Here is a 55,844-nt window from a genome sequence, read left to right on the forward strand (position 1 = left end):
GCGGCCGCGGCCGCGGGGGAGCAAGCGGTGGTGTGGGAGCCCCCGGGAGCCGGGAGGGCGTTCCTGGTGCGTCCCCATGGGTACCGCGGGTACACCATCTGGGCCACCTCGCCGGCGATGGACGTGTGCATCGGTGAAGGGCGCTCGCTCCCGGCCCTGTACCTCTGGCTGCAGGCGTCGCACCTCCACCGGGTTGGCGTCGAGATTGCGGTCGAGGAGCTGGAGGAGACGCGTGCCGCCCTGCTGCGCGAGCCCGAGCGCATGCGCGATCGCGAGAGGGACTGGCCGGGGCCCGACGAGTGGGACCCGGACCCGATCCCTCCGGCCACCCCTCCCCGCCTCGGGGCCTCGCTGACGGCGTCGCGGGTCGACCTTTACGTGGACAGCCAGGGATGGCAGCCGCAACGCGAGGACTTCCCCCGGTTCGTCACTCGGGCCCAGCGCAAGACCGAGTTCGAGACCGCCCGTCAGATGCACACCCGGGGCCGCCGGCTATCGGGGTTCGTCTTTGGCCGGGGCGCGATCGTGGCGCGCATCTACGACAAGACGCTGGAGCTGAAGGTCCGGGGCGAGGACTGGCCCCAGGCCATCTGGGAGGTCGCCGACCCCGACGAGCCGGTGTGGCGAGTGGAGCTCCAGTTCCGCCGACCGGCGCTCAAGACGCTGGGGCTGCGAACCGTCGCCGACGTGCTCGACGCCCGCCAGGCGCTGTGGGAGTACGGCATGACATGGATCTCGCTCCGCGAGCCGACCGCGGACACCAACCGATCTCGGTGGCCGGAGGCGCCGGTATGGACGGTGCTGCGTGAGACCGCGCTCGGCTCGCCGTGCTCGGAGCTGGTCCGCGAGCGCAAGGAGGCTGCGAGCCGGCTGCGGCTGCTGCGCGGTTTTGTCGGCTACGCGACGTCGCTGGCCGCGTGCGACGACGAGGACGACCTGGAGGAGGTGCTGGACGACGTGGTGCCCGAGGTGCAGGCCTACCTGGCCGGGAAGGGGAAGACGTTCGAGGACGTCGTGACCGTCAAGCGGGAGCAGCGGCTGCATGCCTGAACAGGTGGAGGACACCGCCGTTCCAGTCGCCGGCTCGGCACCCGCACCCACGATGACGCTGCGCGAGGCCGCGGTCATCATCGGTATTTCGTACTCGCATGTCCGCACGCTGGCTCGCTGCGGCTCGCTGCCGGTTGTTCGGTTGGGGCGGGTCGTGCGCGTGCGGCCGGAGAGTCTTGACCGATGGCTGGCTGCCCGGGAGCTGCCGGCCGCCTAACGCAGCAGGGCGTCCAGCTCTGCGGCCGCGCCGGCCTGCATGGTCGGGGTGACGTGCGAGTAGAGGTCCAGGGTGATCGCGATGGTCGCGTGACCCAGCATCTCCGACACGATCTTCGGGTGCACGCCGCGACCCAGCATGAGCGTCGCCGCCGTGTGCCGCAGGTCGTGGAAGCGGATGCGCGGCAGTGCGGCGCGGCCGAGCAGAGGAGCGAAGGAACGACGTATCAGGTTCGACGCCAGGATCGGGGTGCCAGCCGTCGACGGGAAGACAAGGTCGCCCGGGTTGCCGATGATTCCCGCCTCGACAGCGGCCGCCTCGCGTCGATGACGCAGTGCCGCGACCGCGAGGTTGGTTAGAGCGACCTGACGCCGGCTCCCCGCGGTCTTGGTCCCCCGGACAGAAACCACGCCGGCGGACAGGTCGACATCCGCCCAGCGAAGCGCGAGCAGCTCGCCCTCGCGCATCCCGGTCGTGACGGCGAGGACGTACAGGGCTTCGAGGCGGTCGCCCCTCGCGGCCTCGAGGAACGCGCGCGCCTGGTCGGGGTCGAGAACGTTGCGTCCGGGCTCGGCACGTCGTGGCGGCGTCACGAGCGCGGCGACGTTGCGAGCGACCAGGCCGTCACGTGCGGCCTGACCCAGCGCGCGCCGAAGGACGCCGTGAACGTGCCGCACGGTGGTGGGCGAGAGGCCGCCATCCACGAGCCGCCGGTACAGGGCGCGGAGGTCGGTGGGCTCCAGTCTCACCAGGCGCTTGCGGCCGAGGGTGGGGAGGGCGTGGTTTCTGAGATGCCGCTCGTAGGCCCCCCACGCTGACGGCCGCAGCGATGGCTTGACGTCCATGAGCCAGCCGGTGAGGTAGTCGGCGAGCGTCAGCTCAGCCGGGGCCGCCGCCACGACGCCCCGACCGACCTCGGTGAGCGCGGCGACCAGCTTGTCGTGCGCGGCGGCACGGGTGCGGCCGTACCAGCGACGTCGGCGCCCGTCGGGCATGGTGACCTGCGCCAGCCAGCGCCCGTCGGCGATCTGGCAGATGCTCCCCTCCCGGTTTCCCCGCCGCCCTCGTGCCATCCTCGAATGATACTAAACTGATACACAGCCGTCGGCTTGAGGGTGATTTCTGAGATGGGCGGGGCAGGATTCGAACCTGCGACCCAAGGGTTATGAGCCCCTCGCTCTAACCGGCTGAGCTACCCGCCCGCGCGGGGCTGCACTCTAGCCGACCCTCGCTCACGGTGGCTCCACCCCCAGCTCTCCGTCCGGTCCGCGGCGCACCCGCCACCCTCCCTCGTGGACGAGGCGATGGTGCACCCGGCAGAGCAGGACGAGGTTGGGCAGCGTCGACGGGCCGTGCTCCTCACGCGGCACGATGTGATGGGCCTCGGTCCACTCCGGGGGACGGTCGCAGTCGGGGAACCGGCAGCCCCGGTCCCGCTCCTGCAGCCACTGCCGCAGCCACGGCGACACGGTGGGGGACGGCGGGCTCACCGCCAGCACCTCGCCCTGGGCTCCGACGGTCACGTCGGTGCGCACCGCGTCGCAGGCGAGCCGGCGCGCGGTGTCCGCGACCACCGGGCCGGCCCAGCGCAGGTCCCCGCCGGGCCAGCCGGGCTCGCCGCGGAGGGTGGCGAGCGGCACCGTCACCGAGAGGTGCGGGCGCTGGCCCGCCACCTGGGGACGTTCGTTGTGGGTGAGGTCACGGTGGCAGAGCTCGACGAGGGCGGCGGCACGGCGCTGGCCTGCGGAGCGCCCGTCGCCGGGCAGCGGTCGCATGTACCGGCCGATCGCGGTCGTCAGGGTGGCGCCGGCCTCGGCGTCGAGGTCGCCGTCGAGGCGGTACCTGCCGTCCAGGGTCTGGCTGAGGTGCACGCGGTTGCGCTCGTGGTCGCGGTTGGCGTCGCGGAGCGCACCGCCGGCGTCGACGCACTCGCGGAACCGGCGGGTCAGATAGGCGAACTCCCGGACGTCGAACCGGCGGGCGTGGATCAGGAGGTCGGCCTCCGCCTCGCGCACCGCATCGTCCCCGACATCAGCCGCGGTGCGAGCCATCAGCGAGGCGTGCTGGTAGCCGAGCTCGCCATCCCGCAGCGCCGCGGAGGTCAGCGGGAGCTCCTCCAGCCGGCGAGCGGTGCCCACCATCTCCGCCGCAGCACCGGGCGACATCCGGCAGCGCGCGGTCGCCCAGGCGACCATCGAGGCTGCTCCCTGGTCGCGGTGTCCGCGCAGCCGCTCGAAGCCCGCCACGCAGCGGGCGCGGTCGCCCCTCAGCGCGTCCACAGCCACGGTCAGGGCGACGATCCGATCGCTGAGCGCGGTCGCTGGGAGACCCTCGACGCACTCTCCCCGCAGCGCCGCCACCGCCTGCGCGAGCAGCTCGAGGGGAGTGGGTGCGGCCAGCTCGGGAGCGGTTCTGAGCACCACAGGATTGTAGCAGAACATGAGTTCGTACACGCGCGATGAGAGGCCCTGGGCACGCCACGCCCCCGGGGCGTAGGATTCGGTCTCATGCACGGGTGCGACGGTCGCGGGCGGGACGGCGCCCCCCACGCCCAGCCGCCGGCGCGGCGGGTGCGCCGGCTGTGGCTGCTCTGCGGCTGCGCCACCGTCCTCGCGGTCACGGCCGCCGCGCCGGCGCAGGCGGCGGGAACCGCCACCCCCAACGATCCCTACTTCGTCCAGCACGACCAATGGCCGCTCACCGGGCAGCCGGCGAGCATCGACGCGCCCGGCGCCTGGACGGCGAGCACCGGCACCGGCGTGCTGATCGCCGACATCGACACCGGCGCCGACTTCGCCCATCCCGACCTGGCCGGCCGTCTCGTCCCCGGCGGCCGCTTCACGAAGTGCGACGGGAGCCTGCAGGCCTCCGACCAGGCCTCGGTGCAGGACGACGTCGGCCACGGCACCATGACCACCGGGCTGATGGTCGCCAACACCAACAACGGCACCGGCATCGCCTCGGTCGCACCCGACGCCAGGGCGCTGATCATCAAGGTGATCGACAAGGCGGGCAAGGGCTGCGATGCCGACGTCGCCGCCGCCATCAGGTACGCGGTGACCCGGGGCGCGAAGGTCATCAACATCAGCCTCGGCTCGGACATCCCGCTGGCGCCGCTGCTCGCCGGCAGCGGCATCCCCGACGCGGTGCGGGCCGCCGCCCAGAGCGGGGTCGCGGTCGCGCTCGCGGCCGGCAACAGCTCGCTGCCGTTCAGCGACTACGACTCGATCACCGACGTCGCGCTCATCACCGGTGCTCTCGGCCCCAACGCCTCGGTCGCCCCCTACTCGACCAGCGGCGGCGGGGTGAACATCTACGCCCCGGGCGGCGACAGCGGGCAGTCGACCAGCGGCCCGCACGCCAAGGGCCAGGTGCTCTCCACCGCGCTCACCAACGGCGGCTACAAGGCCGAGCAGGGAACGTCCTTCGCCGCACCGCACGTCGCCGGCGTGCTCGCGCTGCTGATCGCCTGCGGGCTGAACTCCTCCCAGGCGCGGCAGCGCATCCTCTCCACCGCGCGCGGAGGCGGGGGAGGGGTGCCGCGCCTCGATGCGGCGGCGGCGGTGCACGGCGCCGGTCACTGCTGAGCGAGGACACCGGGGCCGGCCTCGATCCGGATCCCGGCGACCCGGGCCGTTGGGAGGACGCGGCGCTGCTCGACGGCCTCTCGGAGTCCGAGCGCCGGATCCGCATCGAGCTGCTCGACGAGCTCACCCGCCAGGGCGCCACCCCGGAGGAGCTGACCGCCGCCGCCGCCGAGAACCGCCTCGCCCTGCTCCCCGCCGAGCTCGCCCTGGGCGGCCGCGGTGGGTACAGGCTCGACGAGGTCGCCGAGCGCGCCGGCGTCGACGAGCACCTGCTGCGCGCCTACGCGACCGCGCTCGGCCTCACCCTCCCCTCGGCGGAGCTGCCGGTGGCCGGCGAGGAGGACGTGGCGGCGGCGCGCGTCCTCGCACGGGTGGTGGAGGCGGGGCTCCCCCCCGACGGGCTGCTCGAGATCGCCCGGATCGCCGGGCAGTGGCTCCCCGCGCTCGCCCAGACGGTGGTGCGGATGGTGGGGGAGACGTTCCTGCACGCCGGCGACACCGAGCTCGACGTCGCCCGCCGCTACCGCGCCGTCGCCGAGGAGCTGCGCCCCCTCCTCGGCCAGACCCTCGAGCACCACCTCACCCAGCATCTCCGCCAGGCGATCCGCTCGGAGGTGCTCAGCCGGTCCCGGATCGCCACCGGGGGCGGGCCGGGGGTCGAACAGGTGGCGGTCGCCTTCGCCGACCTGTCCGGCTTCACCCGGCTGGGGGCGCGGGTCCCAGCCGACGAGGTGGGACGGGTGGCGGGCCGGCTGGCGGCGCTCACCGCCGCCACGGTGGCCCCGCCGGTGCGACCGGTCAAGTACCTCGGCGACGCCGCGATGCTGGTGTCACCCGACCCCGCCGCGCTCCTCGACTCCCTGCTCCGGCTCTGCGCGGCGGTCGAGGCCGAGGGCGAGGCGCTGCCCCGCCTGCATGCCGGCGCCGCCTTCGGGCCGGCGGTGCCGCGTGCGGGCGACTGGTTCGGGCACACCGTCAACCTCGCCAGCCGCATCGCCGACGTCGCCCGGGCCGGCACCATCGTCGGCGACTCGGCGCTCTGCGACGCCACCGCCGCCGGGTACCGGTGGACCCGGCTGCCCCGCCACCACCTGCGCGACGTCCCCGGCCGGGTGGACCTCCACCGCCTCCGCGGTCCGCGGGCGGAGGAGGGTGGCTGAGGGCCTCGACTATCATGTCGAGGCCGTCCGGTGACCCGGAGGCTCCAGGAGATGACGGGGGCGGAGACCAGGGAATGAGGGCTCGGGACGACGTCGTACCCGCGCTGGCGCGCTCGCCGCTCTTCGCGGGGATCTCCAAGCAGGAGCTCCAGGAGATCGCCGGGACCTTCGACGAGACCACCTTCCTCCCCGAGCACGGCGTGCTCCACGAGCACCGCACCGGGCTGGAGTTCTTCTTCATCCTCGACGGCAGGGCCACGGTGGAGGCCGATGGCATCCTGGTCGCCGAGCTGGGGCCCGGCGACTTCTTCGGCGAGGTGAGCGCCCTCGACGGCGGGCCGCGCACCGCGACCGTCCGCGCCGGGACCATGCTCCGCTGCCTGGTCCTGCCCAACGCCACCTTCCGAGACTTCCTCATCGCCCACCCGCGGGTGGCGGTCAACCTCATTCCCGAGATCGTGCGGCGCTTCCGCTCCTACGCCAAGAGCGAGTAGGCAGCTCCTCCTCGGGAACCCGCGAAACCCCCAAAAGCCACGAACACGTCCCTGTGTCTTGACTGCTTCTGATATCACTGATATAACGTCATCAGTCAGCCCGAGAGGGCGTTGATCAGAGAGCAGGGGGCTTACGGCGGCCGCGACGGCCGCTCGAGAGGAGATCCACATGGCTATGACCGAACCGCCGATCGTCGCCGAGGAGCGCGACGAGGCCCACATCTCCGGCAGACCGGTGATGGCGCGCCGCCGCACCGTGGTGTCGGGCGACCCGTCCTTCCGGGTGGTGCAGACCGTCTGGTTCGTGCTCGGACTCGTCGAGGCGATCGTCGGCCTGCGCGTCGTCTTCCGCGCGGCAGCGGCCAACGACACCGGCTTCGTCTCCTTCATCTACGGGCTCAGCGCCCCGCTGGTGGCGCCGTTCCGTGGCATCACCGCCGACTACGTGAGCCGGGCGAACGTGGTCGAGATCGGCTCGCTGATCGGGATGCTCGTCTACCTCATCGCCGCCTACCTGGTGGTGAAGCTGGTGCGCATCACCACGGCGCCGCGGAGCGACGCCTACGCGGACACGACCGAGCGTCACGTCCGCACCACCACCTACGAGTGACCTTTTCTTCCCAAGGCTGACCCCTGTTCCCGGGCCCGGGGCGCGGATGCGTCCCGGGCCCTTCCGCGTCCGTCAGGGCTCGCGATGCGGCTGGGGCAGCGGGCTCGGGGCGCTCTGGACCAGGCACACCGGCACCGGCTTGGGCAGAAGGCATCCGCCCGGAGCCGGCGGCGGCGGCGGTGGGGCGGTGACCCGGCAGGCGTAGTCGTGGTCGACGCTGTCGCTCCACTGCACCAGCCAGACCGCGCCACCGGTGAAGGCGTAGGCGGGGTCGCAGTAGTGCGGAGCGCTCGGATATCCGGCGGCGGGATCGGTCTCCGCGTACCAGACCGGCACCCCGGGCCGGTAGTCCCGTCCGGGGATCCGTGCCCACATCTCGTTGATCGAGTAGATGCCCGCGCTCATGCCGCGCGACCGGAGCATGTCGAGCGCCGCCTCGATGACCCGGGCGTTGAGGGCGAGGCGGGGCGAATCGGCCCAGTAGTTGACGGTCTCGACGTCGAGCCACCACATCGCCGGCTCGGCGCCGGCGTCGGCGGCGCGGGCGACCGCGTCGGCAGCCGCGTTCCACCCGTAGTTGTAGGCGGTGCACGGGTTCTGGGCGGGCTCGCAGGCGCCCGCAGGACCCTGCAGCGCGTGGGCACCGAAGCTCTGGTACTCCGGGCGCGCGTAGTTGACGTTGAGGTACACCGAGGCGTGGGATCCCGCCCGGCGCGCCCAGGCGAACTCCGACGCGAAGCATGGGTTGCCGGTGAACGCGCGTCCCCCGGTGATGCCGACGATGCCGAACGCCGGGTCGTCGGGGTAGCTGTGGCCGCACTGCGGGAAGGAGATGTCGTTGCCGACCGCCTGCGCCGGGTAGTGGGCGGCGGCGGCGGCGCGCACCGGGGTGTGGACGGCGAACCAGACGCCCAGGGCCGTGCTCAGCGCGAGCAGCACGCCGAGCAGGCGGAGGACGCGGACGGGAGCGGGAGGCGTCGTCGCCGGGAGGTGCATGGACGTGGAGGGGAAGGGTCGGCGGGCGTCGTCGGGCCCGGCTGCGAACCCTACCCCATCCCCGGCGGGTGCGCCAGCCCCCCGACCGGTCAGTCGGGCTCCGCCGGGGTCTCCGACGCCGCGACGCCCGGCCGCGCCGCGCGGCGCTCGGCGGTGGCGGTGCGCAGCCTCTCCACCTCCTTGGGCACCCGGTGGGCGGGGCGGCCGGGGGCCACGGCGACGCCGCGATGCCGGCGCGGTCCCGACCAGAGCGCCGGCGGGGCGTCGAGATGGGCGGCGAGCGCGCAGGCGGCCTCCTCGTAGTTCACCCGCCAGCCGCGGAAATGGATCCACGCCTCGTCGGCGCTGCGCTCGGGCACCCACCCCGCCCGCTCGAGGTGGGCGAGGGCGTCGTCGAAGTCCTCGCGGGTGAGCTGGATGGGGTCCTCGGGACGCGGATCCGGGTCGAAGCCGAGGTGCTGGTCGCGGGCCAGCTCGCGCACCGTCACGTAGCCCATCCGGAGCAGCGGGCGGGCGTCCGCGGGGGCGCTGAGCGGGTTGAGGGAGAGGTGCAGCGCGGCGGCGTCGAGCACCGCGAGCAGGCCGATGATCCAGGAGCGCATCGGCTGCGGCGAGCGGAAATAGACCAGCGTGCGGTAGGTGGTGTGGCTCTCCGACACGTCGGCGGCCCAGTCGGTCCACTGCTCGTACAGCCAGCCGAGCTTGCTGATGTTGTCGATCAGCTCGTGGCGGGCCAGCACCTCCGGACCCCATGCGGGCGCGCCGCCGAGGAACTCCAGCATGGTCACCAGCCGCTCGCGGCGGTTGAATGCGCCGTACAGGGTGGGCAGATAGGCGATCTCGAGCGCGACCACCACCAGCCCTCCGGCGGCCGCGCAGAACACCAGCGCGGTCGAGGCTCCGCCCTGCGGGGCCACGAATCCCAGGGTGAACATCGACGAGCCGGCGAGGCGCAGCCCGTCGGGGAGCGAGCCCTGCCCCGGCCACATCATCAGGCCGAAGCCGAGCACCAGCAGCAGGATCCACACCGCCAGCAGCGCCATCAGGAGGGCGGGGGCGCGCAGCGCCCAGAGGCGGTCGCGGGCGGTGTAGTCGTCGAGGCGGCCGCCCGCCAGCAGGAATGCGCGGTGGACGGCTCTGTCCACCACCCCGGTGATGAACGAACTCGTCGACCGCGGGATGACCATCGTGATCAGGACGCTGTTGAGGGTCGCCACGATGATGACGACGCCCGCGGCGACGCCGATCCAGGACAGTGCGTTGCTCATGCCCTCACCAGGCCGGTTGCCAGTGGCTGCCACTCCTTGCCAGTCCGCTCGGAGCTTGTGACAATACCGGCTGCAATCCAGCCTACGTCGCAGCACCGGAGGGGCTCCCTCATGTCCACGTCCACGTCCACACGCCCCCGCGAGCTCCAACGCCGCGCTCTGGCGCGCCGCCGTCCCCACCTCGTGACCCTCGCGGTCGGGCTCTGCACCGCCGCGGTCTCGGCGATCTGGGTGACCGCCGTGGCCGCGCCGGCGCTCACCCCCACACAGTCGGCGGTGCGCTCCTCGCTCGATCCCTCGGTGGAGGGCCAGGCGGTCACCCTGGTGGCGACCGTCGGCGCCGGCGGCGGCGCCCCGACCGGGACGGTCGACTTCAAGGACGGCGCCACCCTGCTCGCCACCCGCCCCGTGTCCGGCGGCCGCTCCAGCCTGACGATCAGCACCCTCACCGTCGGCGACCATCCCATCACCGCCGAGTACGGCGGCGACTCGACCTACGCGGCGTCGACCGCGCCGGCGGTGACCCAGACGGTGGCGACCGCCGGCACCGCCGCGTCGACCACCGCCCTCGCCTCCTCGGTGAACCCGTCCACGGTGGGACAGGCGGTGACCCTGGTGGCCACCGTGACCGGCGCCGGCAAGGCGCCCACCGGCAGCGTCAGCTTCCGCGACGGCGACAGCACCCTGTCGATCCGTCCCCTGTCGGGTGGCCGGGCCAGCCTGGTCACCTCGTCGCTCACCGCCGGCCCGCACACCCTGACCGCCGTCTACGGTGGCGATCCCACCTTCGCCACGTCGAGCTCGGCGGCGGTCAGCCAGACGGTGAGCCCGCCCGGCACCACCGCCACCAGGACCGCGGTCGCCTCCTCGGCGAATCCCTCCCGCAGCGGAGTGCCGGTCACCCTCACCGCCACCGTGAGCGCCTCCGGCGGCACCCCCACCGGCAGCGTGACCTTCAAGGACGGGGCCACCGTGCTGGCGGTGCGGCCACTGGCGGGCGGCCGGGCCACCCTGACCCTGCGCACCCTCGCCGCCGGGCCCCACACCATCACCGCGGTCTACAGCGGCAGTCCCAGCTTCGCCACCTCCACCTCCGCGCCGGTCAGCCAGTCGGTCACCGCCGGGGCGGCCCCGGCGCCGTCCGGCAGCGCCCACGCCTCCCCGATGGCGCGCGGCACAATGACGCGCTGACCGGTTCACCCGAGGAGGCGGATTGATGAGCAAGGAGATCCTGCGGGTGCGGGGGGCGCTGCCCGAGGCGGTGAGCCGCTGATCCGCGGCCCGCGGCCGGGCGGGTGAGCATGCTGGCGGGGGCCGGCTCCAACCTGCTCGCCGCCCGGTACCAGATGGCCCTCTCGCTCGGCTGGCACATCGTCGTCGCCTGCCTCGGCGTCGGTTTCCCGATCGTCATCCTGATCGCCGAGGGTCTGGGGCTGCGCCGCGGCGACACCGTGCACCGTGAGCTCGCCCGGCGCTGGTCACAGGCCGCCGCGGTGCTCTTCGCGGTCGGCGCGGTCTCGGGGACGATCCTCTCCTTCGAGATGGGCATCCTCTGGCCGCAGCTGATGGGCGGCTACGGCGCGGTGTTCGGGCTGCCCTTCGCACTCGAGGGATTCGCCTTCTTCATCGAGGCGATCTTCATCGGGATCTACCTCTACGGCTGGAACCGCCTGAGCCCGGTGCGCCACCTGCTCACCGGTGTGCCCGTGATCGTGGCCGGGGTCCTGTCGGCGTTCTTCGTGGTCTGCGCCAACGCCTGGATGAACGACCCCCAGGGCTTCCGGCTGGTGGGCGGGAGGGTGCTCGACCCCGACCCGATCGCGGCCATGTTCAACCCGGCGACGCCGGTGCAGTCGGCGCACATGATCCTTGCCGCGATCATGGTCACGGGGTACCTCGTCGCCGGGGTGCACGCGCTCGGCCTGCTCCGAGGCCGGCGCGGGCCGGTGCAGCGGGCCGCCTTCCTGATCCCGTTCACCCTCGCGGCGCTGTTCACCCCGGCGCAGATCGTCGTCGGCGACGTCGCGGCGCGCTACGTCGCCGAGCGTCAGCCGGTGAAGCTGGCGGCGATGGAGGCGCAGCCGACGACCGAGATCGGGCCCGACGAGCACGTCGGCGGGGTGGTCGTCGGCGGGAAGCTGCGGTACGCGATCCCCATCCCCCACGGTCTCTCGCTGCTGCTCACCGGGCGCACCGACACCCGCGTGCCCGGGCTCGACGCCGTGCCCGCCGACCAGCGGCCGCCGGTGAACGTGGTCCACCTCGCCTTCGACCTGATGGTCGGGATCGGCACCGGGCTGCTCGTCCTCGGTGGCTGGCTCGGGCTGAGCTGGGGGCGGCGCCGCGACCTGCCTCGCTCGCGCTGGTTCCTCCGCGCCGCGGTGCTGGCGGGGCCGGCGGCGGTGGCGGCGCTGGAGGCGGGCTGGGTGACGACCGAGGTGGGACGCCAGCCCTGGATCGTCTACCGGGTGATGCGCACCGCGGATGCGGTGAACACCGCGCCGGGCCTGGCCGTCGGCCTGTTCGTCCTCATCGCCGTGTACACGGTGCTCACCGTGTCCACCGTCTACGTGCTGCGCCGGCAGGGCCCGGTGGCGAGGTCCTGATCGCGTGGCGCAGATCGTGCTCGTGTTCCTCTGGGTCGGGATCACCGCCTACGTGCTCTTCGGCGGCGCCGACTTCGGCGCCGGGCTCTGGGACCTGCTCGCCGGCGGAGCCGAGCAGGGGAAGCGGGAGCGGGCGCGCATCGAGCACTCCATCGGGCCGGTGTGGGAGGCAAACCACGTCTGGCTGATCTTCGCCCTCGTGGTGGTCTGGACCGCCTTCCCCACCGCCTTCGCGGCGGTCATGGCGACGCTGTCGATCCCGCTCACCGCGGTCGCCTTCGGCGTCATCCTCCGCGGCTCCGCCTTCGCGTTCCGCAAGTCGGTGACCGAGCTGCCGCTGCAGCGGCTGTTCGGCGCCAGCTTCGCGCTCTCCTCGGTGGTCACCCCGTTCTTCCTCGGCACCGCCGCCGGAGCGATCGCCTCCGGCCGGGTGCCGACGACCATCGGCGAGGGCGACGTCCTGCACAGCTGGTTCACCCCCAGCGGCGTCCTCGGCGGGGCGCTGGCGGTGGGCGTCTGCAGCTACCTCGCCGCCGTCTACCTCTGCGCCGACGCCCGCCGCTCCGGCGAGGGCGACCTCGCCGCGCGCTTCCGCCAGCGCGCCCTGCTGATGGGGGTGCTGGTGGGCCTGATCGCGCTGGGTGGGATCGAGGTGCTCCACCAGGACGCCCCCCGCATGTTCGACCGCCTCACCGGCCCGGCGCTGCCGCTGATCTTCGCCAGCGGCGCCCTCGGCCTCGCCTCCCTGGTGCTGCTGCAGATGCGGCGGTACCTGGCGGTGCGGGTGAGCGCCGCCCTGGCGGTGGTGGGGGTGCTCTGGGGATGGGCGGTGGCGCAGTACCCCATGCTGCTGGGCACCCACCTCAGCATCGACGAGGGGGCGGCGCCGGCGTCGACGCTGCGGCCGCTGGTGGTGTGCCTGGCCGCCGGGACGGCGCTGCTGGTGCCGTCGCTGCTGCTGCTCTACGGCATGTTCCAGAGCGAGCCCGGCGAGGACGCTCGGATCCAGCCCTAGGGCTGCCGGCGCACGTCGCTGTGCACCAGCGAGAGGAACTCCTCGCGGGTGCGCGGGTCGCCGAGGAAGACGCCCCGCATGCTCGAGGTCACGGTGCGGCTGTTCTGCTGCTGCACCCCCCGCATCATCATGCAGAGGTGGGCGGCCTCGATGATGACGCCGACCCCGGCGGGCGCGAGCACCTCGTCGACCGCCTCGGCGATCTCGGTGGTGAGCCGCTCCTGCACCTGCAGCCGTCGCGCGAACACCTCGACGAGGCGGGGCAGCTTGCTCAGCCCGATGATCCGGCCGTCGGGGATGTAGGCGACGTGCGCCCTGCCGAAGAAGGGCAGCAGGTGGTGCTCGCAGAGGCTGTACACCTCGATGTCCTTCACCAGCACCATCTCCGAGTAGGGCTCGGCGAAGACGGCGCCGTTGACCACGCCGTGGACGTCCTGGCGATAGCCGCTGGTGAGGAAGTCGAGGCTGCGCGCCACCCGCTCCGGGGTGTTGCGCAGGCCCTCGCGGGTGAGGTCCTCGCCCACCCGGCAGAGCAGCGCCGCAACCAGCGCGTCGGTGCCGGCGTCGACGAGCGCCACATCGGGAAGCTCGCAGGAGCGGTTGCCCCGGAGGGTGCGTGGCGGCCGCGCCGAGGGCCGTGGATGCGCGGTCACGCGCGGCATGGTATCGCCAACGCACCGCAGCGCCGCGTGGTCGCGCGCGGACCCGAGAGAAGGGGCCGCCCACCGAGGAGGAGGGGTGGGCGGCCCCCGGACGTGGTGTCAGCCCAGTGCGGGAACCGTCTCGTACAACGCTCGTTGGCCCTGAAACTTGTGGTGTCTTTGGAGGGTGCGTGGTTCCCGGGCTCAGCGGGGCGATCGCAGCAGGAGCAGCTCGCGCAGCTCACCCTTGCGCACCTTCCCCGAGGCGGTGCGGGGAAGGCTGTCGAGCACGTGCCAGAGCCGCGGCCGCTTGTACTCGGCGAGCTGCTCGCGGCAGAGCCGCTCGAGGTCGGCGACCGGGTCGCCCGCGCTCCGTGGACGCAGCACCAGCGCCGCCGCCACCTCCTCGCCGAGGTCGGGGTCGGGTATCCCCAGCACCGCCGCCTCGGCCACCGCGGGATGCGACTCGAGCAGCCGCTCGACCTCGCGCGCGGCGACGTTGTTGCCCCCGCGCACGATCACCTCCTTGAGCCGGCCGGTGACCGTCACCCGGCCGCCGGCGCCGACCCGTCCGAGGTCGCCGGTGCGGAGGAGGCCGCCGCGGAGAACCTCGGCGGTGGCGCGGCGGTCGCGGTCGTAGCCGAGGAACATCGAGGGCGCCGCCGCCTCGAGCTCGCCCTCGGCGCCGCCCCCGGCGACCCGCACCACGACCCCGCGGAGGGGGAGGCCGACGTCCCCCGGCTCGCCGCCGTCCGCGGGCACCTCGCGCACCGTCAGCGGCGAGACCTCGGTCATGCCGTAGCGCTCGAGCAGCCGGCCGTCGAGGCAGCGGTGGAGCCGCGCCGGCAGCCCCTCGGGGAGCGGCGCGCCGCTGACCACGCAGAGGCGCACCCCGGTCCAGGGCGTGGTCGAGGCCTCGGCGAGGCGGGCGAGCAGGGTGGGCACCGCCTGGACGACGGTCACCTCGCCGCCGGCGAGCAGCCGCTGCACCTCGGCGACGGCCGGACGGCGGAGCAGCCGCACCGCGGCGCCGGCCAGCAGCGACGCGTTGAGGACCGCGCTCATCCCGAAGCTGTGGGCCAGCGGCAGGGCGCCGAGCTGGACGTCGGCGGGGGAGAGGCCGAGCATCTCGGCGGCCACCGCGCCGGCATTGAGCAGCAGGCCGGCGTGGGAGTGGAGTACGCGGCGCGGGGTGCCGGTGGTACCGGAGGTGGCGAGGATCACCGCCGGGGTGCCCGCCGGCAGCGGCGGCGGGTCGGCGGGCGGGTGCTCGACGAGGGTGGCGAGGTCGAGGCTGTCCCGGCCCGGCGGCGCGCCCCCGGGGGTCTCGACGACCACCAGCCGGCGGGCGCCGGTGCCCGCCAGCTCGAGGGCGGCGGCGGCGGCCCCGGCGTTGTCCGGGTCGCAGGCGACCACCCGGGCGCGCATCGCGCGCAGCGCCCGGGCGACCTCGGCGGGCGGCGAGCTGGTGGACACGGGTGCGACCACGCAGCCACGGCGCAGGGCGCCGTAGTAGAGCGGAGGGAAGGCGAGGCCGTTGCCACAGAGCACCGCGACCCGGTGGCCGGCGCCGGCCCCCTCGCGCTCCAGCCAGGCGGCGACCCCGGCGGCGGCGCGGTCGAGGGCGGACGCGGTGAGGACGGCCCCCTCGAGGCGGAGCAGCGCCGCCTCGGGGTCGCGGTGGGCGGCCACCCACGGGAGGGCCGCCAGGGTCAGCACGCGCCCCGCGGGCTAGCGGAGCCGGTACTCGGCCGGCCTGCCGCCGGTGTTGACCACCCTCTCCGACGCCCGCTCCAGGACCCGGCGCACCTGCTGGCCGCTCACCGGGTCGGCGAGGCGCTGGCGGATCTCGGCGATGCTCACCGGCCGTCCGCTCTTGCGCATGATGCCGAGCACCTGGCGGGTGAGCGCGTCCACGGGGCCGTGGCCGTTGGTGGCCGGCTCGGGGGTCTCGACCTCGACCGGCGGCTCCACCACGCCCGGCGCGTCGGCGCCGTGCTCGACCGCCTCGGGTGTGGCCGGCGCCGCCACCACCGCGGGCAGGGTGGGCGGGGGAGGCATGGAGATGGAGGCGGGGCGGGACGGCGCGGGCTCGGCGCGCAGCCGGCCCAGGAGCGCGGGCAGGTCGTCGAGCAGCTGCCGGACGAATCCGGCCGAGCCGCTCACCTCGACCTCGCGCTCGCCGTCGCGCAGCCGCACGGTGTGCAGCTGCTCGGCCGCCGGGCGCGGTGCAGAGGGGGGCGGCGCGCCTCCCGGGCGTGGTGTGAAGGGCGCGCCCCCGGGGCGGGGGGTGAAGGGTGCGCCACCGGGACGGGGGGCGAAGGGCGGGCCGCCGGGGCCGCGCGGCGCGAACGGAGGTGCGCCGGCGGGACGGGGACGCTGCGGGGCGAAGGGGGGGCGGCCGCGGGGGCGATCATCGGGCATGGGACGGCGAGTGTACCCGACCCATCCTTCCTCGCCGATGATCGCCGCAATTGTTCACGTCACGTCGTCGTTACACCCTCAGACCACCGATGCAGCCCGGCACCGCCGCCGGCGGTACCGAGCCCCGATCAGGAGGAGCGCGAGATGGCCGTCCAGGAGACAACCGCGCAGCCGCTGCGCGTGGCTGTCGCCGCCTCCCACCTGGGCTCGCTCGCCGACCCGGTGGTGCGCATCATCGCGGTGGCCTTCATGGTCGGCCAGCTGCTCGACGCGGTGACCACCCACGTGGCCCTGAGCAGCGGCCGCTTCGCCGAGGCCAACCCGATCTTCGCCGGCCCGTTGACCGCGCACCCCGGCCTGGCCTTCGCGGTCAAGCTGCTGCTCGGCATCGCGGTTCTCACCGCCGCGCTGACCCTGATCGGCCCCCGGCGCCGCCGCATGATCCTCGGCGTCCTGGCGATCATCAGCCTGCACGCGCCGCTGATGAACGCGCTGCGGATGGCGGGCGTCCTCTAGCCGGGACACCCGCCACCCACGCGCGGCGGTTACTCGCTCTTCGCGGTCGTCCGGGCGGTGCGGCCGGCGCTGAGCACGCGGTCGCCGTTGGCGCCCGGCTCACCGGTCTCGATCGACTCGCCGGCATTCTCGGGGGTGGGCGCGGGGTCGCCCGGCAGCACGATGCCCGCGGTCATCGGGGTGGGCTCGGGAGCCGCGCCGCCGAGGCCGACAAGGCTGCGCAGGCGGGCGCCGAGCGGGGAGATCATCACCCCGGCGGCGACGCCCACGATGCCGGTGCCGATGAGCACCGCGCGAAGCCGGCGGCGGCGGCGCGGCCGGATGCTCCTCGCCAGCTGCTCGCTGGCGTCGGCGAGCCGCTCACGGGCGCTGAGCTGCAGTTCCTCCGCGGGCTGGGCCAGGCGTCCGGCGGTCTCGGAGAGCACCTCGGCGGCGTGCTCGGCGGCGTCGCTCAGCGCCTCGGCGGCCGTCGCGGCGGCGCTGCGCACCACCGGGGTGGCGGTCTTCTGCGCGGAGCGGGCCCGGCCGGCCGCGGTCACCATGGCGCTGCGGATCACCGGGGTGGCCGCCTTCTGGGCCTCCCGGGCCAGCCCGGTGGCCTTCTCGGCCAGGTCACTCACGGTCTCAGCGGCCTTGCTGCCGACCTCGCCGGCAGCCGAGCCGAAACCCTCGGCGATGTCGGATCCGCGCTCGCGCGCGCCGTCGGCGAGAGCGCTTGCCGACTTACGGCCCCTGAGCATGACGACAACCTCCAATGCCTCCGACCGCGTGCGAGCTCGCTCGCCCCGATGATCGGAGAAAAAGTGCGGCCCCCCTGTGCGCGATCATACCCGCGCAGTACCCCTGTTTCGTGAGGGCCGAGGTGCCGGTCAGGCCGCCGAGCGCCAGCGCGGTCGCCGGGTGCGGCCGGTGGGGAGGCTCAGGGGAGCGTCGAGGAACCAGCGGATGCGGGCCGCGGCGACGCTGCCCACCACCTCGCGCAGGCGCTCCTCGGAGGCGGCGTAGACCGAACCGAGGGTGGGAAAGGCGCCGACCAGGCGGGCGGCGGTGGGCTCGTCGATCCCGGGCAGCTCCATCAGGTGGGTGCGCCGGCGGGCGCGCACCTCGTCGTCCACCGGCGCGGGACCGGAGTCGAAGGGGAGGTCCATCTCGATCGGGGGCAGCGGCATGCACCGATGGTAGCGAACATCCGTTCGCCCGTCAAGCCCGATCGGAGGAGATCGGGACCCTCCTGAGCTCAGCTCCCGCCGTCGCCCGCCGTGGCCACCCGCTCGGGACGGAAGTCGCGGAGCACCCGCCCCGCCTCCCACAGCTCCTGGGAGGCCATCGTGCTCAGCTCCGCGTTGAGCCGGTCGCGGTAGCCCTCGTCGCTGTTCGCCCCGATGACGATGCGCGCCTCGTCGCCCCGCACCACGCTCTGGTAGCACTCCTCGATGAGCGGCTTCACCGCCGCCTCGAAGCGCGGCGCCCAGTCGAGCGCGCCCCGCTGCGCTGTGGTCGAGCAGTTGGCGTACATCCAGTCCATGCCCTTCTCGCCGATCAGCGGGTAGAGGCTCTGGAGCGCCTCCTCCACGGTCTCGTTGTAGGCCTCGCTGGGGGAGTGGCCGTGGGAGCGCAGCACGTCGTACTGGGCCTTGAAGGCGCCCTGGATCAGGCCCATCAGCACCGAGCGCTCGCCGGTGAGGTCGCTGTAGACCTCGTGCTCGAAGGTGGTCTCGAAGGCGTGGCCGCTGCCGATCCCGAATGCGGTGGCGAGGGCGCGCTCGCGGGCGCGCCCGGTGGCGTCGCGCCACACCGCGAAGGAGGCGTTGATGCCCCGCCCCTCGAGGAAGTGGTTGCGCACCGTCAGACCGCTGCCCTTGGGGGCCACCATCACCACGTCGACGCTCTCCGAGGGCACGATGCCGGTGTCCTCGTGGAAGACGATGCCGAAGCCGTGGGAGAAGTAGAGGCAGTCGCCCGGCTTCAGCCGCCTGCTGATCTCCGGCCACATCGCGATCTGCGCGGCGTCGCTGAGCAGGTACTGGACGATCGAGCCCTGCTCGGCGGCGTCCTCGATGCTGAGCAGGTTCTCGCCCTCCTCCCAGCCGTCCTCGAGGGCGCGGTCCATGCTGCGGCCGGGGCGCACCCCGATCAGGACGTTGAAGCCCTGGTCGCGGAGGTTGAGGCTCTGCCCCCGGCCCTGCGGCCCGTATCCGAGCACCGCGGTGACCTCGTCACCGAGGATGGCGCGCTGCCGCTCGACGGGGTAGTCGCTGCGCTCGATGATCTGCTCGGTGACGCCGTTGATCTCGATGGTCTTCATGACGGGTGTTCCCAGGTGGAGGCAGGGGCGGCACGGCCGCGGCGGTCCGCAGGCTGAGGGGAGGATAGGGGTTGGTGCGCCGCCGCCGCCGCCGGCGCCGGGCACTACACTGAGCCTGCCCACCGTCCCCACCGAGGATCGCCCCGTGCCGCTCTACGAATACCGCTGCCAGTCCTGCCTCTCGACCTTCGAGCTGCTGCGTCCGATGGCCGACCGCCAGCTGGCCGCGGTGTGCCCGAGCTGCGAGGGCCGCACCACCATGCCGCTGATCAGCCAGGTGGCGCTGCACGCCGGCGCGGCGGCGTCGGTCCCGGGACCGCGACCGGCCCCACGGCCGAGCGGGGGCGGCTGCGGCACGTCCTGCGGATGCCACTGACCCCCTCCTGATCGCCGGCCCTCTCCCCCCCGGGGGTTGAGGGGCCCGCAAGGAAGGGGGTCGGCCGCACGTATGCAAGGACGTGCGAGCCGGGAGGACAACGGAAGGACGTCTCGGGTGGGGGGGACTTCGCCTCGCGGCCGAGCTCGGGGTGGCAGCCGGGGTCGTATCGGCGATCGCCCTGGCGGCCGCGGGCCCCGCTTCCCGGCTCGCCACCTGGGAGCCCGACCGCTCCCCCCTGCAGCTGAGCGGGGCCACCACCGTCGGCGACCAGCGCCTCGCCGCCGCCCTGGTGCTCGCCCAGCTGCCGCCCCCCTTCGGCGCCGACGCGGTGCCGCTGCCGACCGGCGTCGCGATCCCCACGTGGGTCCCGCAGCCGGTCGCGCCGTCCCCGGCGCCGCCCACCGCGCCGCCGGTGGCGTCCCCGCCGGCCGGGCCGCCGCCCACGGTCGCGCCGTCACCCGCCGCCCCCGCCCCGGCGCCGCGCCGGCAGCCCCCGGCGGCGCTCGGGCCCGGCAGCGCGACCCGGTCGCCGCAGCCTCCGCCGCGGGCCCCGGTACCGGTGCCGATCCCGACCGCCCCGCCGCCGCCGCCGGTGACCGCCCGGCTGGACGGGCCCTCGGCGCAGACCCTGTCCGCGCTCAACCAGGCGCGCAGCACCAGCGGGCTCAGCGACCTGCGTCCCGACGCGGCCCTGACCCGCGCCGCGCTCGAGCACGCCGCCCAGATCGCCGCCCAGGGGCAGATGACCCACACCGGCTACGTCGACGACGTCAACTCCCAGGGGGTGAGCTGGCAGGGGCTCGGCGAGGTGCTCGGCGCCTACGCCCAGGCCCCCGACCCCGCGGTGATCAACCAGCTCTGGCTGCAGAGCGCCGAGCACCGGCCCATCCTCCTGGACCCCCAGTACCGCGCCGTCGGGGTCGGCTGGGTGCAGAGCAGCTCCGGCTGGTGGTACGTCGCCGCGATCTTCATGTACTGACCGCCGGGACAGCCTCCGGCGCGGGCTGCGTCGCCCGTCCCCTCGTCCCCTCGTCCCCTCGCCACAATGGCGCGCGTGAAGGCGAAGCGGCCGTGCCCGGGCTGCGGGCGGGTGCTCAGTGGCGAGGCCCGGTTCTGCGTCGGCTGCGGCGCGGAGCTTCCCCCGGTGGCCGACGAGCCCGAGCCCGACGACGAGCCCGAGCCCGAGCCCGAGCTCGAGCCGATCCCGGTCCCCGCCGCGACCGTGCCCGCCGCCGCCGTGTCCCCGCCGCCCCCTCCTCCACCGGACCCCGTCCCGCAGCCGTCCCCGCCGCCCCCCGGGGCCGGGCTGGTGGCCTCGGCGGGCGAGGTGGCGACCCAGCACTTCGACCGCTACGCCGGCACCGGCGGGGAGCTCCCTCCGGCCGCCGATCCGCCCCCGCCGGCGGCGCCCACCGGCCCGGCCCGGCCCGACATCAGCCTGGTCGGCGCCTTCCGCCGGCTCGCCCGGCGCAGCCCGGTGAGCGCCGGGGTCGTGTCCGGCCTCGGCGGGGTGGCGGGGGTGGCGCTGTTCGGGCTCGCCGTCGGGGGGCTGGTCCGGGCCGCCCACGGCAGCCAGGGATGCTCGACCGGGGCGCTCTCCGGCAGCCTCCAGGGCGGCTGCCTCCAGGCGGGCTCGACCAACGGGGTGCTCACCGACTGGAACGCGATGCTGTGGTCGGTCCAGGGCGTCGGGGTGTCGTTCACCGCCGGCGAGGGCGGGCTGGTGGTGCGGCTCCCGCTCGGCCTCGGGATGCTGCTCAGCGCGGTGGTGCTGGCGGTCGCGGGCGCCGTCAGCGTGCGCCTGGTGCCGCCCCGGCGGATGCGCGACGTGGTGCTCCGCGCCGCGGTGATCGCGGTCACCTACACCGCGGGGATGCTCGTCCTCGCCCTCTTCATCGCCGCCCGCGGCGATCGCCTGACCGTCGGCGCCGACAACGGCCTGCTGCTGCTCTGGGGGCTCCTCCTCGGCTTCACCGGCTCGATCGCGGGGATGTTCCGGCGGCTCTTCGGCAGCGCCGTCCCGCGGGGGCCGCTGGCCCTCGCCGCCGGGCGCCTGGGGGGATGGGCGGGGATCCTCGAGGCCGGGATGGTGGGCACCGCGGCGGCGCTCGCGCTCGGGGCGCTGCTCGGGGTGGTGGCCGCCGCCACCCACCTCGGCGAGGCCGGCACCGTGCTCCGCACCGCCGTCCTCGATGTCACCACCCGGCCGCTGCCCTCGTCACCGACCGGCACCGTCGCCGCGGTCGGGTACCTGGTGCTCGCGCTGCCCACCCTCGCCGCCTGGGTGCTCGCCTACTCGCTGATCATCCCCACCGTCACCGTGGGCACGCCGCTGAGCACCACCGACTACGGGCTGCTCGCCGGCGACCACGACGCCTGGCTCTGGGCGGTGGTGGCGCTGCCGATCGCCGTCACCCTGCTCACAGGCTACGTCGCCGCCCGCCGCCGCGGCTCGGCGTCGGTCGAGATGGCGCTGCTCGACGGCGCCCTCGGCGGCCTGGCGCTCGCGGTGATCGGCTTCCTGGTGGTCGTGCTCCTCGACGGCGGCGGCACCCTCTCGCTCAGCGGGCTCGGAGGCATCCCCGGCGGCGTGGCCGGCGGCAACTTCCTCTTCGGCCCGGGGATGCAGTACACCCTCGGCGCCCTGCTGCTCTGGGGGGTGGTCGGCGGGGCGGCGGGGGGCTACCTCTCGCTGCTCCTCCTCGCCCGCGGCATCCGCCCGCCTTTGCTGCGCCGCTACGAGACCGCGCCGCCCCCGTCCGTCCCGCTCCAGGCCGCCTGTCCCGGCTGCGGCGTCCCGGCCGCGCCCGGGGCGCGCTTCTGCAGCGCCTGCGGCGCCACCATGCAGCCGTCCGAGGCCGGGTAGGTCAGGCTCCGCCGGCGAGCGCCGGCAGCCTGCTCACCGCGATCCCGTCGAGGTCGAGCACGCCCTGCTCGGCGCCGCCGGAGCGGGACGGCGCGAAGCTGCGGCGATGGTGGGGGGTGACCCCCAGGGTGCGCAGCGCCTCGAGGTGCTCGCGGGTGCTGTAGCCGGCGTTGCGCTCCCACCCGTAGCCGGGGTGGCGCACCGCCAGGCGGGCGAGCAGGCGGTCGCGGGTGACCTTGGCGACCACCGACGCGCACGCGATCGCGTAGGAGAGGGCGTCGCCGTCCACCACCGCGGTGTGCGGTCCGACGTCGTCGAAGCCGGCGATGCGGCGCCCGTCGACGAGCACGTGGTCGTAGGCGCCGATGCGCCGCAGCGCCCGGCGCATCGCCAGATGGCTGGCGTGGTAGATGTTGATGCGGTCGATCTCCGCCACCGACGCCGCGCCCACCGCGACCACGGTGCGCCGCCTGATCTCCGCCGCCAGCCGCTCGCGCTGCCGCGCCGACAGCGTCTTGGAGTCGCGCACCCCGGCGATGCGCCGGCAGTTGGGGGGCAGCAGGCAGGCGGCGGCGACCACCGCCGAGCAGAGGCTGCCCATGCCGCACTCGTCGACGCCGACCACCCGCCGGGCCCCCGACTGCCACAGCGTCCGCTCCATGCGCAGCGTGGGGATGCTCGGCGCCACGGGCGTCATTGTAGGAAGGGAGAGGGGGCGGAGTTTGGCGACGGCGGCCAAGCCGACCCCGGCGGCCGCTCTGGTACGGTGATCGCGCCCCGATGCGGGCTCAGCCGTGCCCACCCTCCCGATGACGAACGAGATGAACCGCTCCATCCTCTGGACCGACGTGGGGCCGCGCGACGGCCTCCAGAACCTGTCCGGCACGGTCCCCACCGAGGTGAAGGTGCGCCTGGTGCGCGGCCTGCTCGAGGCCGGGGCGTCGCGGGTCGAGGCCACCTCGTTCGTGAGCCCGCGCTGGGTGCCGCAGCTCGCCGACGCCGCCGCCGTGCTCGCCGCCCTCGGCGACGAGGCGCCCGGACGGATCCGGGTGCTGATCCCCAACCTCCGGGGATTCGAGATGGCCGCCGACGCCGGCGCGAGAAACGTGCTGGTCACGATCGGGGCCACCGACTCCTTCAACCGGCGCAACATCAACCGCAGCGTCGCCGAGTCGCTGGACGACATCGCCGCGATCACCGCGGCGGCGGCGGCGTCCGGCTGCGTCGTCGACGTCGCCCTGTCGGTGTGCTGGGGCTGTCCGTTCGAGGGTGAGGTCGAGCCCCGGCGGGTGGTCGAGCTCTGCGCCGAGATCGCCGCCCGCGGCGCCGCCGAGGTGGGCATCGCCGACACCATCGGCGTCGCCGAGCCGGCGCGGGTGAGCGCGCTCTGCGCCGCGGTGGCCGCGGTGGTGCCGCCGGAGCGGCTCTCACTCCACGTCCACGACACCCGGGGCCAGGGGGTCGCCAACGTCCTCGCCGCGTACGCGGCGGGGGTGCGGCGGTTCGAGGGCTCGGTGGGCGGTCTGGGCGGCTGCCCCTTCGCGCCCCGGGCCACCGGCAACGTCTGCAGCGAGGACGCGCTGCTCGCGCTGCACGCGGCCGGGGCCGAGAGCGGTGTCGATCTCGACGCCTACTGCGCCGTGGCCGAGCGTCTCGGTGAGGACCTGGGCGTGACCCTGCCGGGGAAGCTGCACCGCGCCGGCGTCTGGCATCCCGAGCGGGTGGCGGCCGCCGCCGGTGGGGTCGCCGATGGCTGAGGCGCCTGCGCACCCCGTGCCCCCCGCCGCCGGCGATCCCCCCGTGCGCGTGCCCCACGGCGCCCACACCGCCGCCGACGTGGAGCGGCGCCTCGCCCGGGCCCGCGCCGGTGGCTCAGAGCGCGCCCGCCAGAAGCTCGCCGAGCAGGGCAAGCTCCCGGTGCGCGAGCGCATCGCCCGTCTCTTCGACCCCGAGACCGCCCTCGTCGAGGACGGGCTGCTCGCCAACTGCGAGGCCCCCGACCTCCCCGCCGACGGCGTCGTCACCGGCATCGGCGTCCTCCACGGCCGCCACTGCGCGGTGATGGCCAACGACTCCTCGGTGAAGGCGGGCTCGTGGGGGGCGCGCACCGTTGAGAAGATCGTGCGCATCCAGGAGACCGCCGAGCGGCTGCAGATCCCGCTCGTGTACCTGGTCGACAGCGCCGGGGCGCGGATCACCGACCAGGTGGCGATGTTCCCCGGGCGGCGGCACGCCGGGCGGATCTTCCAGAACGAGGTGCGGCTCAGCGGACAGGTGCCCCAGCTCTGCGTGCTCTTCGGCCCCAGCGCGGCCGGTGGCGCCTACATCCCCGCCTTCTGCGACGCGGTGATCATGGTCGAGGGCAACGCCTCGATGTACCTCGGGTCGCCGCGCATGGCCGAGGTCGTGGTGGGGGAGAGGGTCACCCTCGAGGAGATGGGCGGCGCCCGGATGCACTGCTCGGTGAGCGGCTGCGGCGACATCCTCGTCAAGGACGAGGACGCGGCCCTGCGGATCGCGCGCGAGTACCTCGCGTACATGCCGGCCAACTGGCGCGAGACCCCGTCGCCGGCGCCGCCACGCCCGCCGCTGGCGACCGCGAGGCCGATCGAGGAGGTGATCCCGCTGGAGGCGGCGCGCGGCTACGACGCCCTGGAGGTGATCCGCGCGCTGGTCGACGAGGGCTCGCTCCTCGAGGTGAAGCGGCTCTTCGCCCGCGAGCTGATCACCGGTTTCGCGCGCATCGACGGCCGCACGGTGGGCGTCGTCGCCTCGCAGCCGCGCTTCAAGGGCGGGGTGCTGTTCGTCGACTCCGCGGACAAGGGGGCGCGCTTCGTCACCCTCTGCGACGCGTTCAACATCCCCCTGGTCTGGCTCGCCGACGTGCCCGGGTTCATGATCGGCTCGTCGGTCGAGCGCCAGGGCATCATCCGCCACGGCGCCAAGATGATCGCCGCCCTCGCCGTCGCCAGCGTGCCCAAGGTGTGCGTGGTGTTGCGCAAGTCCTACGGGGCGGGGCTCTACGCGATGTGCGGCCCCGCCTTCGAGCCCGACTGCACCATCGCCCTGCCCTCCGCGCAGATCGCGGTGATGGGGCCGGAGGCGGCGGTCAACGCCGTCTACTACAACAAGATCCAGGAGCTCCCGGAGGAGGACCGGGCCGCCTACGTGCAGCGGCTCCAGGACGAGTACCGCGACGACATCGACATCTTCAAGCTCGCCGGCGAGCTGGTGGTCGACGCGGTGGTGCCGGCGCCGCTGCTGCGCGAGGAGCTGGCCGCGCGCCTCGCCGCCTACGCGTCGCGCCGGCGCACCCAGGTGCCCCGCCACCACGGCGTCTTCCCGGTGTGATCGAGGTCACCGGAGCGGCGCAGCTGCAGGCCTGGCGCGACGGGGTGATGCCGCCGGTCGAGGAGGTGCGTCCCCGCCTGTGGTCGATCCCGGTGCCACTGCCGAAGAACCCGCTGCGCTACGTCCTCGTCTACGCGCTGGAGTGCGACGACGGGATCGCCCTGGTCGACGCCGGCTGGAACACCGAGGAGGCGTGGGCCACGCTCGGCGCCGGCCTCCAGACCCTCGGCGCCACCATCGAGCAGGTGAAGGCGGTGCTGGTCACCCACATCCACCCCGACCACTACGGGCTCGCCGGGCGGATCCGCGAGGCGTCCGGCGCCTGGGTGGCGCTGCACCCCGCCGACGCCGCGGTGCTGCCGGAGCGCTACGAGGAGGTCGACGCGCTGCTCGACCGGATGGCGGAGCTCATGCGCTCGTGCGGCGTGCCCCAGCTCGAGCTCGACGAGCTGAGCTCCGCCTCGATGTCGATCCGGCAGTTCGTGGAGGTGACCCAGCCCGACCGTCTCCTCGACGACGGCGACGTGGTGCAGCTGGGCGGGCGCGAGCTGCGCGCGGTGTGGACCCCCGGGCACTCGCCCGGGCACCTCTGCTTCTACGACGCCGCTCAGCGGCTGCTGCTCGCCGGCGACCACGTGCTGCCCCGGATCAGCCCCAACATCTCGGTGCACGCCCAGCAGCGTCCCAACCCGCTCGCCGAGTTCCTCGACGCGCTGCAGAAGGTGCGCGGCCTCGACGTCGACGAGGTGCTGCCCGCGCACGAGTACCGCTTCCGGAACCTCGCCTCGCGTGTCGACGACCTGCTCGCCCACCACGCCGAGCGGCTGAGCGCCATCGAGGCGATGGTGGCCGCCACCCCGGGGATCACCTGCTGGAACCTCACCGTCGCGCTTCCGTGGTCGCGGCCGTGGTCGGACATCCCGCCGTTCATGCGCCGCGCCGCCAACGGTGAGACCCTGGCCCACCTGATGCTGCTGCTGGCCGCGGGACGGCTGGCGCGGCACGGCGGTGAGCCCTGGCGCTGGGAGCCGCCCCCCGCCTAGCACCGGGGACGCGGGTCGTGACGTCTGTGACCGGATCGCGACACCTGTGACCACATGTCACAAACGCACCGCGCACCACAAGGGAACCACACCTGCCGTCGTCTCCCTGTTCGGCCGGAGCCTCTCTCCGGACAACAGCGTGGGGTGCAGCCCACGTGGGGAACAGATCCATGAAGAGACGGATCAGCCTTGTGGTCGGGTCGGCGGCCCTTGCCGGCGCCACCGCGGCGTTTGCCATCGGCGGGACGCACGCATTCGCCGAGACGGCGATGTCGGCCTCGGCCTCGGGCCCGGTGTCGATGCAGCTCGACGTCGCCAGCCTGCCGGCGATCTCCGCCCCCGCTGTCGACACCGCGTCGCTCTTCGGCTCCGCGCAGTCGCTCGCACAGTCCCTCGGCCTGCCGCTGCCGCCGCTGCCCGTGGCGATTCCCGGCCTGCCGGATCCCAGCAGCGTTCTCAACGATCCCACCGGCTTCGTGACCGGCATGGTCAGCAACCCGATGGGCCTGCTGAACCTGGTCAGCGTCAGCTCGATCCTGGCTCCCGTCCAGGGCCTGACCGGCGGCGCCGGCAGCCTCGGCGGCGTGCTGTCGATGCTTCCCGATCCCAACGCGCTGCTCGGCACCATCCCCGGCGCTTCGGTGCTCCAGGGCCTGATCGGCAACACCGCGCTCTCCGGCGTGATGGGCACCGTGACCGGCGCCATCAGCGATCCGATGAGCCTGATGAGCCTCATCTCCGGCGGCCCGCTGGGCAGCGTGACCGGCATCCTCGGCGCGCCGACCAGCATCCTCTCCCTCGTGGGCAGCAACCCGACCGGCGTCATCAGCAGCACGCTCGGCACCGTCACGGGCCTCGACCCGACCGGCCTCCTCGGTGGCGTCACCGGTGGTGGCGGCTCGCTGGGGATCGCCAGCGGCCTCCTCGGCACCGTCGCCGGCCTCGATCCCACCGGCCTGGTGGGCGGCCTTCTCAACGGCCTCGGCGGCAACCCGCTGAACGCCGTGACCGGCCTCGCCGGCAACCCGACCGGCGCTGTGACCGGCGTGCTCGGCACCGTCGCCGGCCTCGATCCCACCGGCACCCTCCCCGGCGTGGTCGGCACCGTGACCTCGACCCTGGGCGGCGTCACCGGCGGCTCGGCCTCCGCGCAGACCAGCGCCGGCGGCTCCCAGGCCTCGATCAACCTCAACGTCCCGGCGGTGCCGCAGGTGACCCTGCCGGCGCTTCCCATGATCCCCTCGGTGGGCGGCCTGACCAGCACGGTCACGGGCACCCTCAACACCGTGACCGGCACCGTCAACGGCCTGCTGGGCTCGGTCACCCACGCGCTTCCCGTGTCGGTCCCGTCGGTCTCCGGCCTGACCGGCAACCTGACCAAGTCGCTTCCCGTCTCGGCGAACGTCTGCCTTCCGGTGGTCGGCTGCCTGTAGACGGGTGAAAGGGGGCCTCGAGAGAGGGGGACCCCGGAGCGAGGGGGGTGGGGCAATGCGCCCCGCCCCTCTCTTTCATTTAAAGCGCTGGCTTTTGCGGGGTTTGACGTTTTTGGAAGAGGCGCCCCACGTTGCGGCTGCCCCAGCCCCGCCACCGGGTCGGGAGTGAAGCTTGGAGGGATACGGGTGACGAGACGGGGGGTCCGCCGCATTGCCGGCGTGATGGTGTCGATGGGAGTGGCCCTGATGGGGATGCAGGGCGTGGCGCCGGCGATCGAGCCGGTGGCGGCGCGAGCGGCGTCCCCGGCCTGCGGCCCGGCCCCGGCGGGCACGGCCCGCTGCCTGGGGCTGTTCCTGCACTCGCCGGCGCGGCGCGCCGCGGCGCCCGGCGCCGGTCCCGCCGGGGGGCTGAGCCCGGCCGAGCTGCGCTCCGCGTACAACCTGCCCGGCGCGTCCGGGGCCCGGGGCCGCTTCGTGGCCATCGTCGACGCCTTCGACGATCCCAGCGCCGAGGCCGACATGAACGTCTACCGGGCCGCCTTCGGGATCCCGGCCTGCACCATCGCCAGCGGCTGCTTCCGCAAGGTCGACCAGCGCGGCGGCCAGCACCTCCCCGCCCCGGACGCGGGCTGGGCGCAGGAGATCAGCCTCGACCTCGAGATGGTGTCGGCGGCCTGCCCCGACTGCCGCATCCTCCTCGTCGAGGCCGACAGCGCCGACATGACCGCGCTGGGCGCCGCCGAGAACATCGCCGCCGGCTCCGGCGCGGGGGCGGTGAGCAACAGCTTCGGCTCCTCGGAGACCTCGGACCAGGTCGGCTGGGACCTCCAGTACTTCACCCACCCCGGCGTCGCCCTGGTGGCGGCCTCGGGCGACAACGGCTACGGCGCGATGTACCCGGCGTCCTCGCCGCTGGTCACCGCGGTGGGGGGCACCAGCCTGACCCAGGGCGGCGGCGCCCGGGGCTGGACCGAGAGCGCCTGGAGCGGCAGCGGCAGCGGCTGCAGCGCCTACGAGCCCAAGCCGGCCTGGCAGCACGACTCGACCTGCTCGCGGCGCAGCGTCGCCGACGTCGCCGCGGTCGCCGACCCGCACACCGGCGTCGCCGTCTACAACAGCTACCGGTCGGCGGGCTGGTCGGTCGCCGGCGGCACCAGCGCCGCGGCGCCGATCATCGCCGCGATCTACGCGGTGGCCGGCAACGTCCGGTCACTGGTCGGCGCCGGCCACGCCTATGCCAACGCCGGGGCGCTCAACGACATCACCCAGGGCAGCAGCAACACCCTGCTGTGCCTGTTCGGCGCCGCCTGCGGCCCCGCCGCCGGCTACGACGGCCCCACCGGGCTCGGCAGCCCCGCGGGGACCGCGGCCTTCTGACCCACACCAGCGACGGACGGATGGATCGACGGCGGGGGGAGCACGCGGCTCCCCCCGCCCTCAGCCGGCTCCGAGGGGGTGGGCGCCGAGGAAGCCGAGCATCCGGCCGAAGGCCTCCAGCGGGCGCTCCATCGCAAAGGCGTGGCCGGCGCCCTCGAGCTCCTGGTACTCGGCGCCGGGGATGCCCGCGGCCACCAGCCGGCCCTCCTCCACGGGGATGAGGCGGTCGGCGGTGCCGTGCTGCACCAGGGTGGGCATGGCGATCTCGCCGAGGCGGGCGGAGACGTCGAAGGCGCGACCGGTGGCGAGGTCGCCGATCGCCCGCATCGTCGCCAGCGCCTCCTCGGGTCGCGCTCCCGAGGCGGTGAGCAGCTGGCCGAGATCGCGCACCGAGGGGTTCTCGGCGAGGAAGCCATCGCTGAAGAGCAGCGGCAGCAGGCGGTCGAGGGCGGCCCCGGGGTCGGAGCTCATCTGCGCGGTGGCCTGGGCGAGCTCGACAACCTGGCCGCCGGCGGCGAGGTGCAGTGGCGAGGCGCTGGTGCAACCGAGCAGCAGTGAGCCCACCCGGTCGGGATGGTCGAGGGCGAGGCTGAGCGCGATCATCCCGCCCATCGAGACCCCGTGGACGTGGGCCCGCTCGACCCCGGCGGCGTCGAGCACCGCGGCGGCGTCGGCGGCCATGGTCTCGACGGTGTAGCCCTCTCCGCTCGGCCCGGAGCCGCCGGTGCCGCGGTTGTCGAAGCGGAGCACCCGGAAGCCGCCGAGCAGGGGCAGCATCGGCACCCAGGCGTCGCTGCTGAGGCCGAAGCCCATCACCAGCAGCAGCGGCTCACCCTCGCCCTGCTCCTCCCAGTGGATGCTCGCGCCGCTCGCCTCGGTTGTGGGCACCGCCACTCCTCCCTGAACCCGGGTCTCGCCGCCGGCGCACAGCGTAGGCCGGGGCGATGCCGGGCCGCGTCAGCGGGGCGGTGCGGACAGCACCCTCCCGGCCGGGAGGTGGTGATGGCCCGGTGACCGGTCGGCCACGACGTCCGTGTCTGCGAGAATCGGCGCTCATGACCGAGCCGCTGCTGATGATCCCCGGCCCCGTCCCGGTGCGGGCGGACGTCCTCGAGGCGCTGGCCGAGCCGGTGCGCAGTCACACCTCCGCCGAGAACGCCGCCGCGGTGCGGCGGGCCCAGCGGGGGATCCGCGGGCTGGTGGGCTCGGAGGCGGCGCTGGTCCACGTCTTCGCCGGCTCCGGGACGCTGGCGATGGAGGTGGCGCTGGTCAACCACGCCCGCTCCGGCGACCGGGTGGTGGTGTGCAGCGAGGGCTACTTCGGCGACCGCTTCGTCGAGATCGGCACCGCCCTCGGCCAGGAGGTGGTGCCGCTGCGCTCCGAGTGGGGGCGGCGGCTCGACCCCGAGGAGCTGCGCCGCGCCTGCGCCGCCGGCCCCGCGCCCGCCGTGGTCACGGTGACCCACGTCGACACCAGCACCGGGGTGCTCACCGACGTCGCCGGGCTGGTCGCCGCCGCCCGGGAGTGCGGCGCCCTGGTGGTGCTCGACGGGGTGTGCGCCACCGGAGCGGTGGAGGAGTCCATGGACGCCTGGGGCGTCGACGTGGTCATCACCGGGGCGCAGAAGGGCCTGGGCCTTCCCCCCGGCCTCACCGTCGCCGCCGTCTCCGACCGCGCCCGCGAGCGCCGCGCCGAGGTCGGCTCGATCGCCGCCTACTACGCCGACCTCCGCCGCTGGGAGCCGGTGATGGAGGAGCCCACCCGCTACTTCTCCACCCACGCCACCAGCCTCATCCGCGCCCTCGGGGTCTCGCTCGACGCCATCGAGGCCGAGGGGCTGGGGCCGCGCTTCGAGCGCCACCGCCGGGTGGCCGCGGGGCTGCGCGCCGGGATGGGGGCGCTGGGGTTGACCTCGCTCACCGAGGCGGCGGCGCTGGCCCCGACGCTCAGCGTGCTCGCCGTCCCCGACGGGGTGGGGGAGGCCGATCTCCGCGCCGGCATGGCCGCCCGGGGGGTGGTGGTGGCCGGCTGCCTGGGGGCCTTCGCCGGCCGCGGCATCCGCGTCGGGCACCTCGGCAGCGTCGGCGCCGCCGAGGTCGAGCGGACCCTGAGGGCGGCGGCGGACAGCCTCGGTGCCGACCCGGCGGCCGCGCTCGAGGCGGCCGGCGAGCACCTCGGCGCCCTCACAACCTGACCTCCGGCCCGCCGGTTTATCTGGAGGTCATCCTGCAGGGGTAATCTGCGGCGTGACGGGGTAGTCTCACGCCCGGATCCCTCTCATGTCCGGGTACCCCTCAGGAGCCCATCCGCACCATGTGGCAGAACGTCAAGACCGCCTTCCTCCTCGCCCTCCTCGACGGGCTCTTCCTGCTCGTGGGCGGTGCCATCGGGCATCGCAGCGGGCTGATCATCGCCGCCATCTTCGCCCTGGGGATGAACGGCATCGCCTACTGGAACAGCGACAAGCTGGCGATCGCCGCGGTCCGCGGCCAGGAGGTGACCCCCCAGCAGTTCCCGGCGCTGCACCGCATCGTCGACGAGCTCTGCGCCGCGGCGAAGATGCCGAAGCCGCGGGTGTACATCTGCGACGACCCCTCGCCCAACGCCTTCGCGACCGGTCGCAATCCCCAGCACGCGGCGGTCTGCTGCACCCAGGGCATCCTCAACCTGGTCACCGAGCGTGAGCTCCGCGGCGTGCTCGGCCACGAGCTCTGCCACGTCCGCAACCGCGACATCCTCACCGCCTCGCTGGCGGCGACGATCGCGATGGGGATCTCGTTCATCGCCCAGATGGGCCAGTTCGCGCTGATCTTCGGCGGCTTCGGCGGCAACCGCGACGGCGAGGGCGGGGAGTCCTGGGTGACGGTGCTGCTGCTGATCATCGTGGCGCCGATCGCCGCGACCATCATCCAGCTGGGGATCAGCCGTGCCCGCGAGTACCAGGCCGACACCTGCGGCGCCCAGCTCTGCCACGACCCGCTGGCCCTGGCCAACGCCCTGCAGAAGCTGGAGGCGGCGACCCGCCGCATCCCCATGCAGGTGGCGCCGGCGGTGGCGCCGCTCTTCATCGTCAACCCCTTCGGCGGCCGGCGGCCCTCCTTCGCCAACCTCTTCTCCACCCACCCGCCGCTCGAGGAGCGGATCGCCCGCCTCCAGCGGATGGCGCAGGGCAGCTAGCCGGTCGGGCCGGCGCGGCGCAGCCCCGTGGGCCAGGCCCTCACCTCCCTCGTCGACCACGTCGGCGTCCTCGCCTACGTGATCGTCCTGCTCGGCGTCGGCATCGAGTCGATGGGGGTGCCGGTGCCCGGGGAGACGGTGCTGATCGCCGGCGCCCTGCTGGCGGCGCGGGGCAACCTCGACCCGGCGCTGGTGGCCGCCTGCGCCTGCTTCGGAGCGGTGGCCGGCGACAACATCGGCTACCTCGTGGGCCGGCGCTGGGGGCAGCGCCTCGCCCGCGTGCCCGGGGTGCGGCGCATCTACGACGAGCGGCGGATCGCCGTGGCCCAGGCCTTCTTCCAGCGCTGGGGGGTGCTCGCCGTCTTCCTCGGCCGCTTCGTCGCCCTGTTGCGGATCTTCGCGGGCCCGCTGGCGGGCATGAACGGGATGCCCTGGCCGCGCTTCTTCGTCGCCAACCTGCTCGGCGGCGCCCTCTGGGTGGGCGCGGTGATGGCCGCGGTGCTGCTGGTCGGCGATCGCGCCGTCACCCTGGTCACCCGCTCCGGCTACATCGGCCTCGGCGTGGTGGTGGTCCTCGGCGCCGGCGCCTGGTGGTGGCACCGGCGCCGGAGGCGCCACGATCGGGAGGAGGGCGAGCGCCTGCTGCTCGAGCAGGCCCGCCGGGCCTCGGGCCCGGGCGGGAGCTGAGCCCGACGAGGGGCTAGCGGCGGCGGCGGGGGCGTGCGCCCCCGCCACGGCGGCGCTGCGGAGGGCCGCCCTCGGTGTCGTTGACCAGCGGACCCTCGCCCGCGGGGGCGATGCCGTCACCCTGGACGAAGACCTTCCGCGCGCCCACGTCGACGAGGTAGGCGAGCGTGGTGGCCCCGCTGCCGCCCGGGTCGGGCATCAGCGACACGTCCGAGATCACCCCCGTTCGGCGGCTGCCGCCGTACGGGAAGCTGACCCTGGTTCCGATGGAAAGAGAGGACGCGGGGAGATCCCCGCTCATCGAACTCCGGCCCGGAAGCATTCACTGCAGTACACGGGGCGGTCGCCGCGCGGGACGAAGGGCACCCGGGCGACGCCGCCACAGGACGCGCAGGTCACCTCGTGCATCTCGCGGGGGGCGCGGTCGCCGCGGGGGCCGTCGCCGAAGCCATTGCCGGCGCCACCACCACCGTTCATTCCCGCGGCCTTGCGGGCGGCGCGGCACGAGGAGCACCGCGAGGGGGCGTTGACCAACCCGCGAGAGGCGAAGAACTCCTGCTCACCGGCGGTCCAGATGAAATCCATGCCGCACTCGCGGCAGCGAAGGGTTTGGTCGACCGACACGCGCCTAGATCCTCCATCGGCGCGTAGCGGCGCCAGGGCTTTGAGACACAAAGACAATACACCCTGCCGGGGACGACTGCTAGCATCGTCACACAACCCTGGACAGGAGCGGGCCGAACGGCGCACAGGGCGTCGCGGTGGCCGCCGGTGGGGGATGGGAGACACCTGCCATGCGCACTCCGCGACGCAACCTCTTCACCTCGGAGTCGGTCACCGAGGGACACCCGGACAAGATCGCCGACCAGATCTCCGACGCCGTCCTCGACGCCGTCCTCTCCAAGGATCCGCTCGGACGTGTCGCCTGCGAGACGGCCCTGACCACCGGCACCGCCCTGGTCTTCGGCGAGATCACCACCGACTGCTACGTCGACATCGCCCGGGTGGTGCGCCAGACCATCCGGGAGGTCGGCTACACCCGCGCCAAGTACGGCTTCGACTACGAGACCTGCGGGGTGCTGGTCTGCATCGACGAGCAGTCGCCGGACATCGCTCAGGGGGTGAATGTCGGCGGCGCCGGCGACCAGGGGATGATGTTCGGGTTCGCCTGCGACGAGACCCCCGAGCTGATGCCCGCCCCGATCCAGCTCGCCCACCAGCTGGCCCGCCGGCTCAGCGAGGTGCGCCGGTCGGGGACCCTGCGCTGGGCACGGCCCGACGGCAAGACCCAGGTGACCGTCCAGTACGACGACGCCGGCCGGCCGCGCCGGGTCGACACCGTGCTGGTGAGCGTGCAGCACTCCGAGGACGTCAGCAACGAGCAGATCTTCGCCGACGTCCAGGAGCATGTGGTCACGCCGGTGATCCCCGCGGCCTGGCTGGACGGCGACACCAAGCGCTACGTCAACCCCACCGGGCGCTTCGTCGTCGGCGGCCCGCAGGGCGACGCCGGGCTGACCGGCCGCAAGATCATCGTCGACACCTACGGGGGCTACGCTCGCCACGGCGGCGGCGCCTTCAGCGGCAAGGATCCGACAAAGGTCGACCGCAGCGCCGCCTATGGCGCCCGCCACGTCGCCAAGAACGTGGTCGCCGCCGGGCTCGCCGCGAGGTGCGAGATCCAGCTCGCCTACGCGATCGGCGTGGTGAAGCCGGTCTCCGTGCGGATCGAGACCTTCGGCACCGAGCGGGTGCCGGTCGACCAGATCGCCGCCCTCGTCGAGGAGCACTTCGACCTCTCGCCGATCGGGATCATCAGCGAGCTCCAGCTCCGCCGTCCCATCTACCGGCAGGTCGCCGCGTTCGGCCACTTCGGTCGCAGCGACCTCGACCTCCCCTGGGAGCGGACGGATCACGCCGCCGACCTCGCCGAGGCGGCGGGCACCGAGCCCCTGGTGACCGGCGTGCTGGCGGCGGTCTGACCTGGTGCTCCACGTCCTCGTCCTCGCCGGGGGGAGCGGGTCCCGGCTGTGGCCGCTGAGCCGTGGGGCGCTCCCCAAGCACCTGCTGCCCCTCGGCCCGGGGGGCACCTCGCTGCTGCGCGCCACCGTCGAGCGGCTGCTGCCGCTCGGCGCCGAGGTGCGCGTCGTCACCGTCGCCGACCAGGCCGACGCCTGCCTGAGGGACCTGGAGGGAACCGGGCTCGACCGCCGCTCGCTGGTGGCCGAGCCCGCCCCCCGGGGCACCGGGCCCGCCCTCGGCCTCGCCGTGCGCGAGGTCGCCGCGGCCGACCCCGAGGCGGTGATCTGCTCGGTCCATGCCGACCACCACGTCGGCGACGACGCCGCCTACCGAGAGGCGGTGTGGGAGGCGGCGGGCTGGGCGGCGGCCACCGACGGCCTCGCCACCGTCGGCCTGGTGCCCCAGTTCGCCGCCACCGGCTTCGGCTACGTCGAGGTCGGCGAGATCCACCCCGCGTCGAGCTGGCGGCCGCCGGTGTCGCCGCCGCCCGGCCTCGGCGCCGCGCCCACCCTGCCCGCGAGCGTCGCGGTGGGCTTCGCCGAGAAGCCGTCGCTCGCCGCCGCCGAGGCCTTCATCGCGGGCGGCCGGCACCTCTGGAACCTGGGGCTCTTCGCCTGGTCGGCGGCCGCCTTCCAGCGCGAGCTCCGCGCCGCCGCCCCCGAGGTCGACGCCGCCCTCGCCGAGGTGGCGGCGCTGCGCGCGGCGGGGAGGGATGCGGCGGCGGCGGAGCGCTACCGCGCCATCCCGGCGGCCGCGGTCGAGCCCCTGGTGCTCGAGCGCGGCGCCCGGCTCAGCGTCGTCGCCGCCGCGTTCCCGTGGTCCGACCTCGGCTCCTGGCGCGACCTGCTCGACGCCCGCCGGCTGGCGGGGGAGGGGGATGCGGCGGGGAACGTGCTCGCCGGCGACGCTCTGGTGGTGGGCTCCCGTGGGTGCCTGGTCGAGGCCCGGGGCGGCCGCACCGTGGCCCTGGTCGGGGTCGACGACCTGGTCGTGGTCGACACCGGCGACGCCGTGCTGGTGGTGCCGGCGCAGCAGGCCCAGGCGGTGCGGGAGATCGTCGACCTGCTCCGCGGCGAGGGGCGGACCGAGCTCCTCTAGCTCTCGCCGAGCAGGCTGCCCGCGGCGACGGCCGCACCGAGGGCGCCGGCGAGGTCTCCGAGCCCCGCGGCGCGGACGCTCACCGCCCCGGTGACGAAGAGGTGGGGCTGCATCGCCGCGGCGACGCGGGAGACGAAGGGCTCGCCGAGCCGGCTGCCCAGGCCGCCGCCGATCACCACCGCCTCGACGTCGATCGCGTTCACGACCGACGCGATCCCCGCTCCGGCGGCGGCGACGGCGTCGTCGATGAGGTCCTGGGCGAGGTCGTCGCCGGCGGCGAGCGCCCGGGCGAACACCCCGGAGGTGAGGTGGTCGATGCCGCGCCCCTCCATGATCCGGAAGAGCTCGGTGCTCCGGCCCTCGGCCACCAGCTTGCGGGCGCGGCGCTCCATCGAGGCCCGCCCCGCGTAGGCCTCGAGGCAGCCGCGCCGGCCGCAGCCGCAGCGCCGCCCGCCGGGGTGGACGCAGACGTGGCCGACCTCGCCGCTGGCGCCGTGGGGGCCGCTGCGCAGCTCGCCGCCGAGCACCAGCGCCCCGCCCACCCCGGTGCCGAACCACACCCCGAGCACGTCGGTGAGCCCCCGGGCGGCGCCGAGCCGGAGCTCGCCCAGCATCCCCGCGTGGACGTCGTTGTCGACGCTCACCCGGGCGCCGGTGCGCCGCTCCAGCTCGGCGCCGAGCGGGTAGGGGTCGATCCAGCCGGCCAGGTTGGGGCTGCGCGCCACCACCCCGGTGTCCTTGTCGATGGTTCCCGGCGCCCCCACTCCGAGGGCGGCGAGGCCGTCCACGCCGGCGTCCTTCCGGGCCTGGTCGAGCAGGGTGCAGAGGGTCTCGACCACGGCCGGCGGTCCGCCGGTGGGCGGGGTGGGGCCGCGGCTCTGCCCCAGCACCTCGAGGTCGAGGGAGGTGACCACCACCTGGATCTTGGTGCCGCCGACGTCGACCCCCGCGAGCACCCGGGTCATGGGCCCGGGCTCGCCGTGGCGGAGGGCGCGGCGACGGTGTGGACCTCCAGGGTGACCGCGGCGATGGTCCCGGTGGGGGTGGGGCCGGTCAGCTGGACGGTGGTGTCGGCGCCCGGCGGGACGTCGACGGCGGAGCCGCTGGCATCGCCGAGCAGCCGGCCCCCGGAGTCGAAGAGGCTGGCCCGCACCACCACCAGCCGCGGGGTGGCCGCGCTGGAGCGCAGCCGGACGTCGACCACGAGCAGCCGGGCGGCGTCGAGGCGGAAGCTCACCCCGCCGGGAGGGATGCCGATGTCCGGGTCGCCGGTCTGGGTCACCACCACCCCGGGCGCGGCCAGGGGGGGCCGGGTGGTGGCCTGGTCGACCACCGCCGGGTCGCCGCAGGCGGCGAGCAGCAGGCCGCCGGCGAGCGGGGCGAGCAGGTGACGCCAGGTTCGCACCCGGCGAGTATGCACACCCAGGGGGCCCTGCCCTGATGGTGCCCCGGCACCGTCGCAGCCGGGTGGCGTGACGGAGGCCACGGGTACAATGCCGCCCGTGACCGCGACGCCCATCCGTTTCGGTACCGACGGCTGGCGCGCCGTGGTCGCGGACGACTTCACCTACGAGAACGTCCGGTCGGTCGCGCAGGCGGTCGCCTGGTACCTGGCCGGCGACCCCCGCCCGGTGGTGGTGGGGCACGACACCCGCTACTGCGCCGAGCTCTTCGCCCAGGAGGTGGCGCGCGTCCTCGCCGCCAACGGCCGGTCGGTGCTGCTCCTCGACGGCCCCGCCCCCACCCAGGTCTCGTCCTGGACGGTGGTCGGCCGCGGCGCCGCCGGCGGCGTGGTGGTCACCGCGAGCCACAACCCCCCGGAGTTCAACGGCCTCAAGTACAAGCCCGACTACGGCGGCTCGGCCTCGCCCGAGGTGGTCGTCGAGCTCGAGCGGCTCAGCGCCCGCGCCCAGGCCGAGGGGGTGACCGCGATGCCCTTCGCCGAGGCGCTGGCCGCGGGCACGGTGCGGTACCTCGACCCGCTTCCGGAGTACACCGCGCAGATCGGCCGCATGATCGACCTGGCGCGGCTGCGCGACGCCGGCCTGACCATCCTCCACGAGGCGATGTACGGCGCCGGCGCCGGCTACGTCGCCCGGCTGCTCGCCGGGGGCCGCACCCGTGTCGACGAGCTCCACGCCGAGCGCAACCCGGGCTTCGGGGGCATGCACCCCGAGCCGATCGAGCAGTGGATGCCGGAGGCGATGGCCCGGATGCGCGGCGGCGGCTACGACCTGGGCATCGCCAACGACGGCGACGCCGACCGGGTCGGCATCATCGACGAGCGCGGGGTCTTCGTGAACCAGCTCCAGGTGATGGGGCTGCTGACCATGTACCTGCTGGAGAAGCGGGGAATGCGCGGCGACCTGGTGCGCTCGCTGACCACCACCGGCATGGTCGACCGGCTCGGCGAGCTCTTCGGGGTGCCGGTCCACGAGCTGCAGGTCGGCTTCAAGTACATCGGCCCGAGGATGACCGAGACCGACGCGCTGATCGGCGGCGAGGAGTCCGGGGGCTTCGGCTTCCGCGGGCACCTGCCCGAGCGCGACGGCATCCTCGCCGGGCTGACGGTGGCGATGGCGGTGGTCGACTACGGCATGCCGCTCTCCAGGATCCTGGCCCACCTCGAGGAGCTGGTGGGTCCCCACGCCTACGCCCGCCACGACATCGCGATGGCGCGCGACGGCTACCAGGAGCGCAAGCAGGAGATGTACGAGCGGGTGGCCGGGAACCCCCCGACCGAGCTGGCCGGCGAGGCGGTGGTGCGCAGCCGCTCCGACGACGGCTTCAAGTTCTACCTCGCCGACGGCTCCTGGACGCTGGTGCGCTTCAGCGGTACCGAGCCGCTGATCCGCGTCTACAGCGAGGCGCCCACCGCCGAGCGCGTGCAGCAGCTGCTGGCGGCCCTCGAACGCTTCCTCGGCATCCCGGTGCCGGCCGAGGCGGTGGCACAGTGAGCGGGCTCGGGGCGAGCCCGGTGAGCGCGTCCGGCGCCGGCCGGGTCGACAAGCCCTGGGGATACGAGCTCCGCTGGGCGATCACCGACCGCTACCTCGGCAAGGTGATCCACGTCGACGCCGGGCAGAAGCTGAGCCTGCAGTACCACGTGCAGAAGGACGAGGCCATCCTCGTGCTTCGCGGCGACCTCGATCTCGTCCTCGAGGACGACGAGGGCGAGCTCGTCACCCATCGCATGGGCGAGGGCATGAGCGCGCGGGTCCGTCCCGGGCGCCGCCACCGCTTCGTGGCCGTCACCGACGTCGACCTCGTCGAGGTCTCCTCGCCCGAGATCGACGACGTGGTCCGGCTCTCCGACGACTACGGCCGGGCGGGCACCCGCGAGGCGTGAGCCCGCTGCCGCGTCCGGGCGCTTTCGCACGGGCCTCCGTGGAGCTCAGGGGACCGGCGCCGGGCGTCCCCGTGGAGGTGCCCGAGCCGGGCGCCGCGACCGTCGAGGCCGAGCCCGCCGCCGCCGAGCCGCCGGCGTCGCCCGCCCGCACCGGCCACGCCTTCTACGCCGACGAGGCGCGGAGGGCGCTGGGGATCGTCCGGGAGATCCGTGCGGTCACCGTCGCCCGGGTGCCGGCGCCCCTCTTCCACGGCGTGGTGGGAGCGGCGGTGGCGCTCACCGCGGTGCTGGTCCGGCCCCAGGCCACCGGCTGGGTGGTCAGCCTCGGCCTCGACGCCGCGCTGGTGGTGCTCACCGCCCTGGCGATCATCCACTACGACCTCGTGCTCTGCCCCGAGGAGACCCGCCCCGGGCCGGACACCTTCATCCTCCCGGTGGCCGCGGTGATCTCGCTCGGGGTCTCTCTGGCGGGGAGCGGAGACCTCCGCATCAACGCGCTCGCGGTGCTCATCGGCACCGCGGTGATCGCCGGCGCGCCCCACCTCGCCGCGATGCGGGCCGCCGGCCTGGTGACCCCGGCGGCCCGCCAGCTGCGCGAGGTCGCGGCGGTGCTGGTGTGCGTGCCCGCCGTGCTCGCCGGCGCGAGCCCCGGGCTCTCCTGGTGGGTGCGCGGCGCCGTCGTCCTGCTCGGCACCACGGCCACCGCCTACGACGCGGTGCGCGCCGACGGCGTGCCCTGGCGGCGCACCGCCCTGGCGGCGCTGGCGGTGGGGGTGATCACCGCCGTCACCGCCGCGATCGCCGGTGGCCTCTTCGGCCAGGCGGCCACCGCCGTCTCCCTGCTGCTGCTCTGGTACGGGCTGCGCGGCCTGCTCGGCGGCGCCTCCGCGGGACGGCTGGGGCGCGCGCCCCTGCTCGAGTACGGCTTCTTCATCGTGCTCGCCGGCCTGGTCTTCGGAGTGGCCGCCGCCGGCCGGTAGCGCGGCCGGGCGAGTGTGGGGTTCGTGGCGTCGGGGACGTCCTGCGACGCGTCGCGAACAAATCTTTACCGAGAGGCGTCGGGGCCTTCATGGGGTGGGACGCACGATTTCTTGCGGCCCCCCCAAGAGAAGGATGCGTCAAAAAGTGGTCTCCGACACCCTCACCGAACTCGACGATCAGGCCCTGGTCGATGCCTTCCGAGGTGGTGTCGTCTGGGCCTTCGAGGAGCTCTATCGCCGTCACCGCCCGCTGGTGGTGCGCCGGCTGACCCGCCTGTGTGGGAACGAGGCGGTCGCGGAGGAGCTCGCTCAGGAGACGTTCCTTCGCGCCGCCCAGCGCATCGGCACCGAGGGTGACCTGAAGTTCCGAGCCTGGGTGCTGCGGATCGGCACCAACCTCGCCATCGACCACATCCGCGCCCTCCGCCGCCAGCCGGCGCAGTCGATCGACGACATGCTCCACGTGAAGCCCGCCGCCGGCACCGTCTCGGTGATCGACACCGAGCAGCACGTCGAGCAGCGCGAGGACGCCCGCTTCGTCGTCTCGGTTCTCGACCGGCTCAATCCGCGCCACCGGCAGGTGCTGGTGCTGCGCGAGATCGAGGGTCTCGACTACCGCTCGATCGCCGACCGCCTCGGGGTGTCCTGCTCGGCGATCGAGACCCTGCTGTTCCGCGCCCGCGGACGCTTCCGCGAGGAGTACGCGAAGGCGATGGTCGCCTGACCGGAGACGGTCCCTGCGGCGAGGCTGACAGCCAAGCTGTAGACTTTCGACCCCGCGGGGATTCATGGAGGAACGTACATGCTCGTCAAGCTGCTCGTGACCGTCGGCCTGGTGACGGCGGGGCTCGGCGCCGCCGTGGTTCTGCCGGACGTCAAGCGCTACCTGGCCCTGCGGACGATGTAGCTCAGCTCCGCCGCCAGGCGGAGCCGTCCCAACCCCAGGCCTCCCGGTACGCGCCCCGTCCCAGCGATCCCCCCACCAGCACCAGCCGTCCCTCCAGGGCGGCGAGCGGGGTGGTGACGCCGAAGGCGGCCACCACCGGCGGCGCAGAGTGGTGCTCGGTCCAGGACCGGCCGTCCCACGTCCACGTCCCCCCCGCGGGCCGGCCCTCGACGTCGAGGAACTCGCTCTCGACGAGCAGGGTGCGGTTGGTCCCGGGGTCGTAGGCCATCACCGCGCTGAGCGGCTCCACCCTCACCCCGGCGGGTGGGGTGAGGCGCTGCCAGGTGGCGCCGTCCCACCGCCAGGTGGTGCCCCGGTTCCCGGGGTCGGGCTCGCCGACGGCGAGCACCCCCGCGTCGGGCGCGCTCGCCATCCAGCGCAGCGGCGGGGTGGCGGCGCCGGGGTGCGGGGCCCACGAGGAGCCGTCCCACGTCCAGGTCTCGAAGCCGGTCCCCGCCGGGGAGTCGCGCTCGATCACCAGCACCAGGGTCGCGGTGTGGACGTCGAACTCCAGGCCGCGCGGGAGCGCGCCGGGCGGTGGGGAGGCGGCCGGGTCCTGCCGGGTCCAGGTGACCCCGTTCCAGGTCCAGGTGTCGTCGAGGCCCTGGCTCGCCGGGCCGCGGCGCTGGCCGCCGTAGAGCACCACCGTCCGCCGCGCCGGGTCGCCGGCCATCACCGCGCCGAAGCGCGGCGAGGGTGATGCCGCCGGTCGCAGCTGCCGCCAGCGCGCCGGCGTCAGCGCCCAGGTGTCGCCGAGGTCGAGGCCGGGGGTGCTCTCGGCGCTGCCGCCGAAGAGGACGAGCTCACCCCGGGTGATGTCGAAGGCGGCCGCGGCCCGCTGCCGGGCCTCGGGCGCCGGTCCGCTCATCAGCGGGCTGGGCGGCGGCGGTGGCGAGGAGCCCGGATGGCGCCAGGCCACGGCCACCACGGCGACGAGGGTCACGAGCGCGGCGGCGGCGGCGGCGGCGGCGACGGCCCGGCGACGCACCGGTGCGGAGGCGCCGGGGACGGGAAGCGGATCGTGCCCGACGGCGGCCCCCACCGCGGCGGCGGCGGCCAGCGCCGGCTCGAGGCCGGCGGCGGCGGCGGCCAGCCCCCAGCGCCCCCCGCAGCCTCCGACCACCGCCGCGGCGGGGCCGCCCCCGGCCTGTCCGGGGCGCTCGACGAGAAGCCCCACCAGGCAGCGGCCGGCGCTGCGCTCGCCGAGAAGGACGGCTGCCAGGGGATGGCCCGGAGGCAGGCGCAGGCCGGCGCGGCGGGGATGGCCGCCTGCGGTCACGGCCACCCCCTCGGCCGCGGCCAGCTCGAGGAGGTAGCGCACCTGGTCGGCGGGGCCGTCGAGCCACGCCACCCAGGCCGTCGCCGCCGGCGCCAGGTGCTCGAGAAGGCGGGGCAGCAGCGCCGCCAGGGGGGCCCCGGGCTCGGCGCCGTCCGCCTCCAGCAGCACCCAGGCGGGCGCCGGGGGCAGCCCCCGCAGACCGGGATGGCCGTCGATCCCGGTCGCCCGCGCCGCCCGGACCCGGGGCTGTGGCCGGCCGGCCGGCCCGCCCCCGGTCACATCCCCAGGTAGGCCCGCTGCACCGCCTCGGACTGCTGCAGCTCGGCGGCGCTGCCGCTCAGCGCGATGCTGCCGGTCTCCAGCACGTAGGCGCGGCGGGCGACGTTGAGGGCGAGCAGGGCGTTCTGCTCGATGAGCAGGATGGTGGTGCCGGCGGCGTTGATGTCGCGGATGACGTCGAAGATGACGTCCACGAGGATCGGCGCCAGCCCCAGCGAGGGTTCGTCGAGGAGCAGCACCCGGGGACGCGCCATCAGCGCCCGTCCGATCGCCACCATCTGCTGCTCGCCGCCGCTGAGGCTGCCGGCGAGCTGGCCGTTGCGCTCGCGCAGCCGCGGGAACAGCTCGTACACCCGGTCGTAGTCGGCACGCAGCTGGGTGCCGTCGCGCCGCGAGAACGCCCCCATCTCCAGGTTCTCGCGCACCGTCATCCGGCTGAAGAGCCGCCGCCCCTCGGGGGCATGGGCGACCCCCCGGCGGGCGATCAGCTCGGCTCCGAGGTGGTGGATCTCCTGGCCCTCGAGCAGGATCTCGCCGTGCGCCGGACGCACCAGGCCGCTGATCGCCCGCAGCGTGGTGGTCTTGCCGGCGCCGTTGCTGCCGATCAGCGCCACCACCTCGCCCTTCTCGACGTGGAGGGTGACCCCGCGCAGCGCCTGAACCCGGCCGTAGAGGACGTCGACGTCGCGCAGCTCGAGCAGGGGCTGGGCCGCCGGCGCCGCGGCGGCGGGCGGCTCGGGTGGGGTGGCGGTCTGGGTCATGCGGTGGTGCGCATCCGCTCGGCGGCGCCGCTGCCCAGGTAGGCCTCGACCACCCGGGGGTCGGAGCGCACCTCGGCCGGGGCTCCCTCGGCGATCCGCTCGCCGTGGTCGAGGACGACGATGCGGTCGCTGACCTCCATCACCACCCGCATGTCGTGCTCGATGAGGAAGATGGTCAGGCCGTCGTCGCGGAGCTGCGAGATCACCCCCATCAGCTCCACCTTCTCCTGCGGGTTGAGCCCGGCGGCGGGCTCGTCGAGGAGGAGCAGGCTGGGCCCGCTGGCGAGGGCCCGGGCGATCTCCAGGCGGCGCTGCAGGCCGTAGGGGAGGTTGCGCGCGTAGACGTCGGCGTACTGGTCGAGCCCGAGCCGGCGGAGCGTGGCCAGCGCCCGCTGCTCGACGGCGCGCTCCTCGCGGCGAGCCCGCGGGGTGCGCAGCATCGCGTCCCACACCCCGGCGCGCATTCGGCAGTGCTCGCCGACCATGACGTTGTCGACCGCGGTCATGTACGCGAAGAGGCGGATGTTCTGGAAGGTGCGGGTGATGCCCAGCCGGGCGATCCGGTGCGGGGGCAGCCCGACGATGCTCGCCCCGTTGAACCGGATGTCACCGCCGTCGACCGGGTACAGCCCGGTGATGCAGTTGAAGGCGGTGGTCTTGCCCGCCCCGTTGGGGCCGATCATCGAGACGATCGCCTGGCGCTCCACCTCGAACGAGACCCCGTTCACCGCGAAGAGGCCGCCGAAGCGCTTGACCACCTGGTCGACCTCGAGCAGCACCGGCTCGGTCATGCCCGCCCCCGCACCGCCGCCAGCGGCTCGGACTCGACGCCCGCCTGCAGCTCCACCTTGCGCGCCCGGCTGGGGATGAGCCCGGCGGGGCGCAGCAGCATGATGCTGACCAGGATCACCCCGTAGGCGACGTAGACGTACTTGCTGTAGTCGACGCTCGAGAGGGCGGTGAAGCCGGTGGTGGTGCCGAATGTCATCGACCACTCCTGGGCGTGGGGGAGGATCCAGAAGATGATGAAGCTGATCAGCAGGCCGCCCACGGCGGCGCCGGTGATGCTGCCGATCCCGCCCAGAACCACGGTGCTCAGCGCCGTCACCGACACCGCGAACTGGAAGTCGTCGGGCGAGACGATGCCCAGCTCGGCGCCGTAGAAGGCGCCCGCGAACCCGCTCACCGCGGCGCCGATGGCGAAGGCGAGCAGCTTGGTGCTGACGGTGTTGATTCCGGTGGCGCTGGCCGCCACCTCGTCCTCGCGGATCGCCACCCAGGCCCGGCCGATGCGTGATCGCTCCAGGTTGCGCAGCACCACGATGATCACGGCGATGAGCACCAGCAGCGCGTAGTAGTAGGGACGCGGATCGATGCCGAAGTCGTGGCCGAACAGGCTGGGATGGTGGATCCCGGTGATGCCGTTGGGGCCGCCGGTCTGGCCCAGGAAGTTGTTGTTGACGGCGTCGGGGATGATCTCGCCGAAGCCGAGAGTGACGATGGCCAGGTAGTCGCCGCGCAGTCGCAGCGTGGGCGCGCCCAGCAGGGCGCCGGCGAGCGCCGCCACCGCCGCGCCGATGAAGAGGATCACCCAGAAGGGGTAGGGCCAGAACGGGAGGTGGAGCACGTCGCCGTGGCGCGAGGAGTTGAGCGAGGCGCAGGTGTAGGCGCCGATGGCGAAGAAGGCGGCGTAGCCGAGGTCGAGCAGCCCGGCGAACCCGACCACCACGTTGAGGCCGAGGGCGAGCAGGGTGTAGATCGCCGCCGCCCCCGCCGCCCAGCTGATGAACTCGGTCGACTGCCTGAAGATCAGCGGCACCAGCGCCCCGATCACCAGGGTGACGGCGGCGAGGGTCAGGCCGCTGCGGGCGAAGATCGGCCGGCGGAAGCCGTAGGCGAGGCAGCAGAGCGCGAACCCGGTCAGGGTCAGCCACACCGCGTTGTCGGTGAGGGCGAGGGGGCTGAGCTCGCCGAAGAGCGCCTCCTCGCGGCGCCGGGCGATCAGGTACCAGATCGCGACGGTGCAGACCATCCCCGCCGCGGCGAGGATGGCGCGCTGCCGGGCCCAGCGGTAGGCGCGGCCCCGTCCCAGCCGCAGGCACACGGCGTCGTGGACGGCGCCGGCGAGCAGCCCCAGCAGCGACAGCCCCATCAGGTAGACGAGCAGGCTGCCGATCCCCCGAGGCGGTGAGGCGACCGCGTCCATGGGGCTGGCGCCGATGCCGTTGGCGGTGGGCTCGACGAACCAGGGGAGCAGCCAGCCGGCGACGAGCATGACCAGGCCGCTGATCACCAGCAGCCAGTACACCGAGGAGGACTCCTGCTCGCGGGTCTCGGCGGCGGTGGTGGGGAGGTCGACGTCGACGGCGGCGCGGCCGGCCACCTGCTCAGGCACGGTCGGGCACCCGCATGCCGAGCAGCCCCACGGGGCGGAAGGTGAGCACCACGATGAGCATCGTGAAGACGATCGAGTTGCTCCACTGGCCGGAGGTGATCTGTCCGCCGAAGACGTAGATCAGGCCGATGAGGAAGCCGCCCAGGCCGGCGCCGACGATGTTGCCGATGCCGCCGAGAACCGCGGCGGTGAAGGCGATGATGCCGAAGCCGAAGCCGAGGTTCCAGACCACCGAGTCGAAGAAGATGCTGTAGATCAGCCCGCCCGCGGCGGCCAGCGCCGAGCCGATGAAGAAGGTGGCGGCGATGGTGCGGTTGATGTTGACGCCGCTGAGCAGGGCGGCGTCGCGGTCCTGGGCGGTGGCGCGCATCGCCTTGCCCAGGCGGGTGGCGCGGATGAACGCCTGCAGGACGAACATCATCAGCAGCGCCATCCCCACCACGAAGAGGTCGGCCCAGTGCACGTCGACGCCGCCGGCGGTGAAGGCGATGCCGTGGATCCAGCCGTCCTTGTCGGTGCGCACGTTGCTGCTTCCCTGGGTGACCAGCATCGACCCCTCGAGGATGAACGAGACCCCGACCGCGGTGATCAGCGGTGCCAGGCGGGGCGCGTCGCGGAGCCGCCGGTAGGCGACCCGCTCGATCAGCACCCCGGTGATGCCGGTTGCGGCCATGGTGAGGGGGAAGAGGATCAGCAGGACCACGGCCAGCCCCAGCGGGCCGCGGGTCGCCAGCGAGCCGAGGCTGACGCCCCACAGGCTCATGCCGATCCAGCTGAGCCCGCGCCCGATCTCCTTGCCGTACACCGCGCTGAGGGTGAAGACGTCGCCGTGGGCGAAGTTGATCAGCTCGATGATCCCGTAGACCATGGTGTAGCCGACCGCGATCAGGGCGAAGATCGCGCCCTTGGTGATCCCGTTCACCAGCTGCGAGCCCGCCACCGAGACGCCGCTGCGCACCGCGACGTCGATGATCATCAGCACCAGGGCGCCGATCAGCACGATCGGGAACGCCTGGCTGCTCATCTCGGCGAGGCGGCCGCCGCGGATCAGAGACCGCCGGCGGGCGAGCGGCAACGCCCCCCGCACCTCTCCCGGACTGTCCACCGTCATCCTCCCGGCGCGCCCCCCTCGCCCGGGCTGCCACAAAGCCGGGCGGGGAGAGCGGGGCCAATCCCGCTCTCCCGCCGGTGCATCAGCGTACCGCCCTCAGCTCGCAGAGGGGGAGACGGTCTCCCGGCCCACCCACTTGCCGCCGGTGGCCTTGTACACGCTGAACTGGTGATTGAGGGTGTCCCCGTTGGCGTCGAACCTGGTCTCCCCGATGGTGCCCTTGTAGTCGATGCCCTGGATCTTCGCGATCACGCTGGTGCGGAAGGCGGCGGGATCGGCGGGGATCTTTGCGCCGTTGCCGACGAGGACGTCGTGAATCGCCTGGAGCAGGATGTTCATGCAGTCGTACCCGTAGGTCGAGTAGGCGACGACGTCCTGTCCGTAGCGCTGCTTGTACTGGGTGATGAACTGCTGAGCGCTGGCCAGCTTGGTGGTGTCGGGCGCGCTCGACGCCTGGGCGCCGTCACCCTGGGCGCCGGAGTCCACGAAGAACTGCGGATCGACGGTGCCGTCACCGCTCAGGAACTGGGCGGTGAGGCCGGCGTCGGCCATCTGCTTCTTGAGGATGCCCGAGCCGTTGGAGGCGACCCCGCCGAAGAAGACGGAGTCCGCGCCCAGGCCCTGCGCCTCGGTGATCTGGGCCCGGAAGTCCTTGGTGTCACCGGGCAGCGACACCCGCTTGACCACGGTGCCGCCGAGCTTGGTGAAGTCCTGGTCGAAGTAGTTGGAGAGGTCCTTGCCGTAGGTCTCCTGGTCGTCGATGTCATAGACCTTCTTGAGGTTCAGCTCCTTGGAGGCGACCTGCGCCATCACCTGGGCCTGGACCACGTCGTTCGAGATCACCCGGAAGTAGGTGGTCTTCCCGGTCGGCTTCAGCGACGCGGTGTCGATGTCCGGGTCGGTGCCGGCGATGGTCAGCCCGGGGTCGGTGTTCGACGGGCTGATCTGGGCCACGCCGGCCTTGTTGGTGATCGGCAGCTCGGCGACGGCGACGCTCGAGTTGAAGGGCCCGACGATGCCCACCACCGCCTGGTTGGCGACCAGCGCGGTCACGTTCTGGGCGCCCTGCTGGGGGTCGTGCTTGCCCTTCGCCACCGAGGAGTCGTCCTTGGCGATGTAGTTGATGGTGCAGCCGCCGAGCAGCTTGGCGGCGTTGGCCTGGTCGACGGCGAGCTTGGCGCCCTTCTCGGTGCCACCGCCGATCGAGGCGTCGCCGCCGCTGGTGGGCAGGTCGCTGGCGACCGTCACCTGACCCACGCACGCGCTGAGCGGCCCGCTGCCGCCGTTGCCGCCACCGCCGCCGGTGGTGGAGGTCCCGCAGGCGGCGAGCGCGGCGAGGGAGACGATGCCGAGTGCCGGCAGGACTCGGGCCGTGATGCGTTCCATCGGATCTCCTCTGACCGGCCGGCGGCCCGCGTCTGGTCGCGCCGGCAACTCTGCTGATGCGTGACGTTTCCGTAAGCCTGGCACGCCAACCCTGGGATACGCGCCGGGAAGGGGGAATGTCAATCAACTGATGGGTGATATTTCAGCATCGGCCGATCTGGTCCCCGGTTCGGGCGGTACTCTCAGGGCGGGGCCGGGCCGTGCCCCTGCCCCACCGGCCGCGGCCCTTCGGAGATCACCTGTGACCCAGATCGAGCAGCCCGGGCCGGGCCTGGCGGCGCGGTGGCGCGAGCGCGACGCCGCCCATGTCGCCACCTGCTACAGCCGCTACAGCGACCTGGTGGTCGAGCGCGCCCAGGGCGCCCACCTCCACACCGTCGACGGCCGCGACGTCCTCGACTTCGGGTGCGGCATCGGGGTCACCAACCTGGGGCACGGCCATCCCGCGGTCCAGGCCGCGGTCCACGCCCAGGTCGACCGCGTCCTCCACACCTCGGTCACCGCACACACACTCCCGATGATCGAGGCGGCGGAGGAGATCGCCGCGGTGGCCCCGGGCGGCCTCGAGTCGGTCTTCCTCTGCAACAGCGGCGCCGAGGCGGTGGAGGCGGCGATCAAGCTGGCCCGCAAGGCGACCCGCCGCAGCGACGTGATCGCGTTCCTCGGGGCCTTCCACGGCCGCACCTACGGGGCGCTCAGCCTCACCGCCTCGAAGGCCAAGTACCACGCCGGGATGGGCCCGCTGCTCCCCGGCGTCCACCACGTCCCCTATCCCGGCGAGGGTGAGGGCGAGAGCGCGGTGGCCGAGATCGAGCGCCTCCTCGCCACCACCGTCGACCCTGGCGACGTCGCCGCCGTGGTGGTCGAGCCGGTGCTCGGCGAGGGCGGCTACGTGGTGCCCCCGGACGGCTTCCTGCCCGGCCTGCGGCGGCTCTGCGATCGCCACGGCATCCTGCTCGTCGCCGACGAGGTGCAGACCGGCTTCGCTCGGACCGGCCGGTTCTTCGCGGTCGAGCACACCGGCACCCAGCCGGACATCATGTGCCTGGCCAAGGGGCTGGGCAACGGCATGCCGGTGGCGGCCATGGTGGCCACCCGCGAGGTGATGAGCGCCTGGCACCCCGGCGACCACGGAACCACCTACGGTGGCAACCCGGTGGCCTGCTCCGCCGCGGTGGCGGTGATCCGGACGATCCGCTCGGAGGGCCTGGTGGAGCGCTCGGCGCGGCTCGGCGACGCCGTGCTGGAGCGGGCCCGGGGGTGGCCGGCGATCGCCCCGCGCCTCTCCGACGTCCGCGGCCTGGGGCTGATGATCGGCCTGGAGTTCACCACCGCGGAGGGCGCCCCCGATCCGGAGCTGGTCGCCCGGATCCGCGAGGAGTCGCTGCGCCATGGCCTGCTGCTGCTCAGCTGCGGCAGCGACGACAACGTCATCCGGCTGATCCCGCCGCTCACCATCCCGGAGGCGGAGCTCGACCAGGGCCTGGAGATCCTCGAGCTGGCGCTCGGGTCCTGCGCAGGGGGGAACGGGGGAGTCCCCGGACGATGACCCCCGCCGCGGAGCGGTTCGGCAACCACATCGGCGGCGGCTCCGTCGAGGCCGCCGGCGACGAGGTGTTCGAGTCGCTGAACCCCGCCCGCCGCGACGAGGTGATCGGCGTCTTCCCCCGCAGCGGCGCCGCCGAGGTCGACGCCGCGGTGGCGGCGGCGGCGGCGGCGCAGGCCGCCTGGAGGGCGACGCCCTGGCCCGCCCGCGGCGAGATCATCCTGCGCGCCGGGCTGCTCCTCGAGGCGCGGAAGGAGGAGATGGCGCGGCTGATGACCCGCGAGATGGGCAAGGTGCTGGTCGAGGCCCGCGGCGACGTCCAGGAGGGCGTCGACATGGCCAAGTTCATCGCCGGCGAGGCCCGGCGTCCCTTCGGCCAGACCGTGCCCAGCGAGCTGCGCGACAAGTGGGCGATGACGATGCGCCAGCCGCTCGGCGTGGTCGCGATCATCACTCCCTGGAACTTCCCCGTGGCCATCCCCACCTGGAAGCTCTTCCCCGCGCTGCTGGCGGGGAACACGGCGGTGTTCAAGCCCGCCGAGGACACCCCGCTCTGCGCCCTGCGGCTGGTCGAGATCCTCGAGGAGGCCGGAGTTCCTGCCGGAGTCGTCAACATCGTGTTCGGCCTGGGCCCCGAGGCCGGCGAGGCGCTGGTGCGCCACCCCGGGATCGCCGCGGTCTCGTTCACCGGCAGCGTCCCCACCGGCCGCCACATCGCCGAGGTCTGCGGCGGGATGCTGAAGCGCTGCTCGCTCGAGCTCGGCGGCAAGAACGCCATCGTGGTCATGGACGACGCCGACGTCGAGCTCGCCGTCGACGGCGCCCTCTGGGGCGCATTCGGCACCAGCGGCCAGCGCTGCACCGCCTCCTCGCGGCTGATCGTCCACCGCCGCCGCCTCGCCGACTTCACCGACGCGCTGGTCGGCCGCGCCTCCCGCCTGCGCCTCGGCGACGGCCTGGTCGAGGGCGTCGACGTCGGCCCGGTCATCAACCCGAGCCAGCTCGCGCGCATCCACGGCTACACCGAGGTCGGGCTCAGCGAGGGCGCGCAGCTGCTGCTCGGCGGCGAGGTGGCCCGCGAGGACGAGCTCGCCCGCGGCTGCTTCTACCGCCCCACGGTGTTCGCCGGCGTCGCCCCCGGGATGCGCATCGCCCAGGAGGAGATCTTCGGCCCCACCACCGCGGTGATCCCGGTGGACTCGCTCGACCAGGCCCTGGAGGTCGCCAACGGCACCGGCTACGGGCTCAGCCTCTCGCTCTACACCACCGACCTCCGGACCGGCTTCCGGGCGATCAACGAGCTCGAGGCCGGCATCGTGTACGTCAACGCACCGACCATCGGCGCCGAGATCCAGCTCCCCTTCGGGGGGATCAAGAACACCGGCAACGGCCACCGCGAGGCCGGCACGGTGGCGCTCGATCAGTTCAGCGAGTGGAAGAGCATCTACGTCGACTACAGCGGCAGGCTGCAGCGGGCGCAGATCGACACGTAGGGGTTCGCCTGGCCCCACAATGCCGCGCTATGCAGGAACGGTTCCTCGACACCGGCGGGCGCCGGCTGCGCTACCTCATCGGGGGGACGGGGCCTGCGCTGGTCCTGATGCACGGGTTCCTCGGGTCGGCCGAGAACTTCGAGACCTGGTTCGACGAGCTCTCCACCCGGCGCACCCTGGTGGTGCCCGACCTGCCCGGGTGCGGGGCGTCGTCGCCGCTGCCGGGGCGGCACACCTCGGCGGCGATCGCCGCCGCGGTCGAGCCGCTGATCGACCACCTCGAGCTGGGGCGCTTCGAGCTCGGCGGGCTCTGCCTGGGGTCGCCGGTGGCCTGCGCGATGGCGCGGCGGCGGCCGGGACAGGTGGGGCGGATGCTGCTCCACACCCCGCTGCTCGCCCCCGAGCTGGTGCGCCGCCGCTTCCACGTCCAGGTGGCGGCGATGACCGCGCCCGGGCTCTTCGACGGCGTCATCTGGCTGAGCCGGCGGCGGGTGGTCAGCGACCTCTACAAGCGGCTGATGGTCGAGGGCGCGGACGTCGACCGGCGCTCCGCCGAGGTGAACTTCGCCAACCAGTGCCGCGCCCACCCGCGGGCGTCGCGGGAGTGGCTGCGCGACGGGCTGCGGGTCCACGACGCCGGGCTGGTGGCGGCGCATCCCGAGCCGGTGCTGCTCATCGCCGCCGCCGGCGACAGGATCGTCGACAGCGAGGGGCTGCGGCTGCTGACCCGGGGCTGGGAGCGCTGCCGGCTGGCCCTGGTCGAGGACGCCGGCCACGGCTGGAACGAGGCCTACGTGCGCCGTCAGCTGGAGCTGCTCGGCGCCTTCCTCGACGGCCGTCCCCCGGCCGAGGACGGTGGCCACCCGGGGACCCGGGCCGCCGGCCAGGAGGCGCTGCCCGCGGGCGGCCCGGGGGGAGCCCCCCCGACGTGAGCTCCGGCGAGCTTCCCGCCACCGCCGGCTGCGTGATCATCGGTGGGGGGGTGGTGGGGTGCTCGCTCGCCTACCACCTCGCCCGCGGCGGGATGCGGCCGCTGCTGCTGGAGCGGGGCGAGCTCGGCGGCGGCTCCACCGGGCGCTGCGCCGGCGGGGTGCGCCAGCAGTTCTCCACCGCGGTGAACGTGCGCGTCAGCCGGCTGAGCCGGGCGATGCTGGAGCGCTTCCCCGAGGAGATCGGCGTCTCCGCCGAGCTGCGCCAGATCGGCTACCTCCTGCTCGCCAGCACCGAGGCCGAGGCCGCGCAGTTCGCCCGCAACGTCGAGGTCCAGCGCGCCGCCGGGCTGGGCGAGGTCGAGCTGCTCGACGTCGCCGGCGCCCTCGAGCTGGTGCCCGAGCTGCGCGCCGGCGACCTGGTCGCCGCCACCTGGTGCCCCACCGACGGGCTCGCCGGGCCCAACGAGGTGACCCTTGGCTACGCCGCCGCCGCCCGCCGCCACGGCGCCACGGTGCTCGAGGACATCGCGGTCACCGGGATCGACCTCGAGGGCGACGCGGTGGCGGCGGTGCGCACCACCCGCGGCCGGGTGGCCACCCCGCTGGTGGTCGACTGCGCCGGCCCCCATGCCGCGGAGGTGGCCCGCCTCGCCGGGTCGGCGGTGCCGGTGACCCCCTTCCGCCGCCACATCTTCCTCACCGAGACCTTCGCGCTCAGCCGGCCGGTGCCGATGACCGTCGACTTCCACACCTCGTTCTACCTCCATCCCGAGGGCGACGGCCTGCTGCTGGGGATGAGCGACCCCGACGAGCCCGCCTCCTTCGACACCAGCGTCGCCTGGGACTTCCTCGAGCACCTCATCGAGCACGCCACCTGGCGGCTGCCCGCGCTCGAGCGCACCGCCATCCGCACCGGCTGGGCCGGCCTCTACGAGATGTCGCCCGACCACCAGGGCATCGTCGGCGAGGCGCCGGGGCGGCCGGGGCTGTGGCTCTGCTGCGGATTCAGCGGCCACGGCTTCATGCACGGCCCGGCGATCGGCCACCTGCTCGCCGAGCGGCTGCTCGGCGGCAGCCCGGAGATCGACCTCACCCCCTACTCTCCGGAGCGCTTCACCGCCGGCGACGGCGAGCCGGAGGTTTCCGTGATTTAGAGCGTCTGCGACGACGGCGATTCTCGACGTCTTCGGACGATCTGGGATCATCGGTGCATGGACGCCTGCCAGCCGCCCGCGCCCACGTCGCGGCGGGGCGTGCTGCCCCCGGTGCTGCGGGTCCGTCCCTTCCGCTGGTACTGGCTGGCGCAGTGGCCGGTGCTGATCGGCACCTGGATGCAGATCGTCGCCCTCGGCTACTTCGTGTACCAGCTCACCCACAGCCAGACCGCGGTGGGCATCGTCGCCGCCGCCGACGGGGTTCCCGCGGTGGCGCTCTCCCTGGTCGGAGGCGCGGTCGCCGACCGCATCAGCCGCCGCCGGATCCTGCTCGTCACCCAGACGGTGCTCGGCGTCAGCAGCGGCGCGCTGGCGGTGCTGGCGCTGACCGGGCGTGCCTCGCTCGGCTCGGTGATCGCGGTGGCGCTGATCTTCGGCGCCGCCGACGCGGTCGACCTCCCCAGCCGCCAGGCGCTGGTCGCCGACCTCGTCGAGCGCGACCTGGTGGTGAGCGCCGTGGCCCTCGGCTCGGTGGCGATGAGCACCTGCCGGATCATCGGCCCCGCCCTCGCCGGCCAGCTCCTGGTGAGCGTGGGACCGGGGTACTGCTTCCTGGTGCTGGCACTCGCCTACCTGGTGCCGATCGCGGTGCTGCTCACCCTCGTGCCCGACATCCCGCCCCGGGTCCACTCCGAGACCGGGGTGGGTCGCGGCCTCCGCGCCGGCATGGCCGCGGCCGCCCGGGACCCGCTGGTGCGCTGTGTGGTGATCTGCGCCGCGGCGCTCTCCTTCTTCGGGGTGTCGTACATGCCGTACCTGCCGGTGTTCGCCAGCACCTCGCTGCACGGCGGCGGCGCCGAGCTCGGTCTCCTCTACAGCACCGGGGGGGTGGGCGGCCTCGCCGCCGGCCTGCTCATCGCCCGCCGCGGGCGGCCCGCCGCGCGGGTGTGGATGCTCGGCGCCGGAGGGGTGGTCTACGCCGCCGGGCTGGTGACCCTCACCCGGTCACACAGCCTGGCGCTGGCGCTGCCCGCGCTGGTGGCGATCAGCTTCGGCTTCCTGGCGATGAACACGTCGATGAGCACCCTGCTGCAGACCGACACCGACCCGGCCCTCCGGGGGCGGCTGCTGGGGCTCTACACCACCACCTTCGCCGGGTTGCAGCCGCTGGGGACCCTGGTCTACGGGCTGGTGTCCCACCTGGTGCCGCTCTTCGACGCCATCGCCGCCGGCGCCGTGCTCGTCGGCCTGGCGGCGGTCTGGACGGCCACGCGTCCGGCGGTTCGCCACACCGCCCGCCGGTAGCCGCGGCGGCGCGGGCCGCTACCATGCCGCCCGATGGCCTCTCCACCCCGGCGGCGCCGCCGCCTCATGGTGCTCGTCCCGGTGGTGCTCGCCGCCGTCGCCGCCGGTGTGGTCGCCACCACCCAGCTGCTGGGCCGGGGCAGCACCACCCCTCCGCGCGGCCCGGTGGCCGAGGTCGCCGGGACCGGCATCCCCGCCGCCCTGTTCGACATCCGCCTGAACAGCGCGCTCACCGCCATCCGCCAGGCCGGCGGAGCCCCGCAGCCGGGCGACGCACCCTACCCGGCGTTCCTCGCGGGGGTGAAGCGGCGGGTGATGGAGAGCCTGATCGTCGACCGGGTCATCGCCGAGGAGGCGGGCTACCGCCACAGGGCCGCCACCGACGCCGACGTCGCCGCCGAGCTGGCGGCGGACGCCCGTGCCGCCGGGGGGGACGCGCAGCTGGGGCGCCAGCTCGCCGAGGCCGGCGGCAGCCTCGACCAGCTCCGCGACGCCGTCCGCTCCCGCCTGAACGAGGAGCGGCTCCAGGACCTGTTCGCCTCCCAGCGCGCCGCCGACATCGAGGCCCGGCTGGCGGCGGGCGCCCAGTTCGAGACCCTTGCGCA

55 protein-coding genes and 1 tRNA gene (1 of these 56 running past the window's edge) are annotated in these 55,844 nt (G+C 74.2%); 33 read left to right on the forward strand and 23 right to left on the reverse strand.

The annotated features are described in order from the left end of the window. Positions 1-1,050, forward strand: a 1,050-nt coding sequence (locus VGL20_15170) for a hypothetical protein (GenBank protein HEY2705023.1), incomplete at its 5' end; no start/stop codon positions are given. After that, positions 1,043-1,267 (forward strand): excisionase family DNA-binding protein, encoded by a 225-nt coding sequence (locus VGL20_15175; GenBank protein HEY2705024.1) that lies wholly within the window; start codon positions 1,043-1,045, stop codon positions 1,265-1,267. The genes VGL20_15170 and VGL20_15175, both read left to right, overlap by 8 nt. Here VGL20_15175 and VGL20_15180 read toward each other — a convergent pair. From VGL20_15180 to VGL20_15190, 3 genes are all read right to left on the reverse strand, one after another. Beyond that, a complete protein-coding gene (locus tag VGL20_15180; GenBank protein HEY2705025.1) occupies positions 1,264-2,340 on the reverse strand; it encodes a tyrosine-type recombinase/integrase in 1,077 nt (358 codons plus the stop codon). The genes VGL20_15175 and VGL20_15180 overlap by 4 nt on opposite strands. 55 nt (positions 2,341-2,395) lie before the next feature. Further along, positions 2,396-2,469: transfer RNA gene (locus VGL20_15185), tRNA-Ile, on the reverse strand. Between the two features lie 30 nt (positions 2,470-2,499). Continuing rightward, positions 2,500-3,687, reverse strand: a complete 1,188-nt coding sequence (locus tag VGL20_15190; protein HEY2705026.1) for a DUF222 domain-containing protein — start codon at positions 3,685-3,687, stop codon at positions 2,500-2,502. A gap of 87 nt (positions 3,688-3,774) precedes the next feature. Between VGL20_15190 and VGL20_15195 the strand changes: the two genes are divergently transcribed. The 4 genes from VGL20_15195 (at position 3,775) to VGL20_15210 (ending at position 7,118) form a co-directional block, all read left to right on the forward strand. Continuing rightward, positions 3,775-4,854, forward strand: coding sequence for a S8 family serine peptidase (locus tag VGL20_15195; protein HEY2705027.1), 1,080 nt, complete (start codon positions 3,775-3,777; stop codon positions 4,852-4,854). A 110-nt stretch (positions 4,855-4,964) separates the two neighbouring features. After that, positions 4,965-6,014 carry an adenylate cyclase regulatory domain-containing protein gene (locus VGL20_15200; protein ID HEY2705028.1) on the forward strand — a complete coding sequence of 350 codons (1,050 nt, stop codon included), beginning with the start codon at positions 4,965-4,967 and terminating at the stop codon, positions 6,012-6,014. Positions 6,015-6,088: 74 nt separating this feature from the next. Continuing rightward, a complete protein-coding gene (locus VGL20_15205) occupies positions 6,089-6,508 on the forward strand; it encodes a cyclic nucleotide-binding domain-containing protein (protein HEY2705029.1) in 420 nt (139 codons plus the stop codon). A gap of 169 nt (positions 6,509-6,677) precedes the next feature. Then, positions 6,678-7,118 (forward strand): hypothetical protein, encoded by a 441-nt coding sequence (locus tag VGL20_15210; protein HEY2705030.1) that lies wholly within the window; start codon positions 6,678-6,680, stop codon positions 7,116-7,118. A gap of 72 nt (positions 7,119-7,190) precedes the next feature. Here VGL20_15210 and VGL20_15215 read toward each other — a convergent pair whose 3' ends face one another. Together VGL20_15215 and VGL20_15220 are read right to left on the reverse strand one after the other, a co-directional pair. Beyond that, positions 7,191-8,114 carry a hypothetical protein gene (locus tag VGL20_15215; protein ID HEY2705031.1) on the reverse strand — a complete coding sequence of 308 codons (924 nt, stop codon included), beginning with the start codon at positions 8,112-8,114 and terminating at the stop codon, positions 7,191-7,193. An 89-nt stretch (positions 8,115-8,203) separates the two neighbouring features. Continuing rightward, positions 8,204-9,382 (reverse strand): hypothetical protein, encoded by a 1,179-nt coding sequence (locus tag VGL20_15220; protein ID HEY2705032.1) that lies wholly within the window; start codon positions 9,380-9,382, stop codon positions 8,204-8,206. 111 nt (positions 9,383-9,493) lie between these two features. Here VGL20_15220 and VGL20_15225 point away from each other — a divergent pair, with 111 nt between their 5' ends. The 3 genes from VGL20_15225 to VGL20_15235 all read left to right on the forward strand — a co-directional run bounded on the left by VGL20_15225 (position 9,494) and on the right by VGL20_15235 (position 13,003). Next, a complete protein-coding gene (locus tag VGL20_15225) occupies positions 9,494-10,573 on the forward strand; it encodes an Ig-like domain-containing protein (protein ID HEY2705033.1) in 1,080 nt (359 codons plus the stop codon). Between the two features lie 110 nt (positions 10,574-10,683). Continuing rightward, on the forward strand, positions 10,684-11,988 hold the full coding sequence (locus VGL20_15230) for a cytochrome ubiquinol oxidase subunit I (GenBank protein ID HEY2705034.1): 1,305 nt from the start codon (positions 10,684-10,686) through the stop codon (positions 11,986-11,988). Positions 11,989-11,992: 4 nt separating this feature from the next. Beyond that, complete coding sequence (locus tag VGL20_15235) at positions 11,993-13,003, forward strand: cytochrome d ubiquinol oxidase subunit II (GenBank protein HEY2705035.1); 1,011 nt, start codon at positions 11,993-11,995, stop codon at positions 13,001-13,003. Here the strand turns inward: VGL20_15235 and folE are convergent. The 3 genes from folE to VGL20_15250 all read right to left on the reverse strand — a co-directional run bounded on the left by folE (position 13,000) and on the right by VGL20_15250 (position 16,068). Continuing rightward, complete coding sequence (folE, locus tag VGL20_15240; protein ID HEY2705036.1) at positions 13,000-13,581, reverse strand: GTP cyclohydrolase I FolE; 582 nt, start codon at positions 13,579-13,581, stop codon at positions 13,000-13,002. The two genes, VGL20_15235 and folE, sit on opposite strands and share 4 nt — an antisense overlap. Before the next feature lie 267 nt (positions 13,582-13,848). Next, positions 13,849-15,363: a class I adenylate-forming enzyme family protein gene (locus tag VGL20_15245; protein ID HEY2705037.1), complete on the reverse strand. Its 1,515-nt coding sequence runs from the start codon at positions 15,361-15,363 to the stop codon at positions 13,849-13,851. A 12-nt stretch (positions 15,364-15,375) separates the two neighbouring features. After that, positions 15,376-16,068, reverse strand: coding sequence for a hypothetical protein (locus tag VGL20_15250; GenBank protein ID HEY2705038.1), 693 nt, complete (start codon positions 16,066-16,068; stop codon positions 15,376-15,378). A gap of 144 nt (positions 16,069-16,212) precedes the next feature. Between VGL20_15250 and VGL20_15255 the strand changes: the two genes are divergently transcribed. After that, on the forward strand, positions 16,213-16,584 hold the full coding sequence (locus tag VGL20_15255) for a DUF5658 family protein (protein ID HEY2705039.1): 372 nt from the start codon (positions 16,213-16,215) through the stop codon (positions 16,582-16,584). A gap of 29 nt (positions 16,585-16,613) precedes the next feature. Here the strand turns inward: VGL20_15255 and VGL20_15260 are convergent, their stop codons facing one another. The 3 genes from VGL20_15260 to ilvC all read right to left on the reverse strand — a co-directional run bounded on the left by VGL20_15260 (position 16,614) and on the right by ilvC (position 18,889). Further along, a complete protein-coding gene (locus VGL20_15260) occupies positions 16,614-17,324 on the reverse strand; it encodes a hypothetical protein (GenBank protein HEY2705040.1) in 711 nt (236 codons plus the stop codon). A 129-nt stretch (positions 17,325-17,453) separates the two neighbouring features. Beyond that, positions 17,454-17,753, reverse strand: coding sequence for a hypothetical protein (locus VGL20_15265; protein ID HEY2705041.1), 300 nt, complete (start codon positions 17,751-17,753; stop codon positions 17,454-17,456). A 68-nt stretch (positions 17,754-17,821) separates the two neighbouring features. Beyond that, positions 17,822-18,889 (reverse strand): ketol-acid reductoisomerase, encoded by a 1,068-nt coding sequence (gene ilvC / locus VGL20_15270; protein HEY2705042.1) that lies wholly within the window; start codon positions 18,887-18,889, stop codon positions 17,822-17,824. Positions 18,890-19,034: 145 nt separating this feature from the next. Between ilvC and VGL20_15275 the strand changes: the two genes are divergently transcribed. From VGL20_15275 to VGL20_15285, 3 genes are all read left to right on the forward strand, one after another. Continuing rightward, positions 19,035-19,265 (forward strand): zinc ribbon domain-containing protein, encoded by a 231-nt coding sequence (locus VGL20_15275; GenBank protein ID HEY2705043.1) that lies wholly within the window; start codon positions 19,035-19,037, stop codon positions 19,263-19,265. A 151-nt stretch (positions 19,266-19,416) separates the two neighbouring features. Further along, the gene (locus VGL20_15280) at positions 19,417-20,247 is read left to right on the forward strand and encodes a CAP domain-containing protein (GenBank protein ID HEY2705044.1); all 831 of its coding nucleotides are present in this window, start codon (positions 19,417-19,419) and stop codon (positions 20,245-20,247) included. 75 nt (positions 20,248-20,322) lie between these two features. Further along, a complete protein-coding gene (locus VGL20_15285) occupies positions 20,323-22,134 on the forward strand; it encodes a zinc ribbon domain-containing protein (GenBank protein ID HEY2705045.1) in 1,812 nt (603 codons plus the stop codon). Position 22,135: 1 nt separating this feature from the next. Here the strand turns inward: VGL20_15285 and VGL20_15290 are convergent, their stop codons facing one another. Continuing rightward, on the reverse strand, positions 22,136-22,822 hold the full coding sequence (locus VGL20_15290; protein HEY2705046.1) for a ribonuclease HII: 687 nt from the start codon (positions 22,820-22,822) through the stop codon (positions 22,136-22,138). A gap of 133 nt (positions 22,823-22,955) precedes the next feature. Between VGL20_15290 and VGL20_15295 the strand changes: the two genes are divergently transcribed. The 5 genes from VGL20_15295 to VGL20_15315 all read left to right on the forward strand — a co-directional run bounded on the left by VGL20_15295 (position 22,956) and on the right by VGL20_15315 (position 29,338). Further along, positions 22,956-23,891: a hydroxymethylglutaryl-CoA lyase gene (locus VGL20_15295; GenBank protein ID HEY2705047.1), complete on the forward strand. Its 936-nt coding sequence runs from the start codon at positions 22,956-22,958 to the stop codon at positions 23,889-23,891. Further along, positions 23,884-25,485: an acyl-CoA carboxylase subunit beta gene (locus VGL20_15300; GenBank protein ID HEY2705048.1), complete on the forward strand. Its 1,602-nt coding sequence runs from the start codon at positions 23,884-23,886 to the stop codon at positions 25,483-25,485. Before VGL20_15295 ends, VGL20_15300 begins: the two co-directional genes overlap by 8 nt. Then, the gene (locus VGL20_15305; protein ID HEY2705049.1) at positions 25,482-26,528 is read left to right on the forward strand and encodes an MBL fold metallo-hydrolase; all 1,047 of its coding nucleotides are present in this window, start codon (positions 25,482-25,484) and stop codon (positions 26,526-26,528) included. Before VGL20_15300 ends, VGL20_15305 begins: the two co-directional genes overlap by 4 nt. A 170-nt stretch (positions 26,529-26,698) precedes the next feature. Next, positions 26,699-27,961: a hypothetical protein gene (locus tag VGL20_15310; protein ID HEY2705050.1), complete on the forward strand. Its 1,263-nt coding sequence runs from the start codon at positions 26,699-26,701 to the stop codon at positions 27,959-27,961. Between the two features lie 231 nt (positions 27,962-28,192). Continuing rightward, on the forward strand, positions 28,193-29,338 hold the full coding sequence (locus tag VGL20_15315) for a peptidase S8 (protein ID HEY2705051.1): 1,146 nt from the start codon (positions 28,193-28,195) through the stop codon (positions 29,336-29,338). 60 nt (positions 29,339-29,398) lie between these two features. On the opposite strand, the gene VGL20_15320 is transcribed toward VGL20_15315, so the two are convergent. Next, complete coding sequence (locus VGL20_15320) at positions 29,399-30,226, reverse strand: alpha/beta fold hydrolase (GenBank protein HEY2705052.1); 828 nt, start codon at positions 30,224-30,226, stop codon at positions 29,399-29,401. 167 nt (positions 30,227-30,393) lie between these two features. On the opposite strand from VGL20_15320, the gene VGL20_15325 reads away from it, so the two are divergent. The 3 genes from VGL20_15325 (at position 30,394) to VGL20_15335 (ending at position 33,203) form a co-directional block, all read left to right on the forward strand. Next, positions 30,394-31,533 carry an alanine--glyoxylate aminotransferase family protein gene (locus VGL20_15325; protein ID HEY2705053.1) on the forward strand — a complete coding sequence of 380 codons (1,140 nt, stop codon included), beginning with the start codon at positions 30,394-30,396 and terminating at the stop codon, positions 31,531-31,533. 119 nt (positions 31,534-31,652) lie between these two features. Next, positions 31,653-32,516, forward strand: a complete 864-nt coding sequence (locus VGL20_15330; protein HEY2705054.1) for a zinc metalloprotease HtpX — start codon at positions 31,653-31,655, stop codon at positions 32,514-32,516. A gap of 27 nt (positions 32,517-32,543) precedes the next feature. Then, positions 32,544-33,203: a DedA family protein gene (locus tag VGL20_15335; protein HEY2705055.1), complete on the forward strand. Its 660-nt coding sequence runs from the start codon at positions 32,544-32,546 to the stop codon at positions 33,201-33,203. Between the two features lie 13 nt (positions 33,204-33,216). Here the strand turns inward: VGL20_15335 and VGL20_15340 are convergent, their stop codons facing one another. Continuing rightward, positions 33,217-33,411, reverse strand: a complete 195-nt coding sequence (locus VGL20_15340) for a hypothetical protein (GenBank protein ID HEY2705056.1) — start codon at positions 33,409-33,411, stop codon at positions 33,217-33,219. Between the two features lie 89 nt (positions 33,412-33,500). Further along, complete coding sequence (locus tag VGL20_15345; protein HEY2705057.1) at positions 33,501-33,827, reverse strand: zinc-ribbon domain containing protein; 327 nt, start codon at positions 33,825-33,827, stop codon at positions 33,501-33,503. Positions 33,828-33,997: 170 nt separating this feature from the next. Between VGL20_15345 and metK the strand changes: the two genes are divergently transcribed. Both metK and VGL20_15355 read left to right on the forward strand, forming a co-directional pair. Beyond that, positions 33,998-35,185 (forward strand): methionine adenosyltransferase, encoded by a 1,188-nt coding sequence (metK, locus tag VGL20_15350; GenBank protein HEY2705058.1) that lies wholly within the window; start codon positions 33,998-34,000, stop codon positions 35,183-35,185. 4 nt (positions 35,186-35,189) lie between these two features. Continuing rightward, positions 35,190-36,323, forward strand: coding sequence for a sugar phosphate nucleotidyltransferase (locus VGL20_15355; GenBank protein ID HEY2705059.1), 1,134 nt, complete (start codon positions 35,190-35,192; stop codon positions 36,321-36,323). Here the strand turns inward: VGL20_15355 and VGL20_15360 are convergent. Beyond that, a complete protein-coding gene (locus tag VGL20_15360) occupies positions 36,320-37,288 on the reverse strand; it encodes an ROK family protein (protein HEY2705060.1) in 969 nt (322 codons plus the stop codon). The two genes, VGL20_15355 and VGL20_15360, sit on opposite strands and share 4 nt — an antisense overlap. Continuing rightward, a complete protein-coding gene (locus tag VGL20_15365) occupies positions 37,285-37,728 on the reverse strand; it encodes a hypothetical protein (GenBank protein HEY2705061.1) in 444 nt (147 codons plus the stop codon). Before VGL20_15365 ends, VGL20_15360 begins: the two co-directional genes overlap by 4 nt. Before the next feature lie 97 nt (positions 37,729-37,825). Here VGL20_15365 and VGL20_15370 point away from each other — a divergent pair, with 97 nt between their 5' ends. From VGL20_15370 to VGL20_15385, 4 genes are all read left to right on the forward strand, one after another. After that, positions 37,826-39,280: a phosphoglucomutase/phosphomannomutase family protein gene (locus VGL20_15370; protein HEY2705062.1), complete on the forward strand. Its 1,455-nt coding sequence runs from the start codon at positions 37,826-37,828 to the stop codon at positions 39,278-39,280. Then, positions 39,277-39,672, forward strand: a complete 396-nt coding sequence (locus VGL20_15375; protein ID HEY2705063.1) for a cupin domain-containing protein — start codon at positions 39,277-39,279, stop codon at positions 39,670-39,672. Before VGL20_15370 ends, VGL20_15375 begins: the two co-directional genes overlap by 4 nt. Before the next feature lie 77 nt (positions 39,673-39,749). Further along, entirely contained in the window at positions 39,750-40,652 is a 903-nt protein-coding gene (locus VGL20_15380; GenBank protein HEY2705064.1) for a hypothetical protein, read from the forward strand. Between the two features lie 145 nt (positions 40,653-40,797). Continuing rightward, positions 40,798-41,376, forward strand: coding sequence for an RNA polymerase sigma factor (locus tag VGL20_15385; protein HEY2705065.1), 579 nt, complete (start codon positions 40,798-40,800; stop codon positions 41,374-41,376). 184 nt (positions 41,377-41,560) lie between these two features. Here the strand turns inward: VGL20_15385 and VGL20_15390 are convergent, their stop codons facing one another. The 6 genes from VGL20_15390 to VGL20_15415 form a co-directional block, all read right to left on the reverse strand. Next, on the reverse strand, positions 41,561-43,156 hold the full coding sequence (locus VGL20_15390; GenBank protein HEY2705066.1) for a hypothetical protein: 1,596 nt from the start codon (positions 43,154-43,156) through the stop codon (positions 41,561-41,563). Then, the gene (locus VGL20_15395) at positions 43,153-43,857 is read right to left on the reverse strand and encodes an ABC transporter ATP-binding protein (GenBank protein HEY2705067.1); all 705 of its coding nucleotides are present in this window, start codon (positions 43,855-43,857) and stop codon (positions 43,153-43,155) included. The genes VGL20_15390 and VGL20_15395 overlap by 4 nt, the downstream gene beginning before the upstream one ends. Before the next feature lie 56 nt (positions 43,858-43,913). Then, positions 43,914-44,708 carry an ABC transporter ATP-binding protein gene (locus VGL20_15400; protein ID HEY2705068.1) on the reverse strand — a complete coding sequence of 265 codons (795 nt, stop codon included), beginning with the start codon at positions 44,706-44,708 and terminating at the stop codon, positions 43,914-43,916. Continuing rightward, the gene (locus VGL20_15405) at positions 44,705-46,312 is read right to left on the reverse strand and encodes a branched-chain amino acid ABC transporter permease (protein ID HEY2705069.1); all 1,608 of its coding nucleotides are present in this window, start codon (positions 46,310-46,312) and stop codon (positions 44,705-44,707) included. The genes VGL20_15400 and VGL20_15405 overlap by 4 nt, the downstream gene beginning before the upstream one ends. After that, positions 46,305-47,417 carry a branched-chain amino acid ABC transporter permease gene (locus tag VGL20_15410; GenBank protein ID HEY2705070.1) on the reverse strand — a complete coding sequence of 371 codons (1,113 nt, stop codon included), beginning with the start codon at positions 47,415-47,417 and terminating at the stop codon, positions 46,305-46,307. The genes VGL20_15405 and VGL20_15410 overlap by 8 nt, the downstream gene beginning before the upstream one ends. A gap of 102 nt (positions 47,418-47,519) precedes the next feature. Then, entirely contained in the window at positions 47,520-48,809 is a 1,290-nt protein-coding gene (locus VGL20_15415) for a branched-chain amino acid ABC transporter substrate-binding protein (protein ID HEY2705071.1), read from the reverse strand. 241 nt (positions 48,810-49,050) lie between these two features. On the opposite strand from VGL20_15415, the gene VGL20_15420 reads away from it, so the two are divergent. The 6 genes in view from VGL20_15420 to VGL20_15445 are tightly spaced (at most 57 nt apart) and all read left to right on the forward strand, a layout consistent with a single transcriptional unit that may run on beyond the window. Beyond that, complete coding sequence (locus VGL20_15420; GenBank protein ID HEY2705072.1) at positions 49,051-50,358, forward strand: aminotransferase class III-fold pyridoxal phosphate-dependent enzyme; 1,308 nt, start codon at positions 49,051-49,053, stop codon at positions 50,356-50,358. Next, positions 50,355-51,848: an aldehyde dehydrogenase family protein gene (locus tag VGL20_15425; GenBank protein HEY2705073.1), complete on the forward strand. Its 1,494-nt coding sequence runs from the start codon at positions 50,355-50,357 to the stop codon at positions 51,846-51,848. The genes VGL20_15420 and VGL20_15425 overlap by 4 nt, the downstream gene beginning before the upstream one ends. A gap of 29 nt (positions 51,849-51,877) precedes the next feature. Beyond that, the gene (locus tag VGL20_15430) at positions 51,878-52,780 is read left to right on the forward strand and encodes an alpha/beta fold hydrolase (protein HEY2705074.1); all 903 of its coding nucleotides are present in this window, start codon (positions 51,878-51,880) and stop codon (positions 52,778-52,780) included. Further along, a complete protein-coding gene (locus VGL20_15435) occupies positions 52,777-53,934 on the forward strand; it encodes an FAD-binding oxidoreductase (protein HEY2705075.1) in 1,158 nt (385 codons plus the stop codon). The genes VGL20_15430 and VGL20_15435 overlap by 4 nt, the downstream gene beginning before the upstream one ends. 57 nt (positions 53,935-53,991) lie before the next feature. After that, positions 53,992-55,239, forward strand: a complete 1,248-nt coding sequence (locus VGL20_15440) for an MFS transporter (GenBank protein ID HEY2705076.1) — start codon at positions 53,992-53,994, stop codon at positions 55,237-55,239. Positions 55,240-55,272: 33 nt separating this feature from the next. Further along, positions 55,273-55,844 carry the 5' portion of a peptidylprolyl isomerase gene (locus tag VGL20_15445; GenBank protein HEY2705077.1) on the forward strand. 439 nt of this gene lie beyond the right edge of the window, so 572 of the gene's 1,011 nt are visible here — the first part of the coding sequence; the start codon lies at positions 55,273-55,275; the stop codon falls past the right edge of the window.

The organism is Candidatus Dormiibacterota bacterium (assembly GCA_036495095.1).
Lineage (GTDB): Bacteria > Chloroflexota > Dormibacteria > Aeolococcales > Aeolococcaceae > CF-96.

Coding starts and splice junctions, on each gene's coding strand:
- VGL20_15325 (HEY2705053.1), top strand. CDS start 30,394: ATGACCGAGCCGCTGCTGATGATCCCCGGCCCCGTCCCGGTGCGGGCG.
- VGL20_15255 (HEY2705039.1), top strand. CDS start 16,213: ATGGCCGTCCAGGAGACAACCGCGCAGCCGCTGCGCGTGGCTGTCGCC.
- VGL20_15415 (HEY2705071.1), bottom strand. CDS start 48,809: ATGGAACGCATCACGGCCCGAGTCCTGCCGGCACTCGGCATCGTCTCC.
- VGL20_15250 (HEY2705038.1), bottom strand. CDS start 16,068: ATGCCCGATGATCGCCCCCGCGGCCGCCCCCCCTTCGCCCCGCAGCGT.
- VGL20_15430 (HEY2705074.1), top strand. CDS start 51,878: ATGCAGGAACGGTTCCTCGACACCGGCGGGCGCCGGCTGCGCTACCTC.
- VGL20_15220 (HEY2705032.1), bottom strand. CDS start 9,382: ATGAGCAACGCACTGTCCTGGATCGGCGTCGCCGCGGGCGTCGTCATC.
- VGL20_15440 (HEY2705076.1), top strand. CDS start 53,992: ATGGACGCCTGCCAGCCGCCCGCGCCCACGTCGCGGCGGGGCGTGCTG.
- VGL20_15315 (HEY2705051.1), top strand. CDS start 28,193: ATGGGAGTGGCCCTGATGGGGATGCAGGGCGTGGCGCCGGCGATCGAG.
- VGL20_15360 (HEY2705060.1), bottom strand. CDS start 37,288: ATGACCCGGGTGCTCGCGGGGGTCGACGTCGGCGGCACCAAGATCCAG.
- VGL20_15260 (HEY2705040.1), bottom strand. CDS start 17,324: ATGCTCAGGGGCCGTAAGTCGGCAAGCGCTCTCGCCGACGGCGCGCGC.
- VGL20_15400 (HEY2705068.1), bottom strand. CDS start 44,708: ATGACCGAGCCGGTGCTGCTCGAGGTCGACCAGGTGGTCAAGCGCTTC.
- VGL20_15180 (HEY2705025.1), bottom strand. CDS start 2,340: ATGGCACGAGGGCGGCGGGGAAACCGGGAGGGGAGCATCTGCCAGATC.
- ilvC (HEY2705042.1), bottom strand. CDS start 18,889: ATGAAGACCATCGAGATCAACGGCGTCACCGAGCAGATCATCGAGCGC.
- metK (HEY2705058.1), top strand. CDS start 33,998: ATGCGCACTCCGCGACGCAACCTCTTCACCTCGGAGTCGGTCACCGAG.
- VGL20_15225 (HEY2705033.1), top strand. CDS start 9,494: ATGTCCACGTCCACGTCCACACGCCCCCGCGAGCTCCAACGCCGCGCT.
- VGL20_15230 (HEY2705034.1), top strand. CDS start 10,684: ATGCTGGCGGGGGCCGGCTCCAACCTGCTCGCCGCCCGGTACCAGATG.
- VGL20_15425 (HEY2705073.1), top strand. CDS start 50,355: ATGACCCCCGCCGCGGAGCGGTTCGGCAACCACATCGGCGGCGGCTCC.
- VGL20_15195 (HEY2705027.1), top strand. CDS start 3,775: ATGCACGGGTGCGACGGTCGCGGGCGGGACGGCGCCCCCCACGCCCAG.
- VGL20_15205 (HEY2705029.1), top strand. CDS start 6,089: ATGAGGGCTCGGGACGACGTCGTACCCGCGCTGGCGCGCTCGCCGCTC.
- VGL20_15265 (HEY2705041.1), bottom strand. CDS start 17,753: ATGCCGCTGCCCCCGATCGAGATGGACCTCCCCTTCGACTCCGGTCCC.
- VGL20_15175 (HEY2705024.1), top strand. CDS start 1,043: ATGCCTGAACAGGTGGAGGACACCGCCGTTCCAGTCGCCGGCTCGGCA.
- VGL20_15295 (HEY2705047.1), top strand. CDS start 22,956: ATGAACCGCTCCATCCTCTGGACCGACGTGGGGCCGCGCGACGGCCTC.
- VGL20_15300 (HEY2705048.1), top strand. CDS start 23,884: ATGGCTGAGGCGCCTGCGCACCCCGTGCCCCCCGCCGCCGGCGATCCC.
- VGL20_15330 (HEY2705054.1), top strand. CDS start 31,653: ATGTGGCAGAACGTCAAGACCGCCTTCCTCCTCGCCCTCCTCGACGGG.
- VGL20_15310 (HEY2705050.1), top strand. CDS start 26,699: ATGAAGAGACGGATCAGCCTTGTGGTCGGGTCGGCGGCCCTTGCCGGC.
- VGL20_15215 (HEY2705031.1), bottom strand. CDS start 8,114: ATGCACCTCCCGGCGACGACGCCTCCCGCTCCCGTCCGCGTCCTCCGC.
- VGL20_15210 (HEY2705030.1), top strand. CDS start 6,678: ATGGCTATGACCGAACCGCCGATCGTCGCCGAGGAGCGCGACGAGGCC.